The organism is Metapseudomonas phytobenefica (assembly GCF_043392685.1).
In the GTDB taxonomy this organism is placed as follows: Bacteria; Pseudomonadota; Gammaproteobacteria; order Pseudomonadales; family Pseudomonadaceae; genus Metapseudomonas.
Window position 1 is genome coordinate 1 of record NZ_JBHZGM010000040.1, and the last position, 45,479, is coordinate 45,479.

The 45,479-nt window shown below is 65.7% G+C and carries 35 protein-coding genes and 1 tRNA gene; 23 read left to right on the forward strand and 13 right to left on the reverse strand.

What is annotated here, in order from left to right:
• Positions 1–150: 150 nt before the first annotated feature.
• Positions 151–1,365: a molybdopterin molybdotransferase MoeA gene (locus tag ACFW0B_RS23165; RefSeq protein ID WP_449151325.1), complete on the reverse strand. Its 1,215-nt coding sequence runs from the start codon at positions 1,363–1,365 to the stop codon at positions 151–153.
• Complete coding sequence (moaB, locus tag ACFW0B_RS23170; protein WP_449151326.1) at positions 1,362–1,901, reverse strand: molybdenum cofactor biosynthesis protein B; 540 nt, start codon at positions 1,899–1,901, stop codon at positions 1,362–1,364. Before moaB ends, ACFW0B_RS23165 begins: the two co-directional genes overlap by 4 nt.
• Positions 1,902–1,968: 67 nt before the next feature.
• Between moaB and mobA the strand changes: the two genes are divergently transcribed.
• The 3 genes from mobA (at position 1,969) to ACFW0B_RS23185 (ending at position 3,096) form a co-directional block, all read left to right on the forward strand.
• Positions 1,969–2,556 carry a molybdenum cofactor guanylyltransferase MobA gene (gene mobA, locus ACFW0B_RS23175; RefSeq protein ID WP_449151327.1) on the forward strand — a complete coding sequence of 196 codons (588 nt, stop codon included), beginning with the start codon at positions 1,969–1,971 and terminating at the stop codon, positions 2,554–2,556.
• Positions 2,557–2,634: 78 nt separating this feature from the next.
• Positions 2,635–2,856, forward strand: coding sequence for a YgdI/YgdR family lipoprotein (locus ACFW0B_RS23180; RefSeq protein WP_449151328.1), 222 nt, complete (start codon positions 2,635–2,637; stop codon positions 2,854–2,856).
• Between the two features lie 163 nt (positions 2,857–3,019).
• Positions 3,020–3,096: transfer RNA gene (locus tag ACFW0B_RS23185), tRNA-Pro, on the forward strand.
• A 265-nt stretch (positions 3,097–3,361) separates the two neighbouring features.
• Here ACFW0B_RS23185 and ACFW0B_RS23190 read toward each other — a convergent pair.
• Positions 3,362–3,598 carry a glutaredoxin family protein gene (locus tag ACFW0B_RS23190; RefSeq protein ID WP_449151329.1) on the reverse strand — a complete coding sequence of 79 codons (237 nt, stop codon included), beginning with the start codon at positions 3,596–3,598 and terminating at the stop codon, positions 3,362–3,364.
• 152 nt (positions 3,599–3,750) lie between these two features.
• Positions 3,751–4,308, reverse strand: a complete 558-nt coding sequence (locus tag ACFW0B_RS23195) for a TetR/AcrR family transcriptional regulator (RefSeq protein ID WP_449151330.1) — start codon at positions 4,306–4,308, stop codon at positions 3,751–3,753.
• Positions 4,309–4,466: 158 nt separating this feature from the next.
• On the opposite strand from ACFW0B_RS23195, the gene ACFW0B_RS23200 reads away from it, so the two are divergent.
• The 4 genes from ACFW0B_RS23200 (at position 4,467) to ACFW0B_RS23215 (ending at position 8,241) form a co-directional block, all read left to right on the forward strand.
• Complete coding sequence (locus ACFW0B_RS23200) at positions 4,467–5,060, forward strand: glutathione S-transferase family protein (RefSeq protein ID WP_449151331.1); 594 nt, start codon at positions 4,467–4,469, stop codon at positions 5,058–5,060.
• A 17-nt stretch (positions 5,061–5,077) separates the two neighbouring features.
• Positions 5,078–5,995, forward strand: coding sequence for a pyridoxamine 5'-phosphate oxidase family protein (locus tag ACFW0B_RS23205; RefSeq protein ID WP_449151332.1), 918 nt, complete (start codon positions 5,078–5,080; stop codon positions 5,993–5,995).
• A 4-nt stretch (positions 5,996–5,999) separates the two neighbouring features.
• On the forward strand, positions 6,000–6,866 hold the full coding sequence (locus ACFW0B_RS23210; RefSeq protein WP_449151333.1) for an MBL fold metallo-hydrolase: 867 nt from the start codon (positions 6,000–6,002) through the stop codon (positions 6,864–6,866).
• 106 nt (positions 6,867–6,972) lie between these two features.
• Positions 6,973–8,241 carry an OprD family porin gene (locus ACFW0B_RS23215; RefSeq protein WP_449151334.1) on the forward strand — a complete coding sequence of 423 codons (1,269 nt, stop codon included), beginning with the start codon at positions 6,973–6,975 and terminating at the stop codon, positions 8,239–8,241.
• Between the two features lie 115 nt (positions 8,242–8,356).
• On the opposite strand, the gene ACFW0B_RS23220 is transcribed toward ACFW0B_RS23215, so the two are convergent.
• The gene (locus ACFW0B_RS23220) at positions 8,357–9,565 is read right to left on the reverse strand and encodes an ammonium transporter (RefSeq protein ID WP_449151335.1); all 1,209 of its coding nucleotides are present in this window, start codon (positions 9,563–9,565) and stop codon (positions 8,357–8,359) included.
• A 354-nt stretch (positions 9,566–9,919) separates the two neighbouring features.
• Here ACFW0B_RS23220 and ACFW0B_RS23225 point away from each other — a divergent pair, with 354 nt between their 5' ends.
• The 6 genes from ACFW0B_RS23225 to ACFW0B_RS23250 all read left to right on the forward strand — a co-directional run bounded on the left by ACFW0B_RS23225 (position 9,920) and on the right by ACFW0B_RS23250 (position 14,717).
• A complete protein-coding gene (locus ACFW0B_RS23225) occupies positions 9,920–10,234 on the forward strand; it encodes an ElaB/YgaM/YqjD family protein (RefSeq protein WP_449151336.1) in 315 nt (104 codons plus the stop codon).
• A 2-nt stretch (positions 10,235–10,236) separates the two neighbouring features.
• Positions 10,237–10,626 carry a phage holin family protein gene (locus tag ACFW0B_RS23230; protein WP_449151337.1) on the forward strand — a complete coding sequence of 130 codons (390 nt, stop codon included), beginning with the start codon at positions 10,237–10,239 and terminating at the stop codon, positions 10,624–10,626.
• Positions 10,623–10,940 (forward strand): hypothetical protein, encoded by a 318-nt coding sequence (locus ACFW0B_RS23235; protein ID WP_449151338.1) that lies wholly within the window; start codon positions 10,623–10,625, stop codon positions 10,938–10,940. The genes ACFW0B_RS23230 and ACFW0B_RS23235 overlap by 4 nt, the downstream gene beginning before the upstream one ends.
• A 121-nt stretch (positions 10,941–11,061) precedes the next feature.
• Entirely contained in the window at positions 11,062–12,234 is a 1,173-nt protein-coding gene (locus ACFW0B_RS23240) for an EAL domain-containing protein (protein WP_449151339.1), read from the forward strand.
• Between the two features lie 61 nt (positions 12,235–12,295).
• The gene (locus ACFW0B_RS23245) at positions 12,296–13,627 is read left to right on the forward strand and encodes a deoxyguanosinetriphosphate triphosphohydrolase (RefSeq protein ID WP_449151340.1); all 1,332 of its coding nucleotides are present in this window, start codon (positions 12,296–12,298) and stop codon (positions 13,625–13,627) included.
• A 25-nt stretch (positions 13,628–13,652) separates the two neighbouring features.
• Positions 13,653–14,717 (forward strand): FUSC family protein, encoded by a 1,065-nt coding sequence (locus tag ACFW0B_RS23250; protein WP_449151341.1) that lies wholly within the window; start codon positions 13,653–13,655, stop codon positions 14,715–14,717.
• Positions 14,718–14,729: 12 nt separating this feature from the next.
• Here the strand turns inward: ACFW0B_RS23250 and ACFW0B_RS23255 are convergent, their stop codons facing one another.
• Positions 14,730–18,350 (reverse strand): transporter substrate-binding domain-containing protein, encoded by a 3,621-nt coding sequence (locus tag ACFW0B_RS23255; RefSeq protein ID WP_449151342.1) that lies wholly within the window; start codon positions 18,348–18,350, stop codon positions 14,730–14,732.
• An 8-nt stretch (positions 18,351–18,358) separates the two neighbouring features.
• A complete protein-coding gene (locus ACFW0B_RS23260; protein ID WP_449151355.1) occupies positions 18,359–19,027 on the reverse strand; it encodes a response regulator in 669 nt (222 codons plus the stop codon).
• A 356-nt stretch (positions 19,028–19,383) separates the two neighbouring features.
• On the opposite strand from ACFW0B_RS23260, the gene ACFW0B_RS23265 reads away from it, so the two are divergent.
• A complete protein-coding gene (locus ACFW0B_RS23265) occupies positions 19,384–22,338 on the forward strand; it encodes an HD domain-containing phosphohydrolase (protein WP_449151343.1) in 2,955 nt (984 codons plus the stop codon).
• Between the two features lie 231 nt (positions 22,339–22,569).
• Here the strand turns inward: ACFW0B_RS23265 and ACFW0B_RS23270 are convergent, their stop codons facing one another.
• Entirely contained in the window at positions 22,570–22,911 is a 342-nt protein-coding gene (locus tag ACFW0B_RS23270; RefSeq protein WP_449151344.1) for a YggL 50S ribosome-binding family protein, read from the reverse strand.
• 224 nt (positions 22,912–23,135) lie between these two features.
• Between ACFW0B_RS23270 and dacB the strand changes: the two genes are divergently transcribed.
• Complete coding sequence (dacB, locus tag ACFW0B_RS23275; RefSeq protein WP_449151345.1) at positions 23,136–24,593, forward strand: D-alanyl-D-alanine carboxypeptidase/D-alanyl-D-alanine endopeptidase; 1,458 nt, start codon at positions 23,136–23,138, stop codon at positions 24,591–24,593.
• 33 nt (positions 24,594–24,626) lie between these two features.
• Here the strand turns inward: dacB and ACFW0B_RS23280 are convergent, their stop codons facing one another.
• Both ACFW0B_RS23280 and rlmKL read right to left on the reverse strand, forming a co-directional pair.
• Positions 24,627–27,404, reverse strand: a complete 2,778-nt coding sequence (locus ACFW0B_RS23280; RefSeq protein WP_449151346.1) for a diguanylate cyclase — start codon at positions 27,402–27,404, stop codon at positions 24,627–24,629.
• 173 nt (positions 27,405–27,577) lie between these two features.
• On the reverse strand, positions 27,578–29,755 hold the full coding sequence (gene rlmKL, locus ACFW0B_RS23285; protein ID WP_449151347.1) for a bifunctional 23S rRNA (guanine(2069)-N(7))-methyltransferase RlmK/23S rRNA (guanine(2445)-N(2))-methyltransferase RlmL: 2,178 nt from the start codon (positions 29,753–29,755) through the stop codon (positions 27,578–27,580).
• A gap of 429 nt (positions 29,756–30,184) precedes the next feature.
• Between rlmKL and rmf the strand changes: the two genes are divergently transcribed.
• On the forward strand, positions 30,185–30,400 hold the full coding sequence (rmf, locus tag ACFW0B_RS23290; protein WP_151132935.1) for a ribosome modulation factor: 216 nt from the start codon (positions 30,185–30,187) through the stop codon (positions 30,398–30,400).
• 100 nt (positions 30,401–30,500) lie between these two features.
• Here the strand turns inward: rmf and ACFW0B_RS23295 are convergent, their stop codons facing one another.
• Both ACFW0B_RS23295 and ACFW0B_RS23300 read right to left on the reverse strand, forming a co-directional pair.
• Positions 30,501–31,523, reverse strand: coding sequence for a quinone-dependent dihydroorotate dehydrogenase (locus tag ACFW0B_RS23295; RefSeq protein WP_449151348.1), 1,023 nt, complete (start codon positions 31,521–31,523; stop codon positions 30,501–30,503).
• A gap of 57 nt (positions 31,524–31,580) precedes the next feature.
• Positions 31,581–31,802: a DUF2835 domain-containing protein gene (locus ACFW0B_RS23300; protein ID WP_449151349.1), complete on the reverse strand. Its 222-nt coding sequence runs from the start codon at positions 31,800–31,802 to the stop codon at positions 31,581–31,583.
• A gap of 147 nt (positions 31,803–31,949) precedes the next feature.
• Between ACFW0B_RS23300 and ACFW0B_RS23305 the strand changes: the two genes are divergently transcribed.
• Complete coding sequence (locus tag ACFW0B_RS23305) at positions 31,950–32,819, forward strand: DUF6685 family protein (RefSeq protein ID WP_449151350.1); 870 nt, start codon at positions 31,950–31,952, stop codon at positions 32,817–32,819.
• A gap of 238 nt (positions 32,820–33,057) precedes the next feature.
• Here ACFW0B_RS23305 and ACFW0B_RS23310 read toward each other — a convergent pair whose 3' ends face one another.
• On the reverse strand, positions 33,058–37,920 hold the full coding sequence (locus ACFW0B_RS23310) for an NAD-glutamate dehydrogenase (protein ID WP_449151351.1): 4,863 nt from the start codon (positions 37,918–37,920) through the stop codon (positions 33,058–33,060).
• A gap of 407 nt (positions 37,921–38,327) precedes the next feature.
• Between ACFW0B_RS23310 and ACFW0B_RS23315 the strand changes: the two genes are divergently transcribed.
• The 6 genes from ACFW0B_RS23315 to ACFW0B_RS23340 all read left to right on the forward strand — a co-directional run bounded on the left by ACFW0B_RS23315 (position 38,328) and on the right by ACFW0B_RS23340 (position 45,149).
• Positions 38,328–39,287, forward strand: coding sequence for an AAA family ATPase (locus ACFW0B_RS23315; RefSeq protein ID WP_151132927.1), 960 nt, complete (start codon positions 38,328–38,330; stop codon positions 39,285–39,287).
• Between the two features lie 122 nt (positions 39,288–39,409).
• Positions 39,410–40,285, forward strand: a complete 876-nt coding sequence (locus ACFW0B_RS23320) for a DUF58 domain-containing protein (protein ID WP_449151356.1) — start codon at positions 39,410–39,412, stop codon at positions 40,283–40,285.
• A complete protein-coding gene (locus ACFW0B_RS23325) occupies positions 40,282–40,770 on the forward strand; it encodes a DUF4381 domain-containing protein (protein WP_449151352.1) in 489 nt (162 codons plus the stop codon). Before ACFW0B_RS23320 ends, ACFW0B_RS23325 begins: the two co-directional genes overlap by 4 nt.
• Positions 40,763–41,782, forward strand: coding sequence for a vWA domain-containing protein (locus ACFW0B_RS23330; RefSeq protein ID WP_449151353.1), 1,020 nt, complete (start codon positions 40,763–40,765; stop codon positions 41,780–41,782). Before ACFW0B_RS23325 ends, ACFW0B_RS23330 begins: the two co-directional genes overlap by 8 nt.
• A complete protein-coding gene (locus ACFW0B_RS23335) occupies positions 41,779–43,500 on the forward strand; it encodes a VWA domain-containing protein (protein ID WP_449151357.1) in 1,722 nt (573 codons plus the stop codon). The genes ACFW0B_RS23330 and ACFW0B_RS23335 overlap by 4 nt, the downstream gene beginning before the upstream one ends.
• Positions 43,500–45,149, forward strand: coding sequence for a BatD family protein (locus ACFW0B_RS23340; RefSeq protein WP_449151354.1), 1,650 nt, complete (start codon positions 43,500–43,502; stop codon positions 45,147–45,149). The genes ACFW0B_RS23335 and ACFW0B_RS23340 overlap by 1 nt, the downstream gene beginning before the upstream one ends.
• The last annotated feature ends 330 nt before the right edge of the window (positions 45,150–45,479 follow it).

The window sequence follows — 45,479 nt, forward strand, 5'->3', positions numbered from 1 at the left end:
TGCCTTCCGCTAGCACTTCCCCTTGCCGGGCGTGCAGAGGACTTCCACCTCCAAGTCGTCCAGTTCACCACCACAGTGAACCGAACAGCGCCAGTCACGGCGCTACGCGCCATGCCTGGCGCACCCACAAAAAGCGGCCAGATCAGCTGATCAGGCCTGCAACTCGCTCAACGGAATGAAACGCAAGGTGTCACCCTCAGCCAGGGTGGTGCCTTCCAGCACCTCCACCAGCCCCTCGGCCCAGGCCGCGCTGCGCAGCACGCCGGAGCTCTGGTTCGGGTAGATCACCGCACGGCCGTTCTCCAGCCGCGCGCGCAGGTACTCGCGTCGATTGCCCGGTTTCTTCCAGGTGAATCCGGCCGGCACCGTGAAACCGAGCGGTTCCACCTCTTCCACACCCAGGCGGCGCAGCAGGTAGGGCCGGGTCAGCAAGCCGAAGGTCACCAGGGTAGAGGCCGGATTGCCCGGCAGGCCGATCACCGGCACACCCCGGAAATGCCCGAAGGTCAGCGGCTTGCCCGGCTTGATGGCGAGCTTCCACAGCGCCAGCTCACCTTCCTCGCGCAACGCCACGCCGAGGAAGTCCGCTTCACCCACTGACACGCCGCCGGTGGAAAGGATCAGGTCCACCTGTCCCAGCTCGCCCAGGGCCTTACGGGTGAGCGCGAGGTCATCGGCGAGGATGCCGGCATCGACCACGGCGCAGCCCAGGCGCTTCAGCCAGGCGATCAGCAGGCTGCGGTTGCTGTTGTAGATCTGTCCCGGCCCGAGGGGCTGGCCGGGTGGGACCAGCTCGTCACCAGTGGAGATCACCGCCACCACCGGGCGGCGACGCACCACCAGTTCGGCTGCGCCCAGTGAGGCGCACAGCCCCATTTCGATGGGCCCCAGGCGGGTGCCGGCGGGGAGCACGGTTTCGCCGGTGCGGGTTTCCTGGCCACGGGGGCGGACGTTCTGCCCGGCCCTCATCGGTGAAAGGAAGCGCACCCGGCCATCGTCCAGGACTTCGGCGTTCTCCTGCATTTCCACCAGGTCCGCACCCTCGGGCAGCGGCGCACCAGTGAAGATGCGCGCACAGGTTCCCGACTGCAGGGGTTGCGGTGCGCTGCCGGCGAGAATCCGCTGGCTCACCACCAACGGCTCGCCCTGCCAGTCGGCCAGGCGCAAGGCGTAACCGTCCATGGCGCTGTTGTCCCAGGGCGGCAGGTCGAGGCCCGCCACCAGCGGTTCGGCCAGCACGCGGCCATCGGCATCGGCCAGGGCGACGGTTTCACAGGCTTCGATCGGTGCAGCCGCCGCCAGGTCGAGCAGACGCCGCAGGGCGTCCTCCACCGGCATCAGGCCGGGATGGTCGCAACCGCTCATCCGCGGCTCTCGCAGGCGTTGGCCTGGGTCAGGTGCGGCACGAAGTTGCAGGGGCGATGACGGTTGTCCAGCTGCTCGGCGAGGATGCCGTCCCAGGCAGTGCGACAGGCATTGGTGGAACCCGGCAGGCAGCAGACCAGGGTGCCGTTGGCCAGCCCAGCCAGAGCACGGGACTGCATGGTGGAGGTGCCGATATCGCTGACGGAAATCTGCCGGAAGTATTCGCCGAAGCCATCCACCTGTTTATCCAGTAGGCAGGCAACCGCCTCCGGCGTGCTGTCGCGGCCGGTGAAACCGGTGCCGCCGGTGATCAGCACCACCTGCACCTGATCGTCGGCGATCCAGGTGGCGACCTGGGCGCGAATCTTGTACAGGTCGTCCTTGAGCAGCACCCGCGCGGCCAGGTTGTGGCCAGCGGCGGTGAGACGGTCGACGAAGAGCTGACCGGAGGTATCGGTCTCCAGGCTGCGGGTATCACTGACGGTAAGAACGGCGATATTGAGCGGCACGAACACCGCCTCGGCCTTGTGACTCATGGCAGGCTTCCAGTTGTAGGAGAGAATGCCCGGTGTTATATCACAGCGCCGTTCCGGAGACCGTGCCATGTCCGACAAGCCTCTACCGCCCTGCTCTGTCCTGCTGCTTTCCGGCGGCCGTGGGCAGCGTCTTGGCGGCCTCGACAAGGGCCTGGTGGAGTGGCGAGGCCGCCCGCTGATCGCGTGGCTGCATGAACAGGTACGCCCCTTCACCGACGACCTGATCATTTCCTGCAACCGCAACGCGGACCGCTATGCCGCCTGGGCCGACCAACTGGTGCAGGATGACAGCCCCGACTATCCCGGCCCACTGGCCGGCATCCGCGCCGGCCTCGCAGTGGCGCGCCATGAGCAGGTGCTGATCCTCCCCTGCGACGCCCCCCGAGTCGACGCAGCGCTGATTGTCGATCTGCTCGCCGCCGCCTGCGACCGCCCCGTGATGGTCCGCCAGGGTGAATTCTGGGAGCCGCTGTTCTGTGTCCTGCCCCGCGCGGTGCTGCCGGTGCTGGAAGCCGGATGGCAGGCCGGCGAACGCAGCCCGCAGCGCATCCTCCGCCAGTTGAATCCGGTTGCCGTGGTCTGCGCCGAAGGCGACCCACGGCTGGCCAACTTCAACACACCTGACCTGCTGGCCGCTTCGCCGCTCAAGGACTGAGCCAGATCGCCGGAACTTTGCCGGGAAGTTCTTCGTCAGAAGCTGCGTACAACCAGCGCAATCATCAAGGAGATGACGATGAACCAGCGGATCGTCCCCGCATTCCTGCTCGCAATGGGCCTTTTCACTCTGGCCGGCTGCTCCTCGCCGACCGTGATCACCCTCAATGACGGGCGCGAGATCCAGGCCGTGGACAACCCCGACTACGACGAAGACACGGGCTTCTACGAGTTCGAACAACTGGATGGCAAACATGCCAAGGTGAACAAGGATCAGGTCCGCACCATTAAAGAGCTCTGATTCCCCCGGCCCGCTTAAGCCTTCCCGCTAAAGCGGGCCCTCACCTCCCCCCGGCAACCCCTCGCCGTTCGCAGCCTCCCACCTCTCCAAGCAAAAAAATTAAATTTTTTTTCGCTAACCCCTTGTAGACCAAAAGTTTTTCTGTAGAATGCGCGCCACACAACGGAGCGTAGCGCAGCTTGGTAGCGCGTCTCGTTCGGGACGAGAAGGTCGCTGGTTCGAATCCAGTCGCTCCGACCAAATCCCGAAAAACCCGCCTTAACGGCGGGTTTTTTATTGCCTGCGATTTTTCATCGCCAAGGCGTTCCACGGCAGATTCGCCCTTGCCATGGGCGGTTCCATCAGCGGTTCTAAGAGGAATGCGCAGCCGTGTTCGCCCGGAACGTCGGTGCGGAGCGTGACTGAGGGTATGTCGCTATGTGGGTGGGACGATTTGCGCAGGACGCGCGAAGGGCGCTACTGCCTGACGCCCGGCAACCGCGAGAGCTGCGTCAGGATGCAGCGATCACTGCAGAAAGGCGGCCACCTGGCAGGCGTCGAAGGGCCAGCCCAGTTCGCTGCCGGTGTCGCAACGGCGCAGGACCGGAATACGCAGGCCGTACTGCTCGACCCACTCCTCGCGGTCGGCGATGTCCACCAGTTCCACCAACAGGCCGCGTTCGACGAAGGGCATGAGCACGCCTTCGGCCACTTCGCAGAGGTGGCAGCCGAGGGTGCCGAAGAGTTGGCATTCAGGAAGCATGGGGACGCGCCTCGAAGATCAGCGAGGCGCGAAGTCTAGCACGCGTCAGTCGCCGGAGGATTGGCTCCTGGCCTTGATCGGCAAGGGCTGCAGGCCATCCAGCGGCGGCTGTTTGAGCAACTCCCCCAGCACACGACAAGCGGGGCCCGGTTTCAGACCCCGGCGGCTCGCAGCAGTTGGTCTGCGGCGTCCTTCGCCTCCAGCGCTTGGTCGTTCGGCCCCTGGATGTGGGCCATGCTGATCGCCCCCTCCATCAGGTACTGCAGCTGACGCGCCAGACGCTCGGGCTGGGCGGCACCCAGGGTCGCCAGGGCGGCGATGAAATAATTCTGCGTAGTGATCTTGTAGGACGCCGCCAGGCGATGCACCGGATGGTCGCGGTCATGGAACTCGGCTGCCGCATTGATGAAGGCGCAGCCGCAGAACTCTTCCTGCCGCAGCCATTCATCCAGGCCGTCGAATACCCGCAGGATGGCTTCCCGCGGCGGCAGCTTGGCGAAAGCCCGGGCCATGCGCTCGGCCGCCGGCGCGAAGCGGGATTCCAGGGCGGCCATGATGAGCTCGTCCTTGGATTTGAAATGCTTGTAGAGGGTCATCTTGGCCACGCCGGACTCCGCCAGGATGCGGTCGATGCCGGTGGCGTGGAAGCCTTCGCGATAGAAGAGCGAAAGGGCCGTGTTGACCAGTTGATCGCGTTTGCTCGATGCCATTGCAGCCTCCTGAACCGGCGCATTATGCGCATCCGCCTTGAACGGCTCAAACCGCACGGGGCGCGGAATGCGTGGGCGAAGCGAAACATGCCGTTGAAATATACAGACAGGTCTGTCTACTATCCAGCGCAGATTCCAACCACTGCGAGGGACTCGCCATGCAACTCCACGACTTCTACCTCTCCGGCAACTGCTACAAGGTCCGCCTGTTTCTCGGGCTAATCAGCCAGCCCGCCGAGCTACTGACCGTCAACCTGCCCAAGGGTGCGCAGAAACACCCGGAGTTCCTCGCCCTGAATCCGCGCGGGCAGGTCCCGGTACTGGTCGATGACGGCCTGCCGCTGGTCGACTCCCAGGCCATCCTGGTCTACCTGGCGCGACGCTACGCGGATGCGCACTGGTACCCGCTGGACGCCGTCATCCAGGCGCAGATCGCCAGTTGGCTGAGCCTGGCCGCCAACGAGATTCACAACGGCGCGGCACTGGCGCGGGTGGGCTTGAAGTTCGGCCGCCCCGTGGACCTGGAACAGGCCCAGGCCCGTGGCCGCCAGGTGCTGGAACTGGTGGACGCGCACCTGGCTGATCGCGCCTGGCTGGTCGGCGAGCACCCCACCATCGCCGACGTGGCGGTCTACCCGTACCTCGCCATGGCCGATGAAGGCGGCCTGGACCTGGCGCCCTATCCGCACCTGCATGCCTGGTTCGCGCGCATCCGCGCCCTGCCCGGCTACGTCGACCTGCCCCACTTCTGAGGGGCCTGGAGGCCATCATGAGCAGTCCATTCCACCCTGGCGAACTAGCGATCCAGGCCCGTGCCGGCGTGCGCGAGCAGGTAGAGGCCATGGGCAGCCGGATGATCCGCGACCACATGCCGGAGCAGCATCGCCTGTTCTTCGCCCAGTTGCCCTGGCTACTGGTGGGCAGCCTGGACAGCGACGGCCAGCCCCAGGCCTCCGTGCTGTGGGGCAAGCCGGGCTTCGTCCATTCGCCGGAGCCCAGCCTGCTGCGGGTCAACGCTCGTCCGGAGACCGACGACCCACTAGCGGCCAACCTGCACAGCACGGCACGCCTGGGCCTGCTCGGCCTGGAACTGCCGACGCGACGGCGCAACCGCATGAACGGCCCGCTGCTGGACAACGACGGCGAAGGCTTCGCCCTCGCGGTGCAGCAGTCCTTCGGCAACTGCCCGAAGTACATCCAGGCCCGGGACTGGCACTGGCACAGCAGCGCCGCCGGCCCGCTGGAACAGGGCGACGGTCCCGACCCGCGCTGGCTGGAGCTGGTCGAACGCAGCGACACGCTGTTCATCGCCAGCCAGCATCTGGACCCGGAAACCGGCGGTGTCGACATCTCCCACCGCGGTGGCGCGCCGGGCTTCGTGCGGCTGGGCGGCGACGGCCGGCTCTGGCTGCCGGATTACAGCGGCAACCAGATGTTCAACACCCTCGGCAACCTGCTGCTGGAACCGCGCTGCGGCCTGCTCTGGGTGGACTTCGCCAGCGGCGACCTGCTGCAACTGGAGGCCCGCGCGGAAATTCTCTGGCCCGGCCAGGGCGGACTCCCCGACCTGCCCGGCGCCGAACGCCTGGTGGCACTGACGCCCGGCCGCTGGCGCCTGCGTCGCGGCCGCCTGCCGCTCGCCTTTGACAACACCCGCCCCTCCCCTTTCCTGCCTCAAGGACACTGACTCCATGCGTCTACGTTCGTACTTCCTGCTGTTCCTGCTGGGGGCGATCAGTGCGGTCGCCCAGGCCGAAGGTCTGCGCTTCTCGCTGGTGAAGACTTCCGAGACCGAAACCCTGGATGCCTTCACCCTGGCCGATGGCAAATGGACCGAGAAGGTCAAGGCCAACCACGTCGCGGTGCTGATCGAACACCACGCCGCCACCCTGCTCTTCGATACCGGGCTGGGCCACCAGGTGGACAGCCAGTTCGGCAGCGAGATGCCCTGGTGGGACAAGCCTCTGATGCAGTACGAGGCCGTGAGCCCGGCCCGCGACCAACTCGACAGGGACGGCGTCCGCGTCGACCGCATCCTGCTCAGCCATGTCCATTGGGACCACGCCTCGGCGCTGGCGGACTTCCCCGACGTGCCGGTCTGGGCACCCTATGAGGAGATCGAGTTCACCGAGCTCGCCACGCCGCCGGCAATCCTCCCCAGCCAGTTCGCCCACGGCGTGAAATGGCGCCCCTTCACCTTCCTCCCCATCCCCTTCATGGGCTTCGAGGAAAGCCTCGACCTGTTCGGCGATCGTAGCCTGGTCCTGGTGCCGCTCAGCGGCCATACGCCAGGCTCGGTGGGGCTGTTCCTGACGCTGGAGGACGGACGGCGCTTTTTCTTCACCGGTGACGCCAGCTGGCGCCTGGAGGGCTTCACCGGGCCGAAGGAAAAGTTCTGGGTCAGCCGCAGCATGGTCGACAACGACCGTGAAACCACGCGCGCCCAGTTGCAGAAAGTGCACGATCTGCTCCAGCGCGAACCCGGCCTGGTCGTGGTTCCGGCCGATGATGCAGCGGTGCAGGAGCGTCTCGGCTACTACCCGAAATGGGTGCAATGAGCGACCGACCATCGTCTAACTGCAAAAGTTGTAACGAGATGCTTTAGTCAGAGTGTTGTAACAGGACGACTCGACCGACCTGAAACCCAACGAGGAGACAATAACAATGAGCAAGACCTCGCTTGCGCGAGCCGTGGCCCTCGCCGCGCTCGGCGCCAGTGTCACCCTGCCGGGCATCGCCCAGGCCGAGTTCATCAAGGACAGCAAGGCCAGCCTGGAGCTACGCAACTTCTACTTCAATCGTGATTTCCGCCAGGAGGGTGCCAACCAGTCCAAAGCCGAGGAATGGGCTCAGGGCTTCCTCCTGCGTTACGAATCCGGATTCACCGAAGGCACCGTTGGCGTGGGTGTGGACGCCCTCGGCCTGCTCGGCGTCAAGCTCGATTCCAGCCCCGACCGCAGCGGCACCGGCCTGCTCAAGCGTGACCGCGAAACCGGCCGCGCCCAGGACGAGTACGGCGAGCTCGGCCTGACCGCCAAGCTGCGCGCCTCCAAGAGCGTGCTCAAGGTCGGCACCCTGCTGCCCAAGCTGCCGGTGGTCCAGTACAACGACTCGCGCCTGCTGCCGCAGACCTTCAAGGGCGGCCACCTGAACTCCATGGAGCTCGACGGCCTGACCTTCGATGCCGGTCAGCTCAAGCAGGTCAACCAGCGCGACTCCTCCGACTACGAGGACATGACCCTCACCACCGGCGCCGCCCGCGCCATCACCGTTCGCCCCGGCACCACCAGCGACAAGTTCAACTTCGGCGGTGCCAACTACAAGTGGACCGACAACCTCACCACCGGCTACCACTACGGCGAGCTGCAGGACCTCTACAAGCAGCACTATTTCAACGTCGTGCACACACTGCCGCTGGGCGACAAGCAGTCGCTGAAGAGCGACCTGCGCTATGCCCGCTCCACCGACGACGGCGCCAGCAACGTCGACAACAAGGCCTTCGGTGCCATGTTCACCTATGCCCTGGGCGGCCATGCCTTCGGCCTCGGTTACCAGAGCATGAGCGGCGACACCGGCTTCGCCTACATCAACGGCACCGACCCCTACCTGGTGAACTACGTACAGATCGGCGACTTCGCCAACAAGGACGAGAAGTCCTGGCAGGCGCGCTACGACTACAACTTCGCCAACATCGGTATCCCCGGCCTGACCTTCATGACCCGTTACCTGTCCGGCGACAACATCGACCTGGGCGCGGGACGCGCAGATGGCAAGGAATGGGAACGCAACATGGACATCGCCTACGTGTTCCAGGAAGGCGCGCTGAAGAACTTCGGCATCAAATGGCGTAATGCCACGGTGCGCTCGACCAACTTCGGCAACGACATCGACGAGAATCGCCTGATCCTCAGCTATGTGATGCCGCTCTGGTAAACCTGCAGGAGCCGGCTTGCCCCGTTCGCGAGCCAGCCCATTCCTGTCAAACCAAAGCAGAAGCCCGCCAGAAATGGCGGGCTTCTGCTTTTCTCCTGTAGGCGAACTCCAGAACTCAGTCCTGCGAGGTAGCCCCGATCTTGTGGATCGACAGGTCGGCGCCGTAGTACTCCTCTTCCTGGCTCAGGCGGATGCCCCAGACGGACTTGAGCAGGCCGTAGACCGCAAGGCCCCCCACCAGCGCCACCAGCACGCCGAGGCCGGTGCCGATCAGCTGGCTGAGGAAGCTGACCCCACCCAACCCGCCCAGGGCTTCCTGACCAAAGATGCCGCAGGCGATACCGCCCCAGACGCCGCACAGGCCATGCAGCGGCCAGACGCCGAGCACGTCGTCGATCTTCCACTTCACCTGGGTAGCCGTGAACGCCCAGACGAACAGCGCGCCGGCGAGCGCGCCAGTGACCAGGGCGCCCACCGGGTGCATCAGGTCGGAGCCGGCGCAGATCGCCACCAGGCCGGCGAGCGGCCCGTTGTGCAGGAAGCCGGGGTCGTTGCGACCCACCAGCAGCGCGGCGACCGTGCCACCGACCATGGCCATCAGCGAGTTCACCGCCACCAGGCCGCTCACGCCTTGCAGGGTCTGGGCGCTCATCACGTTGAAGCCGAACCAGCCGACGATGAGGATCCACGAGCCCAGCGCCAGGAAGGGAATGTTCGACGGGGCGAAGGCCACCAGCCGGCCTTCGCGGTAGCGGCCATTGCGATGCCCAAGCAGCAGCACGGCGCCGAACGCCAGCCAACCGCCAACCGCGTGTACCACCACCGAGCCGGCAAAGTCATGGAAACTCGCGCCGAAGCGGGTGTTCAGCCAGTCCTGCAGGCCTAAGTTGCCGTTCCAGATCATTCCCTCGAAAAAGGGATAGACGAAGGCGACGATCAGCAGCGTGGCGCAGAGCTGCGGGCAGAACCGGGCGCGCTCGGCGATGCCGCCGGAAATGATGGCCGGGATGGCCGCGGCGAAGGTCAGCAGGAAAAAGAACTTCACCAGCGCGTAACCATGGTCGGCGGCCAGCACGCTGGCCGGTTCAAGGAAGGTCACGCCATAGGCGATCCAGTAGCCGACGAAGAAATAGGCCAGGGCCGAGATCGCAAAATCGGAAAGGATCTTCGACAAGGCGTTGACCTGGTTCTTCTGGCGCACCGTACCCACTTCGAGGAAAGCGAAGCCGGCGTGCATGGCCAATACCATGACCGCGCCCATCAGGATGAACAGGGTGTTGGAACCGTGGATCAGGGTTTCCACGGCGCTATTGAGGTTTTCCATTGGCGAAGGCGACTCCGGCAGCGAGGGAAAAGCACCAAAGCGGTTCAGGCGAGGCCTCCTGCGCACCATCCTGAAGCCGTGCCGCACCGCAAGGGTTCCAATGCGAATCCCGATTTGGTGCAGACTGGCCAGCGCAGGGAAAATCCCGAACAGCGTTTCTTGTTGATTTTCATGAGGTTAGGCGCTGCTTCCGGGTCTCGGCGAGCCATCCAGGGCGCCCCGATCCAGCGCATTTCGCCACAACCGCGCACCAGAGCGATGCAAGCGCCATACCAGCGGACGGAAAGAAATTCCGGATGAACCTTGGACGAAGCCACCTACTCTTAGGCATGGAGTCCTACAAGGAGAATCGCCATGCCCCGTAAGACCGCCGCCCGCGCCCAGGATGAACTGCTGGCCGACTTCCAGGCCCTGGTCAGCGATACCGAGAAACTCCTGCAAGACAGCGCCAGCCTGGCAGGCGAACAGGCCGACGAGTTGCGCCTGCAGATCAGCGAAAGCCTCAGGCGCGCCCGCGACACCCTCCGCGACACCGAACAGAACCTGAAGCAACGCAGCCAGGCCGCGGTGCACGCCACCGAGGACTACGTGCAGCAGCATCCCTGGCAGAGCGTGGGCCTGGCCGCCGGCATCGGCTTCCTGCTCGGCCTTCTGGCCGCCCGGCGCTGACCATGAGCGAAGAAACCCCTTCCGCCCAGGAGGCGGGACGCGGCCCTTCGCCCAGGCGCCTCGGCGCTTCGCTGCTCGGCCTGCTGCAGGGCCATGTGGAGCTGTTCGGCATCGAACTGCAGGAACAGAAGACCCACAGCCTCTACCTGCTGCTGCTCGGCGGGCTGACGCTGATCTTCGCCATGCTCCTGTTGATCGGGCTGTCCGGCCTGATCCTGGTACTGCTCTGGGAAAACTGGCGCCTCGAGGCCCTCGGCGGCCTCTGCCTGTTCTACCTGCTGGCGACCCTCTATTGCACTGTGCGCCTGCGGGCAGCGGTGGATGACGAGCAATCGCCCTTCAGCGCGACCCTCGAAGAACTGGCCCGTGACCGGGAGCGTCTGCTGCCATGAGCCTGCCTGAACTACCCCGCAATGCGAGCCGTCGCGACATGCGCAAGGCGCTGATCCGCCTGCGCCTGGAAATGCAGCGCCAGGAACTGCGCCACGAGTCCCTGCTGCTGACCCAGCCCTTGCGCCAGGCACGGGAGCTGACCCACAAGCTGGACCTCCCCCATGCCCCACTCTGGGGCATTGCGGCGGTGGCCGCCCTGGGCTTTTTCGCCGCGCGCAAAGGCAGCCTGAAGCGAGGCCTGCGGCTGGGCGGTGCGCTTCTGCCCTTGCTCCAGGCGCTATTGAAAGTCCCACCGCGAGACGAATCCGGCTGACCTCCAGCCGGAGCGAGGTAACTGGCCACATTCTTGCTTCGGGTGAGCGGCCCGTCGCACCAGCCATGGGCATCAACCGGCGCCGTGCGCCATCCCATAGCCTTCCCGCTAAGGAGTCAACGTGATCGATGGGCAACCGCTCGCTTGTTTCCAGCCCTTCATCGATACCGCTACCGGACTGATCGCCGGTGTCGAAGCCCTGGGACGGCTGCGCCAGGCGGACGGCAGCCTGCACTCGGTCGGCCCCCTCTTCCTCGACTCCAGGGTGTCCCCGACGGAGCTGCGCCGCCTCGACCGACAATTGCGCGAGGATGCCCTGCAACGCCTGCATAGCGCCCCGGCGGAATGGTTTCTCAGCCTGAACATCTCCCCGCGCTGGATCAGCCGCCTGCGTCCGGGCCAACCCCTGCCCAGCCTCAAGCAACTGCAGCGCTACGGCGTGGCGGCCGAGCGCATCGTCTTCGAAATCACCGAACTGGGTGGCGCCAGCCAGCGCCTGACGGACGTGGTGGCACGCTACCGCGAGGCCGGCGCGCGAATCGCCATCGACGATTTCGGCGCCGGCTACTCCCAGCTCGACCGGGTGCTGGCCCTGCAACCGGACATCCTCAAGCTCGACATGCGCCTGTTCCAGGCCGCGGCCCGTGGCGGCCCCAGCGGTGAAGTAGTGAAGGCCCTGGCGCAAATGGCCGAGAAGACCGGCTGCTGGATCATCGCCGAGGGCGTGGAAACCGAGGCCGAGCTGGACTTCGCCCTGGAGTGCGGGGCCCGCTACGTGCAGGGTTACCTGTTCGCCGCGCCGAGCCTGGAGTTTTTCGCCACCGACGCCTTCGTCCAGCGCTTCGCCCAGCTGCGCAACCGCTATGTGCAGAACAAGCTGGCCGAACGCGTCCGCCTGATGACCTTGCGGCGCAATCTCAACCAGTTGATGGCGCAGCTGCGCGCCTGGGCCGAAAGCGGCGAGTCGGCATCGAGCCTGGCCAGCCCCGTCGAATACCCCTGGCTGCTGCGCATCTACCAGTGCGACCGCAACGGCACCCAGATCACGCCCAACCTGCAATGGGGGCCGGGCGGCTGGCGGGAGGACCCGAGCTATCGCGGCCACAACTGGTCCTGGCGTCCCTACTTCTACCAGCTGCTGGCCGAGGGCTGGGAAGAAAGCCGCCTGACCCTGTCCACGACCTACCGCGATGCCACCACCAACCAGTACTGCCTGACTGCCGGGCAATTCATCGACAAAGGCCGCCGCCTGCTGCTGGTGGATATCGACGCAGCCGGCCTGGCGAGGGGCTGAGTCCTGTGCGGGCGCTTGGGTTAGAGTAGGATCTTCAGCCACTGAACGGCGAGGACAGGCCTTGGACTGGCAGACCCTGCTCACCCGCGAACGCCTTGGCAAACCGGTGCACAGCACCGATGAGCTGGGCCGCAGCCCCTTCCACAAGGATCACGACCGCATCATCTTCTCCGGCGCCTTCCGGCGTCTCGGACGCAAGACCCAGGTGCACCCGGTCTCCAGCAACGACCACATCCACACGCGCCTGACCCACTCACTGGAAGTGAGCTGCGTCGGGCGCTCCCTGGGCATGCGCGTGGGCGAAACGCTGCGCGACACGCTGCCGGACTGGTGCGAGCCTTCGGACCTCGGCGTCATCGTCCAGTCGGCCTGCCTGGCCCACGACATCGGCAACCCGCCGTTCGGCCACTCCGGCGAGGATGCCATCCGCCACTGGTTCGAGCAGGCCGCCGGAAGGGGCTGGCTGGACGCCATGAGCGATGCCGAACGCGCCGACTTCCTCAGTTTCGAGGGCAATGCCCAAGGCCTGCGGGTGCTGACCCAGCTGGAGTATCACCAGTTCGACGGTGGCATGCGCCTGACCTACGCCACCCTCGGCACCTACCTGAAATACCCCTGGACGTCGCGCCACGCCGAAGCCCTGGGCTACAAGAAGCACAAGTTCGGCTGCTACCAGAGCGAGCTGCCGTTGCTGGAGCAGATCGCCACCAAGCTGGAACTGCCGCGCGTCGACGAACACCGCTGGGCGCGCCATCCGCTGGTCTACCTGATGGAGGCGGCCGACGACATCTGCTACGCCCTCATCGACCTGGAAGACGGCCTGGAAATGGATCTGCTGGATTACCAGGAGGTCGAAGCATTGCTCCTCGGCCTGGTGGGCGACGACCTGCCGGAAACCTACCGCCAGCTTGGCCCGAGGGATTCCCGCCGGCGCAAGCTGGCCATCCTGCGCGGCAAGGCCATCGAGCACCTGACCAATGCCGCCGCCCGTGCCTTCGTCGATCAGCATGACGCCTTGCTCGCCGGCAGCCTGCAGGGTGACCTGGTAGAACACATGCACGGCCCGGCCAAGCGCTGCGTACTCCGCGCCAAGGCCATCGCCCGCGAGAAGATATTCCAGGACAAGCGCAAGACGCTCCACGAGATCGGCGCCTACACGACGCTGGAGATCCTCCTCAACGCCTTCTGCGGCGCGGCACTGGAGCAACACGGCGGGCGTTCACCGTCGTTCAAGCACCGGCGCATCCTCGATCTGCTCGGCAACAACGCCCCCGATCCCGACTGGCCGCTCTATCGCGCGTTCATCCGAGTCATCGACTTCATCGCCGGGATGACCGACAGCTACGCTACCGAAATGGCCCGTGAGATGACCGGGCGCTCCAGCCCGACCTGATCCAGCGTCTTCAGGAGCCGTGTCGATGCGCAACCTGCTCAGTCGAAGCCTTGGCTGGCATGCCGGCCCGCCCGCCTGGGGCCCTGCCCTGATGGCGGGCATGGGCTGCGGCCTGCCGCTGCTGCTGGGCCTGTTCACCAGCCACAGCGGCTTCCTCTGGGCCGCCACCGGTGCGTTCCAGGCCGCCCTGGCCAACCCCTACCATCGTCTCGGCATGTTGCGCATGAGCCTGCCCACAAGTTTGGGGGCAATCGCCGCCGGGATGGGCTTCTGGGTCGCGAGCCATCCGTTGCTGAGCCTCGCTGGCTTCGCCTTCATGGGGCTGTTGCTGGCGGTGATGCAGCGCTATGGCACTGAGCTCGGCAAGCTGGGTGTGGGGCTGGCGGCCTGCCTTTGCCTGGGTCAGGGCCAGGCGGGGCTCGGCAACTTGCACAACGGCCTGGCGGTGGGTGCCCTGTTCGCCATCGGCGGGCTCTGGGTGATGCTGCTGGCGTTCGCCTTGCGTGCATTCCGGGGGATGCGACTGTGGCCACTGATGCCGCGTCTGGGCAAGTTCGCGCGGGTCATGCGTCGCCACGCCCGGCGTCTGCCCCAACGCCTCTGGCTGATCCATGCGCTGGCTTGCAGCCTGGCATGTGCGCTGGCCGGCCTGACGGTCAACCTGTCCGGACTGCCACGGGGCTACTGGCTGACGTTGACGGTGATGACCACCCTCCAGATGGATCTCAACAGCAGCCTGGAGCGTGGCATCCAGCGCTGCCTCGGCAGTCTTGTCGGGGCACTGATCCTGATCGGCCTCGGCAGCTGGCTGCAGGGCCCGGCACCGCTGGTGGTCTGCATGCTGCTGCTGATCGTGCTCAGCCGCGCCTACATCGCCCATCACTACGGCCTGTTCGTGGTGCAGACCACCCTGTGTTTCGTGCTGCTGGCAGAGAGCCTTTCCAGCGACTGGCACCTGCCCGAACTTCGTCTCTACAACACGCTTCTGGGGACTGGACTGGCGCTGCTGGTGGCCTATCTCGCCCACCGCGCACGCCTGCGCTGGGCCACTCCCGCACCGCGAATGGTCGCCGCGCCCCAGGGCGACTGAACAGTTGAGTCTTCAGTCGCCCAGCAGTTGCTCAAGCTCTCGCTGCAGGCCACCAAGGCTTTTCCCTATGGCTTCGCCCAGACGCATCAGGTCGGTGGCTTCGGCGCCGCGTCCATGGGCAGCACCGAAGGCAATGCAATGGGCGAGCAGCGGCTGCGCATCGATCAACTCCATTGCCCCCTTGATCTTGTGCACGAGGCGCTCGAGGTCGTCCCAGCGCTCCTCGCGCAGCAAGGCCGCCATCTCCTGGGCATCGGCCTCGTTGGCCTTGTGCAGTTCTTGCAGCAGCTGGCGCGCCACGTCGGCAGATCCCCCGGTGGCACGATCCAGCAGGCTGAGATCGAAACGGACGGACTGCTCGCTCCAGCCCGCTCCGGCATCGGGGTCAACCACCCGCAACAGGTAACGCTGCAGGCCTTCGAGGCCGATGGGTTTGAACAGACAGTCGTCCATCCCGGCTTCGCGGCAGCGCGCCAGCTCCTCCGGCTGGGCATTGGCGGTAAGGCCGACGATCAGCGCCGGATACGCATCACCTTCACGCTCGAACTTGCGGATACGCTGCGCCAGCTCGTAACCATCCATCACCGGCATGTTGCAGTCGGTAATGAGCAGGTCGAATGCCGAGGCCATCCACAAACGCAGCGCCTCTTCGCCGTTCCTCGCCTGCTGCGCCTTCTGGCCCAACTGCTCCAGCTGCTGCACCAGCATCATGCGGTTGATCGGGTGATCGTCCACCACCAGCACATGCAGGGCGCCGGCGGGCAGTTCGCGAACCTCCGGGGCCTCCGCGACCGCCGGCAGCGGCTCCAGCCGTGGCAGGCACAGGCTCACAGCAATCCGCGTTCCGACCCCCGTCTCGCTGCGCATTTCCAGTTGGCCTTCCATCATGTCCACCAGACGGCGGCAGATGCTCAGGCCCAGACCGGTGCCGCCGCGCCCCGCATTCATGCTGCCTGTCACCTGGGTGAATGGCTGGAACAGTCGCTTCTGGTCTTCCTCGGCAATGCCGATCCCGCTGTCCGCGACCACCAGCGTCAGCTGCAGCCGCTCCTCATCCAGCGGGCGAACGGCAAGATCCACGCAGATGGCACCCTGATCGGTGAACTTGATCGCATTGCTGACGAGGTTCGAGAGAATCTGCTTGTAGCAGGACGGGTCCACCAGCACATCGTCCCCGCTCTGGATATCCAGGTTCAGCGACAGGTGCAGCCCCTTCTGCCGCGCCATTCCCTCGAATACCCGGATCACCGACTCGGTCAGCGCACAGGGCGACTGACGGTCGGGCTCCAGTGTCATGCGCCCGGACTCGATCTTGGCGATGTCGAGGATGTCGCCGATCAGGGCCAGCAGGGAGTCGGCCGAGCTTCGCGCCACGCGGATCGCCTCCCGATCCGGACACTCGCGTTTCAGCGCCAGTTCGAGCATGCCGGTGATGGCGTTCAGCGGCGTCCGGATCTCGTGGCTCATGGTGGCGAGGAAACTGCTCTTCGCAATATTGGCCGCTTCCGCCTGCTCCTTGGCCTGGCGCAGCTCGTCCATCAGACGGTTGCGCTCGGTGATGTCCACCCAGCCACAGATCAGGCCCCGGACGCGCTGCCTGGCATCGCGATAGGGAATCGCCCAGCAGGAGACCTCCAACACGCGGTCGCGCAGGTGCAACGGCTGGTCGCGGAACTGCGCCTCCCCTTCTTCCAAGGCATGCCGGCTCAGCTCCTCCAGTCCCCCCAGCACCCCTCCGGCATCGGCCTGCAGCCCCTCCACGCTGGTCAGCCGCCGGCCGATCAACGCCTCACGCGGCACGCCGATGGCTTCGATGAAACTGCGGTTGCAGGTGATGGTGCAGCCGTCCAGGTCCCGTACCAGCAGCGGAAAGGGAATCCCGTCGATCAGCGAACGCTTGAAGGCCAACTGGTCGTTCAGGCGACGCTGTTCCCGCTCACGCCGGCGGACCTGGCGACGCAGGTAGAGCACCCAGGCGGCAAACGCCATTGCCACGAACAGAAAGACGAAACCCACCTGATAGAGCCGGGCCCGGTACTCAATCCAGCGGCTATCAACGTCTTCGACCCGGGTGTACCAGCGGTTGATGATGTTACCCAGCTCGTTCGGGGAAATGGACAGCAATGCCTTGTCGAGGATGCTCTGCAGTTCAGGCGCGTCACGGGAAACGGCGAAGGCGAAGCGGCCCGGATCCCGGCCTACGGTGTCAGCGATGCGGAGCCGCCCCGGATAGTAGCGGCTGATCAGGAAGGTGGACGATGCCATCGCATGCAGTGCTGCGTCGAACCGGCCTTCCACTACGCCAGAAAGTCCCTTGATGCCGGTATCTACCTCCTGTAGCAGCACCTTGGGATAGTGCTCGCGAATGTACGGGATCAGCGAATGCCCGGCCGGAACGGCAAGCATGCGCCCGTCGAGGTCATCGAGTCCCTGCGGGCTGTTGTCGGAGTTGCGCACCACCAGCACGCTACTGGTGCTGAAGTACGGGCGGGTAAAGCTGAGCCCGTGGCTGCGCTCGGGAGTGGGGAACAGCGTGGCGGCCATGTCGGCCCGTCGGGCGTGCAGGTCGGCAAGCATGTCCCGGGCCGAGGAGCGTGCGTGGACCTCGAACTCCAGCCCCGTCCGCTGGCGGATCAGATTCAGGAGGTCCGGCACGATGCCGCGGAAACGACCCTGGCTGTTGAAGAAAGTCATGGGCTCGAAGGTTTCATCGACCACCAGACGGGCGGGACCATGTTCTTCCAGCCAGTGCAATTCGCGCTTGGTTAGCTGAGGGCGAAGATTGTCCAGGAACATGCCCGAGCCGCCGCCCCAGCGTTTCACGATCTCGGCGCGCATGCTGTCCGGGATCGCGGTGATCGCCGTGTCCAGAATCCGCAGCAGGCGCTCATTGCCCCTGGCCACTGAAAAACCCACGCCCACGCCCTCGAACCCGGCGAAGTTGGTCATGCGCAGGTTGATGAGATAGCCCTGACTTATCAGGTAGTTGGCGGCGATGGCATCGCCGATGAAGACATCGCTCTGGTCGAATGCCACCGACTGCAGTGCGCTGCGCACCGAGTCGTAGCGCAACAGACGCGCATCGGGATAGGCCTGGTAGAGCTTTTCCAGGCCCGGACCTTCCGCGGAATAGGCCAGACGCAGCCCGCCGAGGTTTCCCGAGGCGGCGCGCCGGTCGTCGATGCGGGTCACCATCACCGGCTGCTGCTGCATGTAGGCGACAGTCTGGGACAGGCCGGGGCTCGAGGCTTCACCGTCCATGCTGTTGCCCAGCAGGTCGATCTCTCCGTTGCGCAGGGCGTTGCGGGCCATCTCCCGGTCGGCAAAACGCACCACCTCGGTCTCGACGCCGATGGACTGGGTGATCAGCCGCAGGAAGTCCGCCGTCACGCCTTCGTAATCCTGGCCACTGGCGGTGATGTCGAACGGCGGGAAATCAGGCTCGTTGGTGCCGATCCGCAGGACGCGCTTCTCCCGCAGCCAGCTCCTGTCCCGTTCCTCTAGCGGCACTTGCAGGTCCCGGGCCTGGGAACGCCCCAGCAATTCCAGGCTGCGTTGATCGTCCGCCATGCAGCTCGGCGACAGCAGCGCGCCTGCGAGCAGGACGCAGATGAACAGGGCGAAAGAACGCATGGGGACGATCAGACCAGGGCGTTGCGGTTGGCGAACTCCACCAGTTCGATCAGGGAACGGGCGTTGAGCTTGAGGAGCAGGCGGGTCTTGTAGGTGCTGACCGTCTTGTTGCTGATGAACATCTCCTCGGCAATCTCCTTGTTGCTATAGCCGTTGGCGAGGAGCTTGAGCACCACCAGTTCGCGGTCCGACAGATGCTCGATCATCTCGTTCTCGTCAGGGAGACCGACCTGGCGCTTGCCGGACCTGATCACGTCGCTGGGGAAGTAGCTGTAGCCGGACAGGACCGCGCGCACCGCCGCGGTCAATTCGGCGAGGTCGCCCTCCTTGCAGACGAAGCCCGCGGCGCCGGCCTGCATGCAGCGCGTCGCATAGTGGTTGGGGTTCTGCCCGGTCAGCACCAGCACCCGCAGCGGCAGGTCCAGCGCTTGCAGGCGGGCGATGACATCCAGGCCGCCGAGCTTGGGAATACCGATGTCGAGGATCACCATATCCGGCTGGTGCTCACGCGCCAGGGCGATGGCATCCACACCGTTATCCGTCTCCGCGACGACTGCGTAACCTTCGCGATCCAGCAGCAGGCGTACGGCAAGGCGAATGACCGGGTGATCGTCGACGATCATCACCTTGTAGGCGGACTCGCTTTCAGGTTCGAAGAAATCATCCAGATTGACCATTTTGCTCACAGCATCGCTCCCTTGGCGCGGTTTGGTGGCTGCCAAGATAGAGAAGCGACTTGCACTGTCGACCCCCGAAACAGACCGGTCACCGCATTCAGGAATCGACCTACCCCTCCTTGCGTTTCCTCCTACAGCGAAGAGCTGATATCAGCAACGATAGGTGCTCGGTTCCAGGCAGATGACGGTCATTTCCATGCCCCCCCGTGCTCCCGGGAAAGGTGGCACTACATCATTTCCGGCCACCCCGGGCGCCAGCCGACAGCCCCCGCCCCATGGCAAATTGCACGACGACCGTCGCAAGCCTCATGTATGCTCCATTAGCCCCTCAGGGATCGAGTCAAGGAGCTGCTGCAATGCCGCAAAAGTTCGCTGAGCGTCGCTTTCCGCTGCACGTGCACATCAGTGCGCTGTTCACCTTGCTGCTATTGCTCACCGGTGTGGTCCTGGGCCTGTTCAATTATCGTCAGACCAGCCAGATCATCCTTTCCAGCAGTGATGAACTCTTCGACCGCATCAGCCAGGAAGTGGAAACCGACCTGCGGCAGACCTACCAACCCACCTATCACCTGCTCAACCTGCTGGCCCTGGGCGGCACCCACCAACGCCTGAACAGCTTCGACCGCCTGGACATCCTGCTCCGCCCCCTGACCCAGGCCCTGCAGGACAATCCCAAGCTGGCGGCACTCTACGTCGGCTATGACGATGGCGACTTCTTCATGGTCCGCCACCTGCGCAACGAGGCGCTGAGAAAGACCTTGAATGCCCCGCCGGATGCGGTCTATCAGGTCTGGAGCATCGAGCGGGACAACCTGTCGCGCGCCCGTTCCCTGACCTTCTTCTTCGACGGCCAGCTCAATGAGATAGTCCGCCGCCAGGAACTGAAGGAGCGCTACGATCCGCGCAGCCGCCCCTGGTTCTACAGGGCGCTGGAAAGGGATGAGCCGATCTCCACGGCCCCCTATGTGTTCTTCTCCAGCGGCGTAGTCGGCACGACCCTGGCACGCCCCGGCGGCAGCGATGCGGTGGTCGGCGCCGACCTGACCCTGGACGACCTGTCCGCCACGCTGGCCGGCCACCGGGTCACGCCCTCGACCGAAGTGGTCCTGTACCAGCCCGACGGCCGCGCGGTTGCCTACCCCGACACCAGCAAACTGGTCAAACGCATCAACGGCGCGCCCGAGCTGGGCGAGGTGAAGGACTTCAGCCCGCCACTCGCCGCCCTGATCGGCCTTGCCGGCGAAGAAGACCTGCGCACCAGCGCGGAGATCGCTGATCGCCGCTGGATCATCGCGCGCCAGCGTATCGCCGAAGGTGGGCCCGAGGGCCTGCAACTGGCCATCCTCGCCCCCGAGGACGAACTGCTGGACGATGCCTACCGTATCCGCTGGCAGAGCGCGATACTGACGCTGGCCATCCTGCTTTTGTGCATCCCGCTCGGCATCCTGCTTTCGCGCATCGTGGTCAAACCGCTGCAGGCGCTGGTGATCCAGGCCGAAGCCATTCGCAGCTTCAATTTCAGCCTGCCCGCCATGGGACGCTCGCCGGTGCTGGAGGTGGACCAGCTGGCCGTTTCCATGGCGCGGATGAAGGAAACCATCTCCAGCTTCCTGGAAATCGCCTCCAGCCTCTCGGCGGAGAACCGCTTCGACAACCTGCTACGCCGCGTCCTGGACGAAACCATCGACATCAGCGAAGCCTCCGGCGGTCTGCTTTACCTGATCGACAGCCAGAAGGGCCGCCTGGAGCCCCACGGCCTGTTCCTCAACAATCAGGAGCAGGACCTGGAAGCCCACGGCATCCGCGGCTTCGACCTCGAAGGCCCGGCCATGCCGCACTGGCTCGACCTGCCGTCCCACGGCGGCCCCAGCCAGGTGTACTCGTTCGGCTTTGATCAGGCCGGCGCCTACCGGGACCTGTTGAAAACCCTGGAAAGCCCGCGGGTTCACCTGGTCTGCACCGGCCTGCAGAACCGCCAGGGCATCACCATTGGCGTGCTGGTCCTGCTGCACCGCGACACGGGCGACGAAGCTCGCCCCGCCATCCTCAGACCGCAACGCATTGCCTTCGTCGAAGCCATCTCCGGCGTCGCCGCGCTGTGCATCGAAAGCCAGCGCCTGCTGGAGAAACAGAAGCAATTGCTGGACGCCTTCATCCAGCTGATGGCCGGCGCCATCGACGCCAAGAGCCCCTACACCGGCGGGCACTGCCAGCGCGTACCGGAAATCACCCTGATGCTGGCCCGTGCCGCCGCCGCCAGCAACGAGACGCCATTCCGCGGATTCCAGCCCACGGACGAAGAATGGGAAGCCCTGCACATCGCCGCCTGGCTGCACGATTGCGGCAAGGTGACCACCCCCGAGTACGTGGTCGACAAGGCCACCAAGCTGGAAACCCTGAACGACCGCATCCATGAAATCCGCACCCGCTTCGAAGTGCTCAAGCGCGATGCCTGGGTGCGCTACTGGCAGGCCCTCGCCCAGGGCGCCGATGAGCACGAACAGGCGCAGCTGCGGGACGCTGAGCTGGCCGCGCTGGACGACGACTTCGCCTTCGTCGCCCGCTGCAACCTGGGTGGCGAATCCATGGCCGAAGCCGACCAGGAACGCCTGAAAAGCATCGCTGCCCGCACCTGGACCCGCACCCTGGATAACCGTCTGGGAGTGTCCTGGGAGGAGGTGCAGCGCCTGGCCCGCACGCCGCCACAAGCATTGCCGGTGGAGGAAAACCTGCTGGCCGACCGGCCCGACCATCTCATCGAGCGCCCCGCCACCGAACTGATACCGCCGGACAACCCCTGGGGCTTCAAGCTGCAGGTGCCCGAGTACAAGTTCAATCGGGGCGAGCTGCACAACCTCTCCGTCAGCCGCGGCACCCTGACCGAGGAAGAGCGCTACATCATCAACCACCACATCGTGCAGACCATCCTGATGCTCAACCACCTGCCCTTCCCTGCGCATCTGACGAACGTGCCGGAGATCGCCGGCGGGCATCACGAGAAGATGGACGGCAGCGGCTACCCAAAACGCCTGACCCGCGAAGAAATGAGCCTTCCAGCGCGGATGATGGCTATTGCCGACATCTTTGAAGCGCTGACGGCGGTGGACCGCCCCTACAAGAAGGGCAAGACCCTCAGCGAATCCCTGGGGATCATGACCGGCATGTGCCGCAGCGCCCACATCGACCCCGACCTGTTCGGCCTGTTCGTCCGCTCCGGGGTGTACATGGACTACGCACGGCGCTTCCTCAGGCCGGAGCAGATCGACCAGGTGGACGAAGCGGCGATTCTGGCGAAGGCGGGTCTGGCCTGAATCGCTGCAAGGTCGATCTACTCCCTCACCCTTCAGGGAGAAGGCAACCAAGCAGCACAAGACAGTTCCATCCCTTCAGATGAAATCCGGGGAAATCCCACCGCCTCTCCCGGATTTCATACGGGCTACGATTTGCCTGTAAGAGCGAGTCAATCGCGAATGAATTCGCTCACAAGACGCAGACAACAAAAAGGGCGCCAATAGGCGCCCTCCTTCTTTCCGTCATCGCACTCAGGCGTTGACCGGATTCTCCGGGTACCACACGTCGATCAGCGGGCTGACGGTGGAACCGGCCAGCTCGGCGTGGCCCTTCTGCAGCCAGGCTTCCACCTGGGAACGCTGTTCGGCGGTTACCGAACCACGCTTGCCGAGGCAAACGAAACCGTAGTCCTCGGCACCGATGAAGCCCAGGCCGTTGCTTTCGATCGCTTCGTCGATGAAACGCTCGAAGAACGCTGAAACCGCTTCCGACTCCAGACCCTCCTTGTAGTTGAGGGTGAGTTCGAAACCCAGTTCCTGGAATTCATCGACGCAAAGCTTCTTGCGCAGGCGGCGGGAGCGATTGGTAGCCATCAGGCAGTTCCTCGGCAGAAATGACGGGCGGCACTCTAGCAGCTTCCGTCGCAACTTGCCCGCTCGCGGTGCATCCCTGGTTGCACTTACGGACGAAATGAGTCTCGAACTCGCACAGTCGGGACTGGGTTACGGCATAATGCGCCGATTTCCCGAACCTTCGTGGGAACAGTTGCCATGTCATCTTCTTTCGTCACCCGCCCTCGCCAGGAGGGCAAGCATTGATGTTCAAGTCCATTCGTACCCTTGCCGTCGCCGCCCTGATCCTCCCCGTTGCCCTGCCGCTGTCCGCTGCCCAGGTCAACACCAGCCTTCCCGCCAAGGTGCAGAAGGCCCTCGCCGCCAACAAGATTTCCGCCAACTCGCTATCCCTGGTGACCCTGCCGCTCACCGGCTCGGGCGCCCAGACGCTGGTCAACGCCGATGTATCGGTGAACCCGGCGTCCACTATGAAGCTGATCACCACCTACGCCGCCCTGGAGCTGCTCGGCCCCACCTATCAATGGAAGACCGAGTTCTACGCCGACGGTCCGGTGAAGAACGGCGTGCTCAACGGCAACCTCTACCTCAAGGGTGGCGGTGATCCCAAGCTGAACATGGAAAAGCTCTGGCTGATGATGCGCGACCTGCGCGCCAACGGCGTACGCGAGGTCATCGGCGACCTGGTGCTGGATCGCAGCTACTTCGTCCCCCCGCAGCTGCCGTCCTTCAACGACGATGGCGGCGACGAAAACAAGCCCTTCCTGGTCGGCCCGGACTCGCTGCTGGTCAACCTCAAGGCCGTGCGCCTGATCGCCCGCGCCGAAGGCGGCAAGGTCAGCCTGGCGATGGAGCCGCCGCTGGAGAACATCCGCATCGAAAACAAGCTGCAGGTGACCAAGGCCGCCAAGTGCCCCTCCTGGCCCGACGTGCGCTACAACCCGGTGAGCCAGTTCGACGGCACCACCCTGATCGCCAGCGGCAAGCTGCCGGAGGGCTGCAGCGCCCAGACCTACATGTCGCTGCTCGATCATCCGGGCTACGCCGCCGGCGCCGTGCGTGCGTTCTGGAAAGAGCTGGGCGGCACCATCCACGGCAAGGACCGCCTGGGCGACGTGCCCAAGAACGCCAAACTGCTGGCCCGCGCCTTCTCCCCGGACCTGGTTGAAGTCATCCGCGACATCAACAAGTACAGCAACAACACCATGGCCCAGCAGCTGTTCCTCAGCATCGGCGCGCACTACCGCACCGCTGCCGATGGCGACGACGCCAAGGCCGCGCAACGGGTGATCCGCAACTGGCTGGCGAAGAAGGGCATCACCGCGCCGCATCTGGTGATGGAGAACGGTTCGGGCCTGTCGCGCAATGAGCGAGTCAGCGCCCGCGAGCTGGCCACCATCCTCCAGGCCGCCTGGCAAAGCCCCTACGCCGCCGAGTTCATTTCCTCGCTGCCGCTGGTGGCGATGGATGGCACCATGCGCAAGCGCCTGCGCCGCACGGCCCTGGAAGGTGAAGCCCACATCAAGACCGGCACCCTGAACACGGTCCGTGCCATCGCCGGTTTCAGCCGCGACAGCAATGGCAACACCTGGGCCGTGGTGGCGATCCTCAACGACTCACGCCCCTGGGGCGCGTCGGCGATCCTCGATCAGGTGCTGGTGGACCTGTACCGCCAGCCCAGAAGCGTGGCCGGCGCCAACTGACGCCGATGGCCGCCCCGTGCGGGTGGCCATCGTTCATTCCGCGATACGGATCTGGTTGCGTCCCGCCTGCTTCGCCGCATAGACGGCGGCATCCACGCGCCGCAGCAGATCATCGGCATCCTCCCCCTCGCGCCAGGCGGCACAGCCGAAGCTGGCGGTCACCTGCCCTACCCCCTCCACGCTCTCCTTCGCCAGCGCCTGCCATAGCGCCTGGGCGACCTGGAATGCCTGCTCGACATTGGTGTCGGGGCAGAGCACGACGAACTCTTCGCCGCCCAGCCGGCACAACACATCAATGCGCCGCAGGCGCTCGCCGACCCGCTTGCACAGCGCCCTGAGCACCCGGTCCCCGGCCTCGTGGCCATGGCAGTCATTGATCTGCTTGAAGTGATCGACATCCAGCATCACCAGCGCCAGCGGACCTTCCCGGCGCTCGGCGCGAGCGATCTCCAGGTCCAGGCGTTCCTGGAAGTAGCGCCGGTTGTAGACACCGGTCAGGGCATCGGTGACCGAGAGCGCACGCAACTCCTGCTCCACCAGCTTGAGCCCGGTGATGTCGGTGATGTAGCCATGCCAGAGCACGGCGCCATCGTCCCCGCGCTCGGGTACCGATTCCCCGCGCAGCCAGCGCAGGCCCTGGCGCGGCAGCAGCACGCGGAAATCCTCGCGCCAGGGCGTGAGCAGTTCGGCGGAGCGGCGGATCGAGCTCTGCACCCGCTCCAGGTCATCGGGATGGACGCGCTCTAACAGGCCCACCGCATCGTCCCGCACCGTTTCCGGCTCCACTTCGAAGACTTCGCGGATGCCGGCGCTGGTGTACGGGAAGCTGAAATGCTCGTTCGGCTCCATGCGGAACTGGTAGAGCACGCCGGGCACCCGCGCGCTGAGCTTCTCCAGCAGGCGATCACGGGCCTCCAGGGCCTGCTGCACGTGCTTGCGTTCGGTGATGTCGATCGCCACCCCGAGGTAACCCACCAGCACGTCACGCTCGTCACGCACGCCGGTAAGGATCAGGCTGCCGATGAGGCGACTGCCATCGCGGCGTTGGAAGGTCCATTCCTGTTCGTCGTAGTGGTCGTCCGCCGTGACCTCTTCCATATAGGCCTGGAAATCCGGGACCGGCTTGCCCAGGCGCCGTCCGAGCGCGCGACAACGCTCCGCCACCTCGCTCTCCAGATGCACCACCACCGGATGCCGGCCAATCATTTCCATGGCCCGGTAGCCGAACATCCGCTCGGCGCCGACGTTGAACTGGAGGATGGCACCGCGCAGGTCCGTGCTGATGATCGCGACCTGGGTAGCGGCGTTCAGCAGGCTGCGGAGCTGGCCGTTCGCCATGGCCAGTTGCAGTTCCACCGCCTTGCTGGAGCTGATGTCGGTCTGGGTGCCGATCATCCGCTGGGGCAGGCCATCAGCGCCCCGCTCCACCACCTTTCCGCGCTCCAGCACCCAGATCCAGCGACCATCCTTGTGCAGCATGCGGTGCTGGCTCTGGTACACCGCGCTGTCGCCGCGCAGGTGGCGTTCCAGCTCGGCCTGCGCCAGTGGCTGGTCCTGGGGATGGATCAGCCGCCCGCGCGCTTCCAGGCTGTCATTCACCTCGTCCTCGCCATAGCCGAGCATGGTTTTCCAGCCACGGGAGAGGAAGAAGCGTCCGGCCTGGGGTTCCCAGTCCCAGACACCGTGCCCGGCGCCATCCAGGGCGAAGCTCCAGCGTTCCTCGCTGAGCTGCAGTTCGATTTCGCGCTCGCGCAGCGCTTCGGTGCGCTCGGCCACCAGCGCCAGGGCGTTCTGCCGCTGGTTGACCATCAGCAGCAGGTAGCCCGCCAGCAGCAGCGTGAATACCAGGCCGCTGATCGCCACCAGATCGGCCGTGGACAACGTCTCCTCGGCGAGGAAGTCCGCGCTGGGCACCACCTCCAACAGGTACTGGCGGTCGCCAAAGGGCAACACGCGACGTTGCGACAGATCGCTCGCTGGAGCCACCGCGCTCTGGTAGATCAGTTGCTCGCGGCCATCCTCGCTGACATCGCTGACGCGCACCACCAGGCTCGCCAGGTTGTCCGGCGCGATGGCGGCTTCCATCTCAAGGTTGAGGCTGAGCACCGACACCACGAAACCGCGCAGGCGCTCATCGCTTGGCGGACTGCCGTCGTAGACCGGCGCCAGCATGACCACGCCGCTGCTCTCTCGCTCCACCACGCCCATCACCCGCACCCGCTCGGTAACGCTGACGCCGTGGCCGCTCCGCGCCTTGGCGATGGCGGCGCGGCGCGCCGGACTGGAGTTCAGATCCAACCCCAGCGGCACCTGGTCGATACGCGAGGTCACGCTGTAGTAGACCGGGAAATACTCCTGCCGGGGCGGGCTCACCACCAGGCTATCGCCCTTCAGGTCGCGGATGACGAAGCCGGCCATTCCCTCTTCACGAGCGCGGGCCTCGAATTGCTCCCGCTCGCTTCCGGCGATTCGCGGCACCCAGGAATAGGCCAGGGTGTCGCCCAGCAACGGACCGACGAATCCCTGGAATTCGCCAAGGGTGACTTCACGAGAATTGCTGAAAAAGCGCTGGACGGCATCCAGCTCCTTGAGCTGAGCGTCCAGACGCTCCTGGATGCGGCTGATACGTTCGCCAGCAGCCAGGTTGAAACGCGCACGCAACTGGTTCTCTTCGGCGTCGCGCACCGCCTGGCTGAGCAGGAAACTAAGCGCCGCACCGCCGAAGACCGCCAGCAGGCAGACCAGCCACACCAGCGCGCGGCCGGTCAGCATTGCCGACAGGGGCAGTTTTTCCGACGCAAGCGACTGCATGCTCACTTCTCGAATATGGGTGTGGAAATACCATCCCTGTGAGCATCAACATAGTCAGGTGGTGGCACTTTGCCTAGGAGCGCGCACGGGCAGCCGACCGTCCAAGGCAAACGCCGGACAGCCGGAACCCCGGGGGATCGCTCGGAGCGCTGGAAGCGAGGCGCTCAGGCGCCTCAGCGGGTGGTCAGGCGCCAGGCGCGGTGGATCTTCGAGTTGCGCGCGAAGTCCGGGTCCAGGGTCTCGGCGCTGATCTCGGTAACCGCGTAGCGCGCCTCGAGCCCCTCATCCAATTGGAACTTGCGGAAGTTGTTGGAGAAGTACAGGACGCCTCCGGGCGCCAGGCGCGCCATGGCCAAGTCCAGCAGCTGGACGTGGTCACGCTGCACGTCGAACACCCCCTCCATGCGCTTGGAGTTGGAGAAGGTCGGCGGGTCGATGAAGATCAGGTCGTACTCGCCACGGTCCTCCGCGAGCCAGGCCATCACATCGCCCTGCTGCAGCTTGTGCTTGTCGGAAAAGCCGTTCAGCGACAGGTTGCGCCGTGCCCAGTCCAGGTAGGTCCTGGACAGGTCGACGCTGGTGGTGCTGCGCGCCCCACCCTTGGCCGCGTGCACGCTGGCGGTGGCCGTGTAGCAGAAGAGATTGAGGAAGCGCTTGCCGGCCGCCTCGCGCTGGATGCGCAGGCGCATCGGCCGGTGGTCGAGGAACAGGCCGGTGTCCAGGTAGTCGGTGAGGTTCACCAGCAGCTTCACGCCGCCTTCGCTCACTTCCATGAAACGCCCTTCGCTGCCCTGGCGCTCGTACTGGCGGGTGCCGCTCTGGCGCTCGCGACGCTTGACCACCACGTGGGCCGGGTCCACATCCAGCGCCTGGGGAATCGCCGCCAGGGCGTCGAGCAGGCGTGCCTGGGCCTTTTCCGGGTCGATGGAACGGGGCGGGGCGTATTCCTGCACATGCACCCAGTCGCCATAAAGATCGACGGCCAGGGCGTATTCGGGCATGTCGGCGTCATACAGGCGATAGCACTGGATGCCGTCCTTGCGCGCCCACTTGCCCAGTTGCTTGAGGTTCTTCTGCAGGCGGTTGGCGAACATCTGGCCGCCCTCGGAGAGACGCGCGGGCTCGGCACGCGGCGCGACGCGGTCACCCTCCCCGGCCGCACGCCGTTCGCCAGTCACGAACTGTTCCGGCAGCACCTTGAGCAGCAGCAGCTTGCACGCCAGGGCGCCGTTCCAGAAGGCGTATTGCTTGTGGCTGCGGATTCCCATGCGCTTGCCCAGTTCCGGCGCACCGGTGAATACCGCCGCTTCCCAGCCCATGCAAGCCTGGCGCAGGCGCTCACCGAGGTTCTGGTAGAGGTACAGCAGGCTCGCTTCGTCGCCCAGGCGCTCGCCATAGGGCGGGTTGCTGACGACCAGCCCCTTCTGGTTCTGGTCCGGGCGCGGCTCGAAGGTTGCCAGCTCGCCCTGGTAGATCTTCACCCAGTCGCCGAGTCCGGCGCGCTCGATGTTGTTGCGGCCCGGCTGGATCAGGCGCGGGTCCGCCTCATAGCCACGAATCCACAGCGGCGGCCTGGCCAGGCCCGCTTCGGCGCGAACCTGGGCTTCTTCATGGAGCTTCTTCCATAGCGCCGGTACATGACCCAGCCAGTTGGAAAACCCCCAGCGCTCGCGCTTGAGGTTGGGCGCCACGTCGGCGGCCATCATCGCGGCCTCGACCAGGAAGGTGCCGACACCGCACATGGGGTCGGCCAGGGCGCCGCCCGCGGCGGCGATACGCGGCCAGCCGGCGCGGATCAGGATGGCGGCGGCCAGGTTCTCCTTCAGCGGCGCGGCGCCCTGCTGCAGGCGGTAGCCACGCTGGTGCAGGCTGTGGCCCGCCAGGTCGATGGAGAGGATCGCCTCACCCTTGTCCAGGCGCAGGTGAATGCGCAGGTCGGGGTTCACCTTGTCCACGGAGGGGCGCACACCGTCGGCGCCGCGCAGCTTGTCCACCACTGCGTCCTTGACCTTGAGCGCACCGAAATGGGTGTTGTCGATCCCCGAACCGTGGCCACTGAACTCGACCGCCAGGCTGCCACTGGGCATCAGGTGGTCATGCCAGTCCACCGCCAACACGCCCTGATAGAGGTCCTCGGCGTTCTGCACCGGAAAGCGCGCCAGCACCAGCAGCACCCGGTTCGCCAGCCGGGACCAGAGGCAGAGGCGGTACGCGGTTTCCAGGTCGCCCTGGCCGCGCACGGCGGCAACCTGCTCGCGCACCTCCTGCAGTCCGAGTTGCGCGGCCTCTTCGGCCAGCAGGCCTTCCAGGCTTTTCGGGCAGGTGAGGAAAAGTTCGTAGCGGTCCGACATTGGAATTCCAGGGCCCATTCGAGGCGATCAGCGGCACAGAACCTGAGCTGTGCGGTAACAAGATATGTGACGTAAGGTCGCAGAACGGCCCTTCGTCGGAATGAAAAGTCATCAGATTCGCGTGCCAGATGATATGGCAGCGCGACATCTTGAACTGGCCAGCCCCGAAGCCACGGGGCTTAGACCGAAAAGTGGCAAAAAATGCGTCCGTCAGCTTATGGCCGTTGCCACCTACAAGTTACGTCCTTATGACAAAACGATCATTCACATGCCTGAGGGCATTGGTTAGAACTCAGTTAACCCGCCGCCGCAATGGCAGTGGATGAAGGCGCGTCACGCCGGCAACGCACCTTCGGGGCAGAGTATTTCTGCCAGGTTCCACCTGTGGAACCAATGGACATAACAGTCAACAAATGAGGGCTACACCCTATGAGAAGACTTAAGCGTGATCCGATGGAACGAGCATTCTTGCGCGGCTATCAGCACGGCATCAATGGTAAATCCCGCGATCTTTGTCCTTTCACCCATCCCACCACACGGCAAGCCTGGATCAACGGTTGGCGCGAGGGCCGTGGCGACAACTGGGATGGCTACACCGGCGCCGCCGGTATTCATCGTCTGAACGAACTCCACGCCGTCGGCTGATACAGGATCACACCGACTTCACCAAGCACGCCCCATCCGGGCGGCGGGCGCAAGCCCAGGGGCTCCCTTAACGGGAGCCCTTTTTATTTGTGCCCGATTTTCACCTCGGCAGTCCGGCGATGGCGTCCACCGCTTCGCGGATCAGCGCCGGCCCCTTGTAGATGAAGCCGGAGTAGATCTGCACCAGGCTCGCGCCAGCAGCGATCTTCTCCGCGGCATGACGGCCTTCGGTGATGCCGCCGACCGCGATGATCGGCAGACGACCACCCAGCTCACCGGCCAGCACTTTCACGGTATTGGTGCTCTTGTCACGCACCGGCGCGCCGGAAAGTCCGCCGGCCTCGTCGCCATAAGGCAGGCCTTCGACGCCTTCACGGCCGAGGGTGGTGTTGGTGGCGATCACCGCGTCCATGCCCGATTCCAGCAGTGCCCGGGCGACCATGGCGGTTTCTTCGTCGCTCATGTCCGGCGCGATCTTGATAGCCAGCGGCACGTGCCTGCCGTGCTGGGCGGTCAGGCTTTCCTGACGGCTGTGCAGCGCCTGCAGCAGTTGCTTCAGCGAATCGCCGAATTGCAGGCTGCGCAGGCCGGGGGTGTTCGGCGAGCTGACGTTCACGGTCACGTAGCTGGCGTGGGCGTACACCTTGTCCAGGCAGATCAGGTAGTCATCCACCGCGCGCTCGACGGGGGTATCGAAGTTCTTGCCGATATTGATGCCCAGCACGCCGTCGTACTTCGCCGCCCGCACGCGCGCCAGCAGGTGGTCGACGCCCTGGTTGTTGAAGCCCATGCGGTTGATGATGGCTTCGGCCTGGGGCAGGCGGAACAGGCGCGGCTTGGGGTTGCCCGGTTGCGGACGCGGGGTCACGGTGCCGATTTCGACGAAGCCGAAACCCAGTTGGGCGAAGCCGTCGATGGCATCGCCGTTCTTGTCCAGGCCGGCGGCCAGGCCTACCGGGTTGGGAAACTCCAGCCCCATCACCTTCACCGGCAGGCTCGCCGGCGCCTTGGTCAGCAGACGGTTGAGGCCGAGACGGCCACCGGCTCCGATAAGGTCGATGGACAGTTCGTGGGAAGTTTCCGGGGACAGGGAGAAGAGCAGCTCGCGGGCCAGTTTGTACATGGTCGGTCGGGCATCGATCGGCGATATGGGCCGGCGATTATAGCTGCGCAACCCCCGTCACGCGAGGCGGCGCAGGCTGAGGAGCTTGCCGTCGGCGGAAAAGTCCAGCTCGAAGGTGCCCTGCACGCCTCCATGCCCCAGGTGCGGGCGCAGATGCCGGGCCGGCAGGCTGACCCTGCGGCCATCCCGGCTGCGCAACAGCACACGGTTGGCGCGTCCTTGATAGACTGCGAGGAATTCGTCCGCAGTCAGGGAAATATCCAGCACCAGGCTGGGCATGGAGGCATCCTCGACAATGAAGAGCAGGATTCTGCCACACCGTCCGTTCACCCTTGCTCCCCGCCAGGCAGAATTGTCCGATACCCGGTTCGCGCAGCCGGCACGCCTCTGCCACACTGCCACCCGTGACCGCGGAGTATTCAGGCCATGAGTGAGATGCAGCCACTACCCTTGAGCGCCCGCCTGGCTGCAATCGCCCAGCGTTTCGGCTTCGGCAAGTCACCGCGTCGGGTGTTCGAACGCGCCAGCCAGCTTCGCCTGCCCTTCCAGCAATTGCACCTGCCCGAGGACACCATCTGGTGGCAGTCCGGCCCGCCGTTGCAACGGCTGGTGGATTTGCCACGCGGAGCGCTGTCCGGCCCCGTCCAGGACGACAAGGCCGAAGCCCACGCCGTTCTGGTAAAGGTGGTCAAACGCTGCGAGCAGCGCCTCCCCAGCTTCGACCTGCGGCAGATCGACGGGCTTTGCGGCAGCGACCACGAAGCAACGCCCGCCGCCAGTTTCGAGGACTACCTGGCCGGCCTGGACAGCCGCAAGGTGCGGATCATCAGCTACAAGGACTTCGTCAAGGCCATCAGCCTGCCGCTGCCGCGCTTTCTCGCTGGCGAGCCCATCAGCCTGCTCCGCGCCGACTGGTACGGCTATCGCGTGTTCTGGAGCGGCGAGCAGCATGTCGAAGCCTTCGCTGCCTCCATCGCCTACGCACGGCTGCGCGCACTGGAAGCCACCCTGCCCGCCGAGATCACCGACTACAGCCTCGACCCCGACGGCCTGGCCGTGCTTGACGAGCGCTACCATGTGCTGGCGATGCCGTCACAGGCCTGGAGCGACCCGGCCTTCATGGGGCTGCTGCTGGACAGTGGAATTCCCTATTCGCGCCTGACCATCCTGCGCAACTCCGGCACCCCGGAGTTCATCCTGCTGCCAAAGAATCACGCCGCCGCCACTGCCCTGGGCGAAGGCCTGCGCCTGGCCGGGGCGGCGGATGTGGTGAAGTACCTGCGAGCGCTGGGCTAGGTTCGCGGCATCCTGTTGCGCCTCGATCTGCAGTTCCCGGATTTCATCTGGGTTACGATCTGGGCCCAACCTAGATCGTCGGGTTTCGCTTCGCTCTGCCACAACCTACGCCAACCCCGAACGCTGTCCCTTCGGTCGCCGGGCTACGACTTGCGGCGAACCACCAGACATTTCGCGCACGCGAAAAAAGCCCCGCCGAAGCGGGGCTGAGCACAGAAGAGTCAACGCATCACGGGCATCAGGGAATGCAGACGCCGTGCTGGCCGCTCTGGGCCAGATCCATGAGCTCGCGGTTGGCCACGGCGTACATGGCGTAGTCGGTGGCGGTGGAGGCGCGCAGTTCGACCAGCATGGCCTTCCAGCGCTCCACCAGGGCACGGTGCTGGTCCAGCCACAGTGCCACGCGCTCCTCGATGTCCGCCGGACCTTCGTTCATTTGCAGGACCGAGATGGTGATCGCCCGCTGCTGCCAGTCCAGATCATCGCGGAAGGCTTCCCGCGCCAGCGCTTGCCAGTTGCTTTCCACCGGCAGGCTGGTGATCTGCTGCAGGTACCAGGACAGGTCCAGCGCGCCGCCGACGGCGAAGTAGGCGGTGGCGACTTCCACCGCGTCCTTGCCGGTGACGTCCGACGCCTCGATGATCGGCAGCAGCGTGTAGAGGTGGCTGGTGCCGGCCACGACGCGAGCCAGGTCCTCGGGGGCGCCAGCCTCGACGTAGGACTGGTAGCGCGCCAGCCAATGTTCGCGGGACGGCCCTTCCAGCAGCTCGTCCAGGCGCCCGGCCAGGGCCTCCACACGCGGGCCGAAGTGGTTCACGTCGCGGGCGGCGTTCTGGTCTTCGCGACGGCTGCGCAGGAACCAGCGGGTCGCACGGCGGCCCAGGCGCATCAGCTCGTCCATCAGGGTCAGCTGCAGCTCGGCCGGTACCTTGTAGTCCAGCGCCTCGATCTGCTGCCACCAGTGCGGCAGGCGGAACACATCACGCACTACCACATAGGCGCCCGCCACGTTGGCCGCGCTCATGCCGGTGGACTCCTTCAGGCGCTGCACGAAGGTGATGCCCATGTGGTTGACCAGGTCGTTGGCGATCTGGGTGCTGATGATTTCGCGCTTCAGGCGGTGGCGCCGCATGGACTCGCCGAAGGTCTCGGCCAGGCGCGCCGGGAAGGCGGTTTCCATTTCCTGGGCCAGGTAGTCGTCGTCCGGCACCAGGGATTTGAGCAGCGACTCCTTGAGGTGGATCTTGCTGTAGGAGATCAGCACCGCCAGCTCGGGGCGGGTCAGGCTCTGGCCATTGGCGATGCGCTCGTTCAGCTCTTCGTCGGTGGGCAGGAACTCCAGGCCACGGTCCAGCTTGCCGGCCGCTTCCAGGGCGGCCATCAGGCGCTTGTACTCGCCGACCTTCTCGCGGGCGCGGCGTTGCGCCAGGGACAGCGCCTGGGTCTGCTTGTAGTTGTTGCCCAGCACTAGGTTGCCCACGTCATCGGTCATCTCGGCCAGCAGCTTGTTGCGCTGTTTGCCGGTCATGTCGCCATTGGCCACGATCTCGTTGAGCAGGATCTTGATGTTGACCTCATGGTCCGAGCAGTCCACGCCGGCGGCGTTGTCGATGAAGTCGGTGTTGCTGGCGCCGCCGTTGAGGCCGTACTCGACGCGGCCCAGTTGGGTCATGCCGAGGTTGCCGCCCTCGCCCACCACCTTGGCGCGCAATTCGCGGCCGTCCACGCGCAGGGCGTCGTTGGCCTTGTCACCGACGTCGGCATGGCTCTCGCTGCTGGCCTTGACGTAGGTGCCGATACCGCCGTTCCAGAGCAGATCCACCGGGGCCTTCAGCAGGGCATGAAGCAGTTCGGTGGGCGTCAGCTTGTCGGCTTCGATCTCGAAGCGCTGCTGCATCTGCGGGCTGATGGCGATGCTCTTGGCGCTGCGCAGGAAGATGCCGCCGCCTTCGGAAATCAGCTTGGTGTCGTAGTCGGCCCAGGAGGAGCGCGGCAATCCGAACAGCCGCTTGCGCTCGTGGAAGCTGGAGGCAGCGTCCGGGTTCGGGTCGATGAAGATGTGCATGTGGTTGAAGGCGGCCACCAGTTGCAGCTTGTCCGACAGCAGCATGCCGTTGCCGAACACGTCGCCGGCCATGTCGCCGATGCCGATCACGGTGAAGTGGTCCTTCTGCACATCGATGCCACGCTCACGGAAATGGCGCTGCACCGACACCCAGCCGCCCTTGGCGGTGATGCCCATGCCCTTGTGGTCGTAGCCGGCCGAGCCACCGGAGGCGAAGGCGTCGCCCAGCCAGAAGCCATACTCCTGGGCGATGCCGTTGGCGATGTCGGAGAAGGTCGCGGTGCCCTTGTCGGCCGCCACCACCAGGTAGGGGTCGTCGGCGTCGTGGCGCACCACGTTGGCCGGCGGCACCACCTTGCCTTCCTTGAGGTTGTCGGTGACGTCCAGCAGGCCGGAGATGAAGATGCGATAGCAGGCGATTGCCTCGGCCTGGACCTCGTCACGGCTGCCGCCCACCGGCAGGCGGCGCGGAATGAAGCCGCCCTTGGCGCCCATGGGCACGATCACGGCGTTCTTCACCTGCTGCGCCTTCACCAGGCCCAGCACTTCGGTACGGAAGTCTTCCTCGCGGTCAGACCAGCGCAGGCCGCCGCGCGCCACGTCGCCGAAGCGCAGGTGCACGCCTTCCACACGCGGCGAATAGACGAAGATTTCGAACTTGGGCACCGGGCGCGGAATGTCGGGAATCAGGCGCGGGCTCAGCTTGAAGCTGAAGTAGGACTTGTTCTGGCCAGCCGCATCCGGCTGGTAGAAGTTGGTGCGCAGGGTGGCCTTGATCAGGTCCAGGTAGCGACGCAGGATGCGGTCTTCGTTGAGCACCGCAACATTGTCCAGCTCACCGAGGATGGCCTGTTCGAGCTTCTGCTGCTTGTCCTCCAGGTCGTCGGCCGCCAGTTTGCGCGCCAGGTAGAAGCGGGTCTTGAACAGACGCACCAGCTCCTTGGCGATGTTGGCGTGGTTGAGCAGGGTGCTGGCGATGTAGGACAGGTCGAAGCCCAGGCGGATCTGCTTCAGGTAGCGCGCATAGGCACGCAGCAGGGCCACATCGCGCCAGGGCATCGCGGCGGTCAGCACCAGGCGGTTGAAGGCGTCGTTCTCGGCATGGCCGCCGACGATATGCACGAAGGCGTCCTGCAGGGTGTCGTTGAGCTCCTGGATATCGACGTCATCGCCCAGGGCGCTGGTGAAGGCGAAGTCGTGGATCCAGTACTGGCGGCCGTCCTGGCGCACCAGCCGATAGGGGAACTCGCCGAGCACGCGCAGGCCGAGGTTTTCCAGGATCGGCAGCACATCGGACAGCGCCAGCGGGGTGTCGGCGTGGTACAGCTTGCAATGCAGCTGCTGCTCACCCTGGGCCAGCGGCTGGTAGAAGCTCATCACCAGCGGGCGCTCGTCGGACAGGCTGTACAGATGCTGCATGTCCACCACCGCCGAGTGCGGAGCGAAGCGCTCGCGATAGCCGGCCGGGAAGCCTTTCGGGAAGTCGGCCAGCACGCGGGTGCCCTGCCCTTCACCGAAGCTTTCGTTGATCAGGCTGGCGTAGTCGTCCTTCCAGGAACGGCAGGCCTGGATGACTTCCTTCTCCAACAGCGCCGTATCGACGTGCAGCTTGTTCTTCGGGTCCAGGCGCAGGATGAACTGCACCCGCGCCAGCACGGATTCGGAGAAGAAGGTCCAGAACTCGCAGTCGCTGGCCTGCAGACGCTCCATCAGGATCTGCTGGATCTTCACCCGGGTCTCGGTGGAATAGACATCACGCGGGACATAGGCCAGGGCGTAGGCGAAGCGGCCATAGGGATCGCGGCGCAGGAACAGGCGGATCTTGTTGCGTTCCTGAATCTGCACGATGGACATCGCGATGGACAGGAGGTCATCCACCGGGGTCTGGAACAGGTCGTCGCGCGGCAGCACCTCCAGTACCTGGGCCAGGTCCTTGCCCAGGTGGGCCTTGGCGTCGAAGCCGGAGCGGCGCTGGATCTCGGCCACCTTGCGGCGGATGTAGGGGATGCGAACGACGCTTTCGGTGTACACGGCCGAGGTGTAGAGGCCCATGAAGCGGCACTCCTTGATCACCTTGCCCTTGGCATCCAGTTCGCGGATAGACACGAAATCCGGGTAGGCCGGACGGTGCACGCGGCTCGGCTCGGCGGCCTTGGCGAAGGACAGCAGCATGGGCCCGCGCAGATACTCCAAAGCCTCGGGCTCGATATGCAGGTCTTCCTTCTTCAGGCCGGCACGACGCAGTCTGGAGACACCCAGCAGGGATTTCTCGTCGTAGACCAGATGGCCGCCGTTCTTCTCGTCGGCCACGGTGAATTCTTCATAACCCAGGAAGGTGAAGTGGTCGTCCAGCAGCCACTCGATGAACACCTTCACTTCGGCCAGCTCTTCGCCATCGACCTTGAGCTTGGCCTTGTCCAGCCAGGCCAGCAGTTCCTGGGCTCGGGCCTTCATCGGCTTGAAGTCGGCCACGGCCACGCGAACGTCGCCCAGTACTTCCAGCAGGGCCTTCTCCAGGGTCTTCATGGCACCGTTGTTGGCGCAACGGTCGATCTCCAGGAACATCAGCGATTCCTGGCGCACGTCCTCGCCCTGGGTGCCCTTGGGCAGGATTTCCAGCAGCTCGCCCTTGGCATTGCGGCGCACGCTGATGACGTTGTTCTGCAGGGTGTGGATGCTGTAGCCGCGGCGGTTCAGCTCCATGCGTACCGAATCGACGAGGAACGGGATGTCCGGGTGCAGCACTTCCACGGCGGTGTGGGTGGATTGCCAGCCGTGCTTCTCGTAGTCGGGGTTGAACACCCGCACTTCAGGACTGGCGGGGTCGAAGCGCTCCAGCAGGCGCCAAGACGACAGGGTGCAGCCGACAAGGTCGGACAGCCGGCGCTGGGTCAGTTCGTCGAGCGCAATGATGCCGAAGAATTGCTCGGCGAACTGGGCGATTTGTGGCAATGCCTTTTCGCTGACGTGCTGCGCCAGGGCCGCTTGCAGTTGGTGCTGGAAGTCGGCTTTGCTGGCTGCGGTGAAGGACGTCATGGTTGTGCTCCGCTGGGCTCGTTTTGTTGGAATTAAGCGTAGAACGCCTACGTGCGGAGGAAGGGCCACAGATCAATCCGGGCAGTGCGGCCCTGCTCCGGGAGAACGCCGGGGACAACTGCGACCCGGCGGTCACCATTGCCGCGAAAGCTTAACGAGGGAGCAACACGGCACGCTTACGGCGCTGCGACATATTCGTTCAATCAGAGTCCGCCGATACCAAAGCAGGAATCTCAAGCAGAAGGTGTCGGAATGGGCTGCGCAACCCCCGCAAATATTCGCCCGCGTCACGGAACCAACGCCCGGACTCAGGCTCTTCTAGGCCGCTTCCCCCGGTCTGGATTAAAGTTATGCCTCATCAGCGGAGGGCTTACAGCTCTCTTTTCCCTAGTTCAACGAGCCCATCGATGGAACACCGTGAAGCGCTAGTCGCCCTGCGTAACTTCCTTTCCACCCAGATTCTCGGCCAGGAAAAACTCATCGACCGCCTGCTGATCGCGCTGCTCGCCGACGGCCACCTACTGGTGGAAGGCGCGCCCGGCCTGGCCAAGACCAAGGCCATCAAGGACCTGGCGGACGGCGTGGAAGCCGAGTTCCATCGCATCCAGTTCACCCCCGACCTGCTGCCGGCGGACATCACCGGCACCGAGATCTACCGCCCGGAGAACGGCAGTTTCGTCTTCCAGCAGGGACCGATCTTCCACAACCTGGTGCTGGCCGACGAGATCAACCGCGCGCCGGCCAAGGTGCAGTCGGCGCTGCTGGAAGCCATGGCCGAGCGCCAGGTGTCCATCGGCCGCTCGACCTACGACCTGCCACCGCTGTTCCTGGTGATGGCGACCCAGAACCCCATCGAACAGGAAGGCACCTACCCCCTGCCCGAAGCCCAGCTCGACCGTTTCCTGATGCACGTGCGCATCGGATTCCCGGATGCCTCGGTGGAACGCAAGATCCTCCAGCAGGCCCGGGGCGAAGCGCTGCATGGCGAAACCCGGGCCGAGCATCAGGTCAGCCAGCAGGCGATCTTCGCCGCGCGCAAGGAAATCCTCGGGCTCTACATGGCCGACGCGGTGGAGGAATACCTGGTGCACCTGGTCATGGCCACCCGCACCCCGGCCAAGTTCGACCCCGAGCTGGCCGAGTGGCTGGCCTGGGGCGCCAGCCCGCGCGGCTCCATCGCCCTCGACCGCTGCGCCCGCGCCCATGCCTGGATGGCTGGCCGCGACTTCGTCAGTCCTGAAGACATCCAGGCGGTGCTGTTCGACGTGCTGCGCCATCGACTGATCCTGTCCTTCGAGGCGGAAGCCGCCGGCATCGACCAGGACCGGGTGATCCAGCGCATCCTGGATGTGGTAGCGGTGGCCTGATGCGCCTGAAAACGGCGGCCTGGAAGTTCCGGGTCAGGAAGCGCCGTCCGGCGGCGCCCGGCTTTGCCCCGCCGGCCGCCAGCACCGAAGGCGTGCATGTGGACCTGGCCGAGCTGATCGACATGCGCCACCGGGTCCGCGAAGTGCAGCTGTTCTCCAGCCCCGCGCGGCGCAGCCCGCTGATCGGCCTGCACCATTCCAAGCTGCGTGGCCGTGGCGTGGATTTCGACCAGGTGCGCATCTACCAGGCCGGCGACGACGTCCGCACCATCGACTGGCGCGTTACCGCGCGCACCCAGGAGCCCCACACCAAACTGTTCCACGAAGAGCGCGAGCGGCCGGTGTTCATCATGGTCGAACAGTCCCAGCGTCTGTTCTTCGGCACCGGGCTGGTATTCAAGTCGGTGCTCGCCGCCCAGGCCGCCAGCCTCATGGGCTGGGCGGCGCTGGCCCACAACGACCGGGTCGGCGGCCTGGTGTTCAGCGACCAGGAGCATCACGAAATCAAGCCACGGCGCAGCAAGCAGAGCCTGCTGCAACTGCTCAGCCGCCTGGCCCGCGCCAACCAGGCCCTCGGCAGTCCGGACGGTGCCCAGCGCGAGGGCTTCAGCCTGGCCCTGCGCCGCGCCCGCGAGGTGCTGCGTCCGGGCAGCCTGGTGGTGATCCTCTGCGACGAACGCGCCCTGTCCGATACCGCCGAACAGCAGATTGCCCTGCTCGCCCGCCACACCGACCTGATCCTGATGCCGGTTTCCGATCCGCTGGATCATGCCCTGCCCGCTGCCGGCCTGCTGCGCTTTGCCGAGCAGGGTGCCCAGCTGGAACTGGATACCCACGCGGCGGACCTGCGCCAGGCCTACCGCGAACAGGGCGAAGCCCGCGTCGCACGCTGGGAGCGCCTGGCCCAGCGCCTCGGCGTGCTGCTGCTGCCGCTGTCGACCCAGGAAGGCATGATCGAACAACTGCGCGACTACCTGCAGCATCGGGGGGCACGATGAACCCGCTGGATGCCCTGGAACCGCTGATAGCCCCGGCCGCCATTTCCTGGTGGCCCCCTGCGCCCGGCTGGTGGTACCTGCCAGCGCTGCTCGGCTTGCTGGGCTGGGGCCTGTGGTACTGGTGGCGGCAGGAGCGGCGGGATGCCGTGGAAACCGAGCAGCCGCTGGACCCTGCGCGCCAGGCTGCGCTGGAAGAGCTGTCGAGCCTGCCAAGGCCCTATGACGGCGCACCGGCCGGTCCCTGGCTGCAGGAACTCAACGGACTGCTCAAGCGTCTATGCCGCATGCATTACCCCGCAGACCAGAGCCACACCCTGAGCGGCCGCGCCTGGCTGGCCTACCTCGACAACCGCTGCCCGGCCGCCGGCCTGACCCGCTGGATGATCCTGGTCGAAGGCGCCTACCGCCCGCAGTGCAAACTGGATGACAAGGCCATCGCCGGGCTCTACCAGTCCGTCGAGACCTGGATCCGCAAGCATGTTTGAGTTCGCCTGGCCCTGGATCTTCATCCTCGCCCCGCTGCCCTGGGCGCTGCGCGCACTGCTGCCGCCGGCGGACAGCGGCGACGCGGCGCTGAAGGTGAGCTTCCTCGCCGACCTCGAAGGCCTGATCGGCCGACGCGCCCGCGCCAACCTGCCGGCCTGGCGCCAGCAGGCCCCCTTCGCCCTGCTCTGGCTGTTGCTGCTCTGCGCCGCCGCCCGCCCGGAATGGGTCGGCGAACCGCAACCACTGCCCACCAGCGGCCGCGATCTGCTGCTGGCGGTGGATGTGTCCGGCTCCATGGACTACGCCGACATGCGCTGGGAAGAGGAAGACGTCAGCCGGCTGACCCTGGTCAAGCACCTGATGGGCGAGTTCATCGACGGCCGCCAGGGCGATCGCATCGGCCTCATCCTGTTCGGCAGCCAGGCCTACGTGCAGGCGCCGCTGACGTTCGACCGCGAAACCGTGCGCACCTGGCTGGACGAAGCCATGATCGGCATCGCCGGCAAGAACACCGCCATCGGCGACGCCATCGGCCTGGCGGTGAAGCGCCTGCGCCTGCGCCCCGCCAACAGCCGCGTACTGGTCCTGATCACCGACGGCGCCAACACCGGTGGCGAGATCGACCCGCTGACCGCCGCGCGCCTGGCAGCCGAGGAACAGGTGAAGATCTACACCATAGGCATCGGCGCCGACCTGCAACAGAGCGATGTGCTCGGCATCCTGGGCCTCAATCCCAGCATGGACCTGGACGAACCCACCCTGACCGCCATCGCCGGGCAGACCGGCGGCCAGTACTTCCGCGCGCGCAACAGCCAGGAGCTGGAACAGATAGAGGAAAGCCTCGACCGCCTGGAACCGGTGACCCAGCGCGCCAGCCAGGCACGCCCGGCCTACTCGCTCTACAGCTGGCCCCTGGCTCTTGCCCTGCTCCTGAGCATGGCGCTGGTCTGCCGCGGGCTCTGGCCCCACGCCCTGCAACAGCGCCCGCAGTGGCTGCGGAGGCGCACCTGATGGAACTCTGGCCCCACTGGCTGCGCCCTGCCTGGCTGCTACTGCTGCCCCTCCTGGGCTGGTTGCTCTGGCAGCTCTGGCACCGTGAACGCCGCAGCGGACGCTGGGAGCAGCTGCTGCCCCGCGCCTTCCAGCCCTGGCTGCTCAGCGGCGGCCGGCTGGGCAACAACCGCCTGCCCTGGCTGGCCCTCGGCCTGGCCTGGCTGCTGAGCCTGCTGGCACTGCTCGGGCCCAGCTGGCAACTGATGGAACAAAGCACGCAGAAACGCGCCGACCCGCTGGTGGTGATGCTGGAGCTGACGCCGTCGATGCTTGCCACCGACATTGCACCGAGCCGCCTGGAGCAGGCCCGACGCAAGCTGCGCGACCTGCTGGACGCCCGCCGCGATGCGCAGACGGCAATCGTCGTCTACGCCGGCAGCGCCCATAGCCTGGTGCCGCTGTCCGACGACCTGATGACCAGCCTCAACCTGATCGAGTCCCTGAAGCCCTCGATCATGCCGGCGCCGGGTCACCGCGCCGACCTGGCCGTCGCCCGCGCCCTCAAACTGCTGGAACAGGGAGCCCAGGGCCAGGGCCGCCTGCTGCTGGTCACCAGTGGCCTCGACGAACGGGAGCAGGCCGGCATTCGCAAGGCCCTGGGCTCCCGCTCGGAGCGCCTGGCTATCCTCGGAGTCGGTACGGCAGCGGGCGCGCCTATCGCCCAGGAAGACGGTGGCTTCCTCAAGGACGACCAGGGCGCCATCCTCCTGCCCAAGCTCGACAGCGGCCAGCTGCGCCGTTTCGCCGCCGAACTGGGTGGCCGTTACAGCAGCGTCCAGCTGAATGAAGACGACCTGCGCAGCCTGGGCCTGCTCGATGGCCCCACCAGCCTGCGCGACAGCGGCGAAATCGCCCGGCTGGCGGCCTGGGCCGACCAGGGCCACTGGCTGCTGCTCCCCCTGCTGCTGATCGCGGCGTGCGCCGGGCGCCGTGGCTGGCTGTTCTGCCTGCCGCTGTTGCTGGTACTGCCGCGCCCGAGCCTGGCCATGGATTTCCAGGACCTCTGGCTGCGCCCGGACCAGCAAGGCCAGCGCCTGTTGCAGGCTCAGCGGCCTGCCGAGGCGGCGTTGCACTTCAAGGATCCCCGCTGGCAGGGCATGGCGCTCTACCAAGCCGGCGACTACACCGAAGCCGCCGCGCGCTTCGCCCAGGGCGACGATGCGGCGGACCACTACAATCGCGGCAACGCTCTGGCCCGGGCCGGGGAGCTGGAAGCGGCGATCGACGCCTACGATTCCGCCCTGAAACGCCAGCCCGACCTGGCGGCGGCACAGAAGAACAAGGCACTGGTGGAGGAACTGTTGCGACAGCGCGCGGCCGAAGCCAGCAGCAATGATCCAGACCAGCCAGACAGCGAACAGCAACAGACCGGGCAGACCGCTGAGCAGAACGCGGCGCAGACACAGGCCAGCGAGCAGGGCGCGGACGACCAGGCGCCCGAGCAAGGCAACGGCGAAGCCCGGCCGGAAGGCCAGACCAGCGCTGCCGCCGGCGGCAGTGCCGAAGAGGCCACGCCGACGGATGCCACCCAGGCCCGGACCGCCAGCACCGAACCCCTGGGTGAGGAACGCCGGCAGGCCCTCGAACAATGGCTGCGGCAGATTCCGGATGACCCCGCCGAACTGCTGCGCCGCAAGTTCTGGTATGAACAGCAACAGCGCCAGGAAGAACAGTGATGACGCGCCTGCTTTGCACCCTCCTCCTCAGCTTGCTGACGTTGGCCGCCCAAGCCGCCGGCTTCTCCGCCAACGTCGACCGCACGCGGCTGAGCGAGGGCGAGACCGTCGAGCTGACCCTCGAATCTTCCGACCCGACCCTGTTCGGCAAGCCTGACCTGACGCCGCTGGACGCCGACTTCGAGGTGCTCGGCACCCGCCAGATCAACCAGCTCAGCACCCTCAACGGCAAGAACGACCGCGCCACCCGCTGGATCATCACCCTGCAGCCGAAGCAGACCGGCTTCGTCACCATCCCGGCGCTGAAGCTGGGGGACGTCCACAGTGCGCCCATCACCCTGCAGGTGGAGAAGGCCGAGCAGTCCGGGAAATCCTCCGGCACCAACCTCGCCCCGGTGTTCATCGACGCCAGTCTGGACCAGGAAAGCGTCTACGTGCAGGCTCAGGCCATCCTCACCCTGCGCATCTACCACTCGGTTTCCCTCTACGACGACAGCAGCCTGAGTCCGCTGCAGATGGACGATGCCCGCGTCGAACAGCTTGGCGATCCACGCACCTACGAGAAGGAGATCAACGGCGTGCGCCACGGCGTGATCGAGGTGCGCTATGCCATCTTTCCGCAGAAGAGCGGCGTGCTGAACATCCCTCCGCAGGTATTCAGCGCCACCCTGGTCGACCCTGGCAGCGACACCAGCTACCAGCCTTTCGGCCCCCGCCCCGGCAAGTTGAGCCGGGTGAACTCGCCGCGCATTCCGCTCACCGTCCTGCCCAAGCCCGCCGACTACCCAGCCGATGTGCCCTGGCTTCCGGCACGCAACCTGGTGCTGACCGAATCCTGGAGCCCGGACCCCGGCAACGTACAGACCGGCGACTCGCTGACCCGCAGCCTGATGCTGAACGTCGAAGGCCTTTCCAGCGCGCAGATCCCTCCCCTGCCGGCCACCCGGGCGCAAGGCCTGCGGCGCTATCCCGACCAGCCGCAACTGGGCAACAGGATCGACGAGCGCGGTCTGATCGGCAGCCGCGAAGAGCGCGAAGCCCTGGTACCCACCACCAGCGGCCGACTTGAATTGCCCGCGGTCAGCATCACCTGGTGGAACACCCGGGATAACCATCTGGAGCGCAGCGAGATCGCCGCGCGGACCCTGGAGGTCGCCGTCAACCCCGAGCTGGAGGCCAACCCGGCGCAGAGTGCGGGAACGGCGGTCGGTAATGCGGTCGTCCCGGCGCGGCTCTGGCCCTGGCAACTGGCCTGCGCCCTGTTCGCCTGCACCACCCTGCTGGGCTTCGGCCTATGGTGGCGCGCACGCCGCCAGCCGGCGATCCTGCCCACGGCGCAGACCGGCCCGAGCCCGCGCACCCTGCTGGACGAATTGCGCCGCGCCTGCCAGTCCAACGATCCCCACGCCACTCGCCAGGCCCTCGACAACTGGGCGAGACAGCAGCCGGAAACCCTCGCCGACATGGCCGCCCGCTTCGTGCCCTTGTCCGACGCCATGGACGGGCTCAACGGCGCCCTCTACAGCGAAGCCGGCCAGCACTGGCAGGGCGAAGACTTGTGGAAAGCCATCCGCGCCCTCCCCGCTCCCCAGGTGGAACAGCAGGCCACGGGGGAACCGGGCCAGTTGCCGCCGTTGTATCCCAGGTAATACGGGCGCCCGTTCATCCACCCCACCCGCCGTAGCCAGGTAGGTTGGTCCGAGCCGTGCGAGGCCCAACGCAGGGAGTCGACCCATGTCGTTGGGTTTCGCTTCGCTCTACCGCAACCTACGCCAAACCCGAGCGTTGTCCCTGCAGGGGCGAATTCATTCGCCGGGCTACGATTTGCGACGAATCGCCGGGAGTTTCGCGCGCATCGAGTAGGAGGAGGCCTCGCGGCCTCCGTCCTCTCACACCACCGTACGTACGGTTCCGTATACGGCGGTTCAGGTCATACGGCTAAGCCGAGTGATCGTATCCAGTATCGACACCAGTCCAAG

Coding starts and splice junctions, on each gene's coding strand:
- ACFW0B_RS23230 (WP_449151337.1), top strand. CDS start 10,237: ATGAGCGAAGAAACCCCTTCCGCCCAGGAGGCGGGACGCGGCCCTTCG.
- ACFW0B_RS23320 (WP_449151356.1), top strand. CDS start 39,410: ATGCGCCACCGGGTCCGCGAAGTGCAGCTGTTCTCCAGCCCCGCGCGG.
- ACFW0B_RS23300 (WP_449151349.1), bottom strand. CDS start 31,802: ATGCCCAGCCTGGTGCTGGATATTTCCCTGACTGCGGACGAATTCCTC.
- ACFW0B_RS23180 (WP_449151328.1), top strand. CDS start 2,635: ATGAACCAGCGGATCGTCCCCGCATTCCTGCTCGCAATGGGCCTTTTC.
- ACFW0B_RS23330 (WP_449151353.1), top strand. CDS start 40,763: ATGTTTGAGTTCGCCTGGCCCTGGATCTTCATCCTCGCCCCGCTGCCC.
- rlmKL (WP_449151347.1), bottom strand. CDS start 29,755: ATGTCGGACCGCTACGAACTTTTCCTCACCTGCCCGAAAAGCCTGGAA.
- rmf (WP_151132935.1), top strand. CDS start 30,185: ATGAGAAGACTTAAGCGTGATCCGATGGAACGAGCATTCTTGCGCGGC.
- ACFW0B_RS23235 (WP_449151338.1), top strand. CDS start 10,623: ATGAGCCTGCCTGAACTACCCCGCAATGCGAGCCGTCGCGACATGCGC.
- ACFW0B_RS23295 (WP_449151348.1), bottom strand. CDS start 31,523: ATGTACAAACTGGCCCGCGAGCTGCTCTTCTCCCTGTCCCCGGAAACT.
- ACFW0B_RS23315 (WP_151132927.1), top strand. CDS start 38,328: ATGGAACACCGTGAAGCGCTAGTCGCCCTGCGTAACTTCCTTTCCACC.
- dacB (WP_449151345.1), top strand. CDS start 23,136: ATGTTCAAGTCCATTCGTACCCTTGCCGTCGCCGCCCTGATCCTCCCC.
- ACFW0B_RS23260 (WP_449151355.1), bottom strand. CDS start 19,027: ATGGTCAATCTGGATGATTTCTTCGAACCTGAAAGCGAGTCCGCCTAC.
- ACFW0B_RS23220 (WP_449151335.1), bottom strand. CDS start 9,565: ATGGAAAACCTCAATAGCGCCGTGGAAACCCTGATCCACGGTTCCAAC.
- ACFW0B_RS23280 (WP_449151346.1), bottom strand. CDS start 27,404: ATGCAGTCGCTTGCGTCGGAAAAACTGCCCCTGTCGGCAATGCTGACC.
- mobA (WP_449151327.1), top strand. CDS start 1,969: ATGTCCGACAAGCCTCTACCGCCCTGCTCTGTCCTGCTGCTTTCCGGC.
- ACFW0B_RS23325 (WP_449151352.1), top strand. CDS start 40,282: ATGAACCCGCTGGATGCCCTGGAACCGCTGATAGCCCCGGCCGCCATT.
- ACFW0B_RS23255 (WP_449151342.1), bottom strand. CDS start 18,350: ATGCGTTCTTTCGCCCTGTTCATCTGCGTCCTGCTCGCAGGCGCGCTG.
- ACFW0B_RS23225 (WP_449151336.1), top strand. CDS start 9,920: ATGCCCCGTAAGACCGCCGCCCGCGCCCAGGATGAACTGCTGGCCGAC.
- ACFW0B_RS23310 (WP_449151351.1), bottom strand. CDS start 37,920: ATGACGTCCTTCACCGCAGCCAGCAAAGCCGACTTCCAGCACCAACTG.
- ACFW0B_RS23270 (WP_449151344.1), bottom strand. CDS start 22,911: ATGGCTACCAATCGCTCCCGCCGCCTGCGCAAGAAGCTTTGCGTCGAT.
- ACFW0B_RS23200 (WP_449151331.1), top strand. CDS start 4,467: ATGCAACTCCACGACTTCTACCTCTCCGGCAACTGCTACAAGGTCCGC.
- ACFW0B_RS23250 (WP_449151341.1), top strand. CDS start 13,653: ATGCGCAACCTGCTCAGTCGAAGCCTTGGCTGGCATGCCGGCCCGCCC.
- ACFW0B_RS23305 (WP_449151350.1), top strand. CDS start 31,950: ATGAGTGAGATGCAGCCACTACCCTTGAGCGCCCGCCTGGCTGCAATC.
- moaB (WP_449151326.1), bottom strand. CDS start 1,901: ATGAGTCACAAGGCCGAGGCGGTGTTCGTGCCGCTCAATATCGCCGTT.
- ACFW0B_RS23190 (WP_449151329.1), bottom strand. CDS start 3,598: ATGCTTCCTGAATGCCAACTCTTCGGCACCCTCGGCTGCCACCTCTGC.
- ACFW0B_RS23340 (WP_449151354.1), top strand. CDS start 43,500: ATGACGCGCCTGCTTTGCACCCTCCTCCTCAGCTTGCTGACGTTGGCC.
- ACFW0B_RS23210 (WP_449151333.1), top strand. CDS start 6,000: ATGCGTCTACGTTCGTACTTCCTGCTGTTCCTGCTGGGGGCGATCAGT.
- ACFW0B_RS23165 (WP_449151325.1), bottom strand. CDS start 1,365: ATGAGCGGTTGCGACCATCCCGGCCTGATGCCGGTGGAGGACGCCCTG.
- ACFW0B_RS23265 (WP_449151343.1), top strand. CDS start 19,384: ATGCCGCAAAAGTTCGCTGAGCGTCGCTTTCCGCTGCACGTGCACATC.
- ACFW0B_RS23205 (WP_449151332.1), top strand. CDS start 5,078: ATGAGCAGTCCATTCCACCCTGGCGAACTAGCGATCCAGGCCCGTGCC.
- ACFW0B_RS23215 (WP_449151334.1), top strand. CDS start 6,973: ATGAGCAAGACCTCGCTTGCGCGAGCCGTGGCCCTCGCCGCGCTCGGC.
- ACFW0B_RS23195 (WP_449151330.1), bottom strand. CDS start 4,308: ATGGCATCGAGCAAACGCGATCAACTGGTCAACACGGCCCTTTCGCTC.